The following is a 48,527-nucleotide window of genomic DNA, read 5'->3' as shown; positions in this document are numbered from 1 at the left end:
ACAAAAAATCTCAAAATTCGCGTTTTCGGGCGCGAATCCGCGAAGTCGGGTTAGGTTTTGATTTTCGGAGAACGAAAATGGTGGCAGGTCATCGCCTGCCACCATTTTTATGCCCGCGCTGGACGGTCTGCAGGCGCGATTGCCCGAGCCGTCACCGCTCGTTCGCTTAGCTGCCGGGCGGGCTGTACGCGCCCTTGAGCTGCGCCGCTTTTTGCCGAACCTGCGTGATTTCGTCCGGCGTCCACAGGCGGGTCAGGGTCACATTGTGGACGGCGCCGCTCGCAATCACGGTGCCTGATATCGCGGGTGCCGCGCTGGGATCGGGCACATCGAAGATCACGATAAAGCCGGGCCCGTTGGTAGCGGTGCTGTACATGGAAACCAGTTTGCCGCCGGCGGCTTCGACAAGCTTCTTGGCCGCTTCGTAACGATTGGTCTTGGGATTTTCCAGGATCGCGTTGAGAGCTTTGGGCGTGTATTGTCCGGTCATACTGAAATGCATGATGTCCTCCTGTTGGGGGCGTATTTGATCGCTGAGGCGCTGGCCTCTCGTCCGGCTCAGATGAAAAGCGAGCCGGCCCAAAACCTGGAGAAAGGATTTTTGCCCCGCCGTGGGCAATGATGCCGCTGATAATCTGGCGGGTCTTCGGCACTCCCCGCGCGCGGCTGCCGTCAGGCTATATCAAGTTCCGGTTGCGCGGAAGAGATCAGGCTGCGTCGGGAATCTTCGACGCGATTGTTCTGCCGGCGAAGCGGCATTCTGGTACGGTAGAACCGTCAAGGCTCGGTGATGTCATCAAAGATGAAGTGCTGCGCGCGCTACTTCGTCGCCCCGAAGCGGCTGTCGAACGAGTTCGACGACACGATCGGCGCGGAGCCGGAGACGTGATTATCCTTCGCAGCCGGTGCCGGCGTAGCGGCGGCGGTATCCGACACGGACGGTTTCAGCGGCGGGCGGCTCGCGGCGTGCTTGACTTCCGGCTTCGGCGCGGCGGCCTTGGGCGCTTCGGGCCGCGATGTCTGCTTGGCCTCGGGTGCCTTCGGCTTTGACGGCGGCGTGCTGGCGGTCGCGTCGGCGGCGCCGCCGAGGCCGACCTTGCGGGCGAGATTGGAGAAGAAGCCGCCGCCTTCGTCCTTATCCGCCGGTGCCGCGTTGGCGACCCGGGTCGGCGTTGCGGCAGGGGCGGGAGCAGGCGTAGCAGCCGGCGCCGCGGCCAGCTTCGGCGCCTCCGGCGGACCCATCAGCAGGTTCTCGGACGGCGCCTTCGGCGGATTGACGTGGGAGGGAATCGTGCCGGGCGCGCGCGCCATCAGCGAGAAGGACCCATCGCCCGCCTCGGAGAGGCCGGTATTGCCCTCGGGCACGCGCGCGGCGAACACCTTGTTCATGCCGCCATCGATGCCGGTATTGATCCGCGCCATCGGCGTGCCCTTGGCAACCAGCCGCGCCGTCTCGGCGAGGTCGGTGGCCTGCTTGTCGCGCACCGCGTCGGCGACTTCCTCGGGGATCACATAGGCCGGGCACTTGGCCGAAGCGTCGAACATCAGGTCGCGCGTGGCGTTCGGCGGCTTGGCGGCATCGAACACGTATTTCTTTTCGCAGAAATCGACCTTCGGCTCCTGCTTCGTCACCTCGAAATGATCATTGCCTTCCTTGATCATTTTCCAGAACGGCATGTTCGGATTGTTGCGATGCTTGGCCATGTTGACCGGCGTCATCTTGAACGGATAGGCCTGCAACTGGAACGACTTCTGGCCGCCGAAGAAAGACTCGCGGCCGAGCGAATAGATCTCCGCGATCTGCTCGTCGGTCATCGCGTAGCAGCCGCGCGAGGAGCAGTCGCCATGCACCATCAATTGCGAGCCGGTGCGGCCGAGCGCCTTGTCGAAGGCGTTGGGATAGCCGGTGTTGAAGGAGAGGTAGTAGGCCGACTGCGGGTTCATCTGCGCCGGCGAGATCGAATAGAAGCCTTCCGGCGCCTGCCGGTCGCCTTCGCGGACCTTGGGACCGAGATCGCCCGACCAGCGGCAGATCGGATAGGTCTTCAGCAAGGCGAAGCGGCCGGTGCGGTCCTGCTTCCAGATCTCGAGTTCGGCTTCCTGCTTGAACAGCCGCACCAGGATCGGCGACTGCAGGTCCATGTTCTTCGCCGTCATGTCGGCGATCAGTTTCGGCGGCACCGGCTGGTTGGCCTTGGCGTTGTTGGCCAGCGAGATTTCGTCGCCGTTGCAGCCGGCCATCAATACGCCCGCGCCCGCGAGGGCAGCCGACGTGAGAAGCGCGCGAACCAGCGAGCGGTTAATCAAGGGCTAAGCTCCACACCCACCGGGCATCTTCGCACCCCAAATCATAGCGAACATACCCTGAAGCCATCAGCTAAAATATTAGCCATTGCCACCCTGCGTCGCAACCCGAACGAAGCCGTTCAGCGTCAACGGCGGCAGGCATGGTCAACAGAGTTTAAAGACCGCGCTAAGGGCCGAATTAGGGCCGCGATTGAGCGATCGGGCGAAATAAAGGCGTTCACGAATCCTTAGTGATTGGACAGCCGCCCCCGGCACTGCGCCGGCAAATCAGCCGAGTTTGCGGCCGATATCGAGGAATTTCTGCCGCCGCTGCTTGCGGACGGCGTCGGCGTCGAGGTTGCGGAAGTCGTTGAACGCTTCCGCGATGGCGTCGCCCGTTGCCGCAATTATGGCGGCGGGGTCGCGGTGGGCGCCGCCCGGAGGCTCGTTGAGGATCCGGTCGATCACGCCAAAGCGAAGCATGTCCTGCGCCGTGATCTTCATGTTGGTGGCGACTTCCTGGGCCTTGGTGCCGTCACGCCACAGGATCGAGGAAGCGGCTTCCGGCGAGATCACGCTGTAGATCGCGTGCTCCAGCATCAGCACGCGGTTCGCCGTCGTAATGGCGATGGCGCCGCCCGACATGCCTTCGCCGGTGATGATCGCGACATTGGGCACGCCGAGCGAGAGACAGGTGTCGGTCGAGCGCGCGATCGCTTCCGCCACGCCGCGCTCCTCGGCACCGATGCCGGGATAGGCGCCGGCCGAATCGACCAGCGACAGCACGGGAATGCCGAAACGGTCCGCCATCTCCATCAGCCGCACCGCCTTGCGGTAGCCTTCGGGGCGGGCCATACCGAAATTGTGCTTGATGCGGCTGTCGGTGGTGGCGCCCTTTTCCTGGCCGATCACGCAGATCGGCTCGCCGCGGAAGCGGCCGAAGCCGCCCATCAGCGCCTCGTCGTCGGCGAACTTGCGGTCGCCGGCGAACGGGGTGAATTCGGTGATCAGCGCGCCGACGAAATCGCTGAAATGCGGCCGCTGCGGGTGACGCGCCACCAGCGTCTTCTGCCAGGGCGTCAGATTGGCATAGAGGTCGGACAGCGCCTGCTGCGCCTTGTCCTCGATCCGCGAGATCTCATCGCCGATGTCGCTGCCGGTCGCTGCCAGCGCGCGCAATTCATCGAGCTTGGCCTCAAGTTCGGCGACGGGTTTTTCGAAGTCGAGATAGCTGCGCATCTGATCCGGCATCAACACAATATAGGTAACAACGCGCTCGCAGGCGAAGCTGTTTTCGGTTCGTTACAGGAAAGCACGCATCTTCAATGATTTAGCGCGCGTCTCGGTCCGACTGACCCGGATTTTCCGAAAGCGCGCCAAGCAAGGCCGCAGCGGGAAACGGCTGTTTCGGGGGAGATGCGCCCGAAGTCAAGGCGGATGAAGCGCGCAGGTGGATATCTCCGTGTCCCGGACGCGGTGCGGCACGAAGTGCCGCCCCGCAGAGCCGGGACCTATTTGCACGTGGATGTGGGCCCCGGCGCAGCAGCGCATCACTACGTGCTGCGCCGCATCCGGGGCACGAGACCTACTTCTCCGCCAGCGGGTGCAGGTCACGCACCAGGCTCTTCAGCCGCTCCTCGACCACATGGGTGTAGATCTGCGTGGTCGAGATGTCGGTATGGCCGAGCAGCGTCTGCACGATGCGCAGGTCGGCGCCGTTATGCAGCAGGTGGCTGGCGAAGGCGTGGCGCAGCACATGCGGCGAGACCAGGCGCGGCGCCAGGCCCGATGCGGTCGCGAGCTCTTTCAAGTCGCGGGCAAAATGCTGCCGCGTCAGATGGCCGCTCTCTCCGAACGAGGGAAACAGCCATTTCGAGGTGGTGACGCTTTTCTTCTTGTCGGGCCGGAGCGCTTCCATCGCGGCGAGATAATCCGCCATCGCCTGCCGCGACGCCTCGTTGAGCGGCACCAGCCGCTCCTTGTTGCCCTTGCCGCGCACCATGATCATCGCGGCGTCGCGCCGTGCGGCCGACAGCGGCAATGCCACCAGTTCGGAGACGCGCAGGCCTGTGGCGTACAGCACTTCGAGCAAGCAGTAGAGCCGCATCGCGCGCAGCCGCTGCTGCGGCGAGGCGTTCGCGGCTTCCGTCAGCTCCTTGGCCCGCGTCAGCATGCGGTCGACATCTGCGATCGACAGCACCTTCGGCAGCCCGCGGCCGCGTTTCGGACCGGACAGGATCGCGGCCGGATCGTCGCCGCGGATACGCTCGTTGAGCAGGAAGCGGAACAGATGCCGCATCGCCGACAGGCGGCGCGCGACGCTGGAGGATTTGAAGCCCCTGGTATCGAGGTCGGCCAGATAGTCGCGCAGCATGTCCGTTTCGGCGCCCGTAAAACTTTGCCCCTGGCGGGCGAGAAAGTCTGTGAGATCCGTGAGGTCGCGCCGGTAGGCGTCGAGCGTGTTGATGCCAGCCCCCTGTTCCGCCGCGAGCATGTCGAGGAACAGGTTGATCAGCTTGTCGTCTTTGGCCGTCTTGCTGGAACGCATTGCCCCCGACACCGCGCGCACGAGATGCCTCTCCCCGAGTTGGACTCTCACCAACCAGACGATAGCGGCTATTTCTTGAGGAACTTGTCTGCGGAGATGGTGACCGTCATTTCCCGGGGCTTCGGGGTGACGAAATTCGCCAGCGCGAAAACGACGCCATAAATCACCCCGGCGATGATGCCGACAACAGTCAGAAAGCGGAACAAACTGGGCATAGGGGGCTCAGGGCGCGAAATTAACCAATTGAATCATCCAACATGTTCCCATCCCCGTGGCAAGAGTCTCTGGCAAGGGGCTCGATGGGGGTAGTATAGCTGTCGCAGCGCGGGGCAAATCCCGCAAAACCCCAGGGCTTTTGATGTCCGAGAGCTTTTGATGTCCGAGACCGCCACACCGGCGCAGCCGAACCCGACCCAGGAGGCCGATATTACGTCGGCGCTGGGAACGCGTTCGATCGTGCTGGTCGGCATGATGGGGGCCGGCAAGTCCACCATCGGCCGGCGGCTGGCGGCGCGGCTCGGCCTGCGATTTTTTGACGCCGACGTCGAGATCGAGGTCGCCCATGCCGGCATGACCATCCCGGAAATCTTTGTCACCCACGGCGAGCCCTATTTCCGGGACGGCGAGGCGCGGGTGATCGCGCGGCTGCTCGATGGCGGACCGGCGGTGATCGCCACCGGCGGCGGCGCCTTCATGCGCGAGGAGACGCGGAACCGGATCCGCGACAAGGCGATCTCGCTCTGGCTCAAGGCCGACATCGACGTGATCATGAAGCGCGTCAGGCGCCGCGCCGACCGGCCGCTGCTCCAGACCGAAGACCCGGTCGCGACCGTCGCCCGCCTGCTCGAAGTGCGCGAGCCGGTCTACCGGACCGCCGACCTGACCGTTGCTTCACGCGACGTGCCGCATGATCGCATCGTCGAAGAAAGTCTCGATGCCCTGCGCGCCCTTCTGTGCGCCAGCAGCCCTTCCAACCAGCCGGCCACCGACGGGATCAGCGTTACGCCATGACCGCGCCCTTGAAACATTCCGCCGACATTACCGTCGACGTTGCGCTCGGCGATCGCGCCTATGACATCGTGATCGGCCGCGGCGCGCTGGAGCAACTCGGATCCCGCGTGGCCGCGCTGCGCCCGGGTGTGCGGACCGCCATCGTCACCGACCGCACCGTGGCGAAGCACTGGCTGGAGCCAGCCGAGCGTTCGCTAGCTGCGGCCTCCATCCCGACCTCGCGCGTCATCGTCGAGGAAGGCGAGATATCGAAGACCTATGCCGGCCTGGAAAAGGTCTCGGAGGCGCTGATCGCGGCCAAGATCGAGCGCAACGATCTGGTGATCGCGCTCGGCGGCGGCGTGGTCGGCGATCTCGCCGGCTTCGCGGCCGCGATCCTGCGCCGCGGCGTCGATTTCGTGCAGGTACCGACCTCGCTGCTGGCGCAGGTCGATTCCTCGGTCGGCGGCAAGACCGGCATCAACTCGCCGCAGGGTAAGAACCTGCTCGGCGCGTTTCATCAGCCGGTGCTGGTGATCGCCGATACCTCCGTGCTCGACACGCTGTCGCAGCGCCAGTTCCGCGCCGGCTACGCCGAAGTGGCGAAATACGGCGTGCTCGGCGACGAGGCCTTCTTCAACTGGCTGGAAGCCAATCATACCGACCTCTTCGCAGGCGGCGCGGCGCGCGAGCATGCGATCGCAACCTCCTGCCGCGCCAAGGCCGCGATCGTCTCCCGCGACGAGCGCGAGAACGGCGAGCGCGCGCTGCTCAATCTCGGCCACACCTTCGGCCATGCGCTGGAAGCCGCGACCGGCTTTTCCGATCGCCTGTTCCACGGCGAGGGCGTCGCCATCGGCATGGTGCTGGCGGCGGAGTTCTCCGCCAGGCTCGGCATGATCTCCGCGGACGACGCCGCGCGCGTCGAGCGCCACCTCGCTTCGGTCGGGCTACCGACCCATCTGCGGGACATCGCGGGCTTCGCCCAGGAAGGCCTGGCCGATGCCGACGCGCTGATGGCGCTGATGGCCCAGGACAAGAAGGTCAAGCGCGGCAGGCTGACCTTCATCCTGCTGCAGGCCATCGGCCGCGCGGTGGTCGCCAATGACGTCGAGCCGGCGCTGGTGCGCGACTTCCTGCAACAGAAGCTGATGGGATGAGAGCGGGATTGTCCAGACGGAACCCGGCGCGGCGTCGCGCGGGGCCAAGTCCGTTATGAGGTCCGTTATGAGGAATGCATGAGCTCGACCGCGTTCAACCTGCTGCTCGCGATCCTGTTGCTCGCCGCCAACGCGTTCTATGTGGCCGCCGAGTTTGCGCTGGTGAAGAGCCGCGGCTTTCGCATCAAGGCGATGGTCGAGCAGGATCGCTTCGCCGCGCGCCTGCTGCAGGACATGATGGGCAATATCGAAGCCTATCTCGCCTGCTGCCAGCTCGGCATCACCATGGCCTCGCTCGGCCTCGGCTGGGTCGGCGAACCCACGGTGTCGGCATTGCTCGAGCCGGTGCTGATTCCGCTCGGCATGTCGGAGCGCACCCTGCACTTCGTGTCGTTCGTGGCCGGCTTTCTGGTGTTCTCCTCGCTTCATATCGTGATCGGCGAGCAGGTGCCGAAGACATTCGCGATCCGCCAGCCGACCCCCGTCTCGCAGTGGATCGCCTATCCGCTCTATCTGTCCTATCTGGTGTTCTATCCCCTGAACTGGCTGCTCAACAGCGCTTCCCGCGGCATCCTGCGCATGTTCGGCGTCAAGGAATCCTCGCAGCATGAAATCCTCACCGATTCCGAGATCGAGGGGCTGGTGGAGGAATCCGCCGTACACGGCGCGATCGAAAGCGGTGAGGCCGAGTACATCCACAATGTTTTCCGCTTCGGCGACCTCGCCGTGTCAGACGTCATGGTCCACCGCACCGCGATGGTGATGATCAATGCCGACCTGCCGCCGGACGAACTGGTGCGCGAGGTGCTGTCGACCGAGTACACCCGCATTCCGCTGTGGCGCGACAAGCCGGAGAACATCATCGGCGTGCTGCACGCCAAGGACCTGCTGCGCGCGATCCGCGCCAGCGACGGCGACACCTCCAACATCAATGTTTCGGCGATCATGCTGCCGCCCTGGTTCGTGCCGGAGATGCGGCCGCTGTCCGAACAGCTCAAGGCGTTCCGCCGCCGCAAGACCCACTTCGCGCTCGTCGTCGACGAGTATGGCGAGGTCGAAGGCATGGTGACGCTGGAGGACGTGCTGGAAGAGATCGTCGGCGACATTTCCGACGAGCACGACGTCGTGGTCGCCGGCGTCCGCGTCCAGGCCGACGGCTCGGTGGTGGTCGACGGCTCGGTGCCGATCCGCGATCTCAACCGCGCCATGAACTGGCATTTGCCGGACGAGGAAGCGACCACCGTCGCCGGCCTCGTGATTCACGAGGCGCGCTCGATCCCCGAGCGCGGCCAGAACTTCACCTTCCATGGCTGCCGCTTCCGCGTGCTGCGTCGGGAGCGCAACCGCATCACCGCGCTCAAGATCACGCCGCTGCCGCGCGAAGCCCAGGGGGAGGATCCGAAGCCGAAGCGGGCGGGGACGGCGTTCTGAACCTGCGCGCTGTCGCCATCTTCTATTCGATGTCGATGCTGACGCCGGCGAGCTTCCACTGGCCGTCGGAGGGAATGAAGCCGAGCTGGTACTTCACCTTCTTCGGCGTGGTGTCGAAGCGGCCCTTGAGGCGCAGGACGCCCTTCTCGTCGATTTTGGCGTCTTCCTCGGGAATGACCGGGCTTGCGACGATCGCGTCGAACACGGCGTGCTTCTCGACCAGGTCCTTGAACACGGTGCGCAGCTTCTCCGGCGGAAACTGATCGCGGAATGGTTTTGAGATCTTGGCATGGAGGACGGTGAAATTATCCGAGGCGACCGCGTCGTTGAGCGTCACCAGAATGCTCTTGATCAATATTTCCTGGACGAAGGGGCTCGGCATGTCGAGCCCTTGCGCCCTGACCGGGGACGCCGCGATCACCAGCGCGACGGCAGCGGCCCATTGCAAGCGTGCCCAATATCGCATCGGACGACCCCATCGACCTGCGGCGGCATCGGGGGCAGGGCAACCGCGCGTCGAACGGAACCTGATCCAGCGCCTGATTGATTGTCTCACAGTTGCGAGAATCGTTCGACCATCTCGGCCGATCTTCACAGGAAGCTGGCGCACGGCCTGACGCCAGATATTCGATTACGAGCTTCTGCGACATCGTCATCGGATGCTCATATTCTTGCGGCAGGGTTCGAGGAAACTACCGGCCGGCGTTTTCTCCCGGCGCGTGGGCCTTGATGGCGAGCGCGTGCACGGAGCCCTCGAGTTCCGATGCGAGCGTCGCATTTACCATGCGGTGACGTTCGACCCGGCTCTTCCCTTCGAAGGCGCCAGATACGATATAGACCCTGAAATGCGTTTCGCCGCCCGGCCTGTGGCCGGCATGGCCTTCATGCAGATGTGATTCGTCGGCGACGTCGAGGCTTTCCGGCAGGAAAGCTTCACTCAACTTGTTTATGATAGTGTCCCTGGTGCTCATGATGGAGGCAGATAATTCCGTGTCTGCTTTTCGTCAATGATGCATCCGAACCGGAGGTATTCGCAATGTCAAGACTTGAAGCCTTGGCCATTGCGTAGTCAAAGTCAGCTATGCCGATCGACTCATCCAAATTCTTCGATTCCATTCGCATCAAGCCCAACAAGGTCAGCGCGAAGGCGCAGGCGCGTGCGAAGGAAGAAGCCGCCATGTGCGAGTGGGCGGGCTGCCAGAACAAGGGACCGCACCGCGCCCCCAAGGGGCGGGAGAATTCCCGCGAGTACTGGCACTTCTGCCTCAACCATGTCCGCGAATACAACCAGTCCTACAATTTCTTCCAGGGCATGAATGCCGACGCCGTCGCGCGCTACCAGAAGGATGCGCTGACCGGCCATCGTCCGACCTGGAAGATGGGCGCCAACACCGCCGGCAAGAAGGGCAAGCAGCCGAGCGCCGAGGATTTCGACGGCGCCGCCGATCCGTTCAGCATGTTCTCCGAGCTCAACGGCCGTGGCCGCTGGCGGCCCGGTCCGGGCGCGCAGGCCAAGGCCGAAACGCGCAAGGTGATGAATGCCGAGCGCAAGGCGCTGCAGGTGATGGGGCTCTCCGCCGAAGCAACGCTGGATGACGTCAAGGCGAAGTACAAGGCACTGGTCAAGCAGCACCACCCCGACGCCAATGGCGGCGACCGCTCCACCGAGGATCGCCTGATCGAGATCATCAAGGCGTATAATTACCTGAAGACGGTGGTTCGCGCGTAGCTTCGAGCGTTCGTAGCCCGGATGGAGCGCAGCGCAATCCGGGACTCCTTCGTCCCTTGATCCACTGGCCCCGGATTTCGCTACACTCCATCCGGGCTACGATTTTTCTCACTGCGGCATTGGCCCGATATAGGCCGAACTCGGCCGGATCAGCCGGCCGCCGCGCTGCTGCTCGCGGGCATGCGCGGTCCAGCCGGCGGCGCGCGCCACCGCGAAGATCGGCGTGAACGCCTGGCGCGGGATTTTCAGCGCGTCGAGCAGGATCGCGGTGAAGAATTCCACGTTGGTGTCGAGCGGGCGGTCCGGGTTCTTCCTGCGCAGGGCGTCGCGGATATAGGCCTCGACCTCGCCGGCAAACGGCAGGTCGGCGCCGTCACCCGCCAGCCGCTCGATCGCAGCCTTGAGCACATCGGCGCGCGGGTCGCGGACGCGATAGACCCGGTGGCCGAAACCCATCAGCCGCTCGCCGCGCGCCAGCGCGCTGTCGACCCACGGCTTGATCCGCTCGCTCGAGCCGATCGCATCGAGCATTTCCAGCACCGGCTCCGGGGCGCCGCCATGCAGCGGTCCGGTCAGCGCGCAATAGCCGGCGGTGACGGCGGCGAACAGGTCGGCCTGCGTCGAAGCCACCACGCGTGTCGCAAACGTCGACGCGTTCATCCCGTGGTCGCACACGGTGACGAAATAGGCGTCGAGCGCCGCGGCTTCGCGCGCGTTGGGCTTATGCCCGCGCAGCATCGACAAGGTGTCGGCGGCGTGGCTTGCGGTCGGATCGGGCGCGACCGGCTCGTTGCCTTTCGCCCGCTGCACCAAAGCGCCGGCGATCACCGGAAACGCGCCGACGATTGTCGCTTCATGCGCCAGCCCTGCCTCGGCGCGCAGGCCGGCGACGCCTGCGCGAAAGCCGTCGACGATCGACAGGCCGCGCGTGATGCCGAGCAGGTCGGGCAGGCGGGCGAAGGCGCGTTCGCGCCCGGCACCGAGTGCGGCGCGCACCGCGGCTTCGCCGATCGGCTGGCCGGTGCCGCCGCTCCAGAGGCGGGCGGTCACGCCCTCGAATCCGGTCTTGCGGGCGAGGTCGTCGACCCGCTCCCCGGCAATGATCAGTTCGCCGCGCTCGCCGTCGACATGGCTGAGCACGGTTTCGGCGGCCGGAACCCCGTCGAGGCCGATCGGGGTCTTGGAAATCTGCATGTTCATGGAGGCTCTCCTTTGCTGACGGCAAAGGTCTGATCTCTCGACAGATTGATCAATCTTGATTATATAAATCAATATGAAAAAATCCGCCGGGCTTTATCTGTCGGCCCGCGAGGCCTCCGCCGAACTCGCGATCTCGCAGGCGACCCTCTACGCCTATGTCAGCCGCGGCCTGATCCGCTCGGAGCCCTCGGAGGATTCCCGCAGCCATCGCTACCGCGCCGAGGACGTCCGCACCCTGAAGGAGCGGCGTACGCCCTCGCCGGAGCCGCGCGGCCTGCGCAGCTTCGATGCGGATCTGCCGGTGCTGGACTCGGCGATCGGGACCATCACCGAGGACGGCGCGATCTATCGCGGCGTCAACTGCATCGATCTTGCCGAGCGCGACACGCTCGAACATGCCGCGACGCTGCTGTGGGACGTGACCGGCGTCGACCCCTTCGATCAGGACAATTGCCCGATCATCTCGGACGAGATGCGCGCCGTTGCCGAGGCCGCGCGCAAGGCCAATGCGATCGACCGCGCCATTGCGGTGCTGGCGCTTGCGGCGGCGGCCGATCCGCGCGCCTTCACCCGGGCGCCTGATGGCCGCGCGATGGTCGGCGGCCGCATCGTGCGGCTGGTGGTCGCGACCATGCTGAACGCGAAATCATCGGCAAAGCCGCTTCATGTCCAGATCGCCCGCGTCTGGGCGCCCGATAACAAATATGCGCCGGATCTGATCCGCCGCGCGCTGGTGCTGCTGGCGGATCACGAACTGAACGCCTCGACCTTCACCGTGCGCTGCGCGGCCTCCACCGGCCTCAATCTCTATGACGCGGTGATCGCGGGCCTCGTCGCGCTGAAGGGACCCAAGCATGGCGGCGCCGGCGTGCTGGCGGCGCAGCTATTGAAGACGCTCGCCAATGGCGAGGTCGCGCCTGTGATCCGCGAGCGCGTCGCGCTCGGCGAACGCTTCGCGGGCTTTGGCCACGGCGTCTACAAGCACGGCGATCCCCGCGCGCGGGCGCTGCTGGCAGCGCTGGCAGGCTCCGGCGCCGATCGCAAATTCACCCATGAAATTCCGGAGCGGATCGCGGAAGCGACCGGCGAGTTCGTCAATATCGACTATGCGCTCGCGGTGCTGGTGCATACGCTCGGCCTGCCGCCCGGCCACGAACTGGTGCTGTTCTCGATGGCGCGCACGGTGGGCTGGATCGCGCATGCCTGCGAGCAGTTGCAGCATGGCCGGCTGATCCGGCCCCGCGCCCGCTATGTCGGGCCTGCACCGGGGCGGAGCCCGGTTCGCGCTTGACGGCGGCGCAGCGTCCAGACGCCGAGCGCAATGATCGACGCCGCGACCACGCCCAGAATCCAGATGTGCTTGCCGACGTGCTGGTGATGCGGCAGGCCGGCATAATGATGCAGCGCCGAGATTGCGAACACGCCCGGCAGCACATGCGCCATCGCCCATGCAATGACGGCGGCCAGATTGACGCCGTAGAAGCGGACCGGCGGCATGCCGAGGGCGCCGGCCGTAACCGGCACGAAGGCGCGGATCGGCGGCACGAAGCGCGCGAACAACACGGCAAGCATTCCCCAGCGCTGGAAGAACGCCTCGCTCTGCGCCATCACGGCCGGATATTTCGACATCGGCCAGGCGCTCAGGATTTCGCGTTGCGAGCGGTGCCCGGCCCAGAACGCCGAGCCGTCGCCGAGCAGGGCGCCCGCAATCGCCGCCGCCAGCACACCCGGTAGCTGCAACTCGCCGCCGGGCACCAGCGCACTCAGGGCCAGGATGATGGTCGAGCCCGGCACCAGCGCGCCCACGACCGGGATGGCCTCCAGGAGAGCGGCGAGAAACAGCGCCAGGTACGCCAGCCATGGATGGGCCGAAACGAATCCGATCAGGGGATCGAGGAATGAAGTCACTGTTGTTCCGTCCGCGAGGTGGGGCGCCCGAACCCACAGCTATCAATCCCCGGCGGGGGCGGAAAGGGCGAGGCGGACGTTGCTTTACGCCCGGCCGGCGGCCAAACCGGCAAAAGTGCGGCGTGATTCGCAGGGCAGCCCTCCAAAAAGCTGATACGCAACCTATCTCAATGATAAGGCAACGGAACTTTGATTGCGCCGCGGGCTTCTGCCGGCCGTTGCTCTCTGCTAGGTTGGCGACAGCCCCCATCCGCAGCCATACAGCAAATCTGGTTTTGGGAATGCCCGGGACCTCGGAGGATTGATGACGACCGCCGCCATGAGCAAAGTAACGGAGCCGGCCGGAATGCCCGACATGAAGGTGTCGGTCCGGCAGGTTTTCGGTATCGACAGCGACCTCGAAGTGCCGGCCTATTCCGAAGTCGACCCGCACGTCCCGGAAGTCGATTCGGACTACCGCTTCGACCGCGCCACCACCCTGGCGATCCTCGCCGGCTTCGCCAAGAACCGCCGCGTCATGGTCACCGGCTATCACGGCACCGGCAAATCGACCCATATCGAGCAGGTTGCCGCGCGGCTGAACTGGCCCTGCGTGCGCGTCAACCTCGACAGCCACATCAGCCGTATCGATCTGGTCGGCAAGGACTCGATCGTGGTCAGGGACGGCAAGCAGGTCACCGAATTCCGCGACGGCATTCTGCCCTGGGCGCTGCAGCACAATATCGCGCTGGTGTTTGACGAGTATGACGCCGGCCGCCCGGACGTGATGTTCGTGATTCAGCGCGTGCTGGAAGTCTCCGGCCGCCTGACGCTGCTCGACCAGAACAAGGTGATCAAGCCGCACCCGGCGTTCCGCCTGTTCTCGACCGCCAACACGGTCGGCCTCGGCGACACTTCGGGCCTCTATCACGGCACCCAGCAGATCAACCAGGGCCAGATGGACCGCTGGTCGATCGTCACCACGCTGAACTATCTGGCGCATGACGAGGAAGTCGAGATCGTGCTTTCCAAGGCGCATCACTATCGCACGCAGGAAGGCCGCGACATCGTCAACAAGATGGTGCGGCTCGCGGACCTCACCCGTAACGCCTTCGCCAATGGCGATCTCTCGACGGTGATGAGCCCGCGCACGGTGATCACCTGGGCCGAGAACTCCGAAATCTTCGGCGACATCGGCTTTGCGTTCCGCGTCACCTTCCTCAACAAGTGCGACGAGCTGGAGCGGCCGCTGGTGGCCGAGTTCTACCAGCGCTGCTTCAATCAGGAACTCCCCGAGTCCGCTGTGAACGTGGCTCTCTCGTAGTCGTCGTCCCCGCCTGGTGCGCAATTGCGCACGGGGCGCGGGGACCCATACGCCGCGGCGTTTCGGTAGGGTGATGGTGCTAGAGATCGGCAGAATAATAATCGCCGGTGGTTATGGGTCCCTGCGTTCGCAGGGACGACGGCGGTGAGGTGGGAATGACGACGTCCAATTCCAAATTCCGTACCGGATCCAAGGAAGCGCCGACCGAACCGTTCAAGCGCGCGGTGACCTCCTGCCTGCGCGCGATCGCGAAGGCGCCCGAACTCGACGTGACTTTCGCCGCCGAGCGGCCGGGCCTGGCGCCGGGCAAGGCGCGGCTGCCGGAGCCGGCCCGCAAGATGACCAGGCGGGATGCGGCGATCGTGCGCGGCCACGCCGATTCGATCGCGCTCAAGCTCGCCTGTCACGATCCCAAGGTGCATCGCAAGCTGATGCCGGGAAATCCGCAGGCGCGCGGCGTGTTCGAGGCGGTCGAGCAGGCCCGCGTCGAAGCCATCGGCTCGCGCCGGATGTCGGGTGTTGCGAAGAATCTCACCGCGATGCTCGACGACCATTTCCATCGCGGCAAGTATGACGAAATCACCGACCGTGCCGACGCGCCGCTGTCGGATGCGCTGGCGATGCTGGTGCGTGAACGGCTGACCGGGCTCGCGCCGCCGACGGCGGCCAAGAAGATGGTCGATCTCTGGCGTCCCGTGCTGGAGGACAAGATCGGCACCCGGCTCGACCAGCTCAGCCGGGTCACCGAGGACCAGGCGAAATTTGGCGACCTCGTGCACGATCTGCTGTCGGCGCTCGATCTCGGCGAAGACCGCGATGCCGACGCCGATGACGACGAGAACGAGGAGAACCAGGACGGCGAGAACGATCAGTCCGGCGCCGAGGGCTCGCCCGATTCCGACGCCGCGCAGGAGATGAGCGCCGACCAGGCGCAGGCCTCCACCGACGAAATGTCCGAGAGTGCGATGGAGAGCGCGCAGGCCTCGACATCGGATACGTTCGACGACGGCGAACTCGGCGACGACGAGACGCCGGGCGAGGCGACGCGGCCGAATACCCGCGGCGCCAACGAGCCGCGCGGGCCGGAATATCACGCCTTCGCGCCGAAATTCGACGAGGTCATCGCCGCCGAGGATCTTTGCGACCATGACGAGCTGGAGCGGCTGCGTTCCTATCTCGACAAGCAACTCGCGCATCTGCAGGGCATCGTGGCGCGGCTCGCCAACCGCCTGCAGCGCCGCCTGATGGCGCAGCAGAACCGCGCCTGGGAGTTCGATCTCGAGGAAGGCATCCTCGATCCCGCGCGGCTGTCGCGCGTGGTGACCGATCCCTATCATCCGCTGTCCTTCATGCATGAGAAGGAAGCGACCTTCCGCGATACCGTGGTGACGCTGCTGCTCGACAATTCCGGTTCGATGCGCGGCCGGCCGATCACGGTGGCGGCGACCTGCGCCGACATTCTCGCGCGCACGCTGGAGCGCTGCGGCGTCAAGGTCGAGATTCTGGGCTTCACGACCCGCGCCTGGAAGGGTGGGCAGTCGCGCGAAGCGTGGCTTGCGGCAGGCAAGCCGGCCAATCCCGGACGCCTCAACGATCTCCGCCACATCATCTACAAGTCGGCCGACGCGCCGTGGCGGCGCGCGCGAAAGAACCTCGGCCTGATGATGCGCGAGGGTCTGCTGAAGGAGAACATCGACGGCGAGGCGCTGGACTGGGCGCACAAGCGCCTGCTCGGCCGTTCCGAGCAGCGCAAGATCCTGATGATGATTTCGGACGGCGCGCCGGTCGACGATTCCACGCTGTCGGTCAATCCCGGCAACTACCTCGAACGGCACCTGCGCCACATCATCGAGGAGATCGAGACCCGTTCGCCGGTCGAGCTGATCGCGATCGGCATCGGTCACGACGTCACGCGCTACTATCGCCGCGCGGTCACCATCGTCGATGCCGAGGAGCTCGGCGGCGCCATCACCGAAAAGCTCGCCGAATTGTTCAGCGAGACCCACGGCGCCGCGCCCGCGCCGACCGGCCACCGCCGGCCGCGCCGGTTGCACTCGTGAGAGCATGTCGCCGCGCATAGGCCGCCGCCGCGTTCTGGCTTACGCCGCGGCAGGGCTATCGGTTTCGGCCATGCCGGGGCGCGCGCTGGCGCAGACGGCCGTGCAGCGGCCGACCAAGCCGGCCGTTCCCGACGACTTCTCGGTCACCACGCCTGTTTCGATCGAGGTCAACGCCCGGCCGTTGCCCTCGTTCGACACCCGTGACCGGTCGCGCGTGCGCTTTGGCGACCTCGAATACCGCAGCGGACTGATCCTGACCTCACGGTTTCGCGGCTTCGGCGGCCTGTCCGGCCTGCGGCTCGACGCCAGGGGCGAGCGCTTCATCGCGATCAGCGACAAGGCCGGCTGGTTCACCGGGCGCATCCTCTACAAGGGCCGCGAGATGATCGGGCTCGATGACGTCGAGGCATCGCCGATGCTTGGGCCTGACGGCAGGCCGATCGCCTCCCGCGGCTGGTTCGATACCGAGGCTCTCGCGCTCGACGGGACGCTGGTCTATGTCGGCATCGAGCGCGTCAATCAGTTGCTGCGCTTCGATTTCACCACAAGCTTTACGCGTGCTCGCGGCGAAGTGATCGCGCTGCCGCCGGCCGCGCGCAAGCTGCCGTTTAACAGGGGCATCGAGGCGCTGGTGATGGTGCCGAAGGGCAACCAGCCTCTGGCCGGAACGCTGATCGCGATCTCCGAACGCGGCCTCGACGCACAGGGCAATATTCTCGGCTTCCTGATCGGCGGCAAATCGCCCGGGCAATTTTCGATCCGCCGCACCGAGGATTTCGACATCAGCGACGCCGTGCTGCTGCCGTCCGGCAGCCTGCTGGTTCTGGAACGCAAGTTCTCCTGGATCGGCGGGGTCGGCATCCGCATCCGCCGCATCGCGCTTTCCTCCATCGCCCCGGGTGCGCTGGTCGACGGCCCCGCGGTCTTCAACGCCGACCTCGGCGACGAGATCGACAACATGGAAGGCATCGACGCCCATGTCACGCCGGAGGGCGACACGGTGCTGACATTGATCTCCGACGACAATTTTTCGCTGATCCAGCGCAACCTGCTGCTGCAGTTCACGCTGGTCGAGTGAGCTGTGGCGGCGCTGGACCTTGCGAAAAATCGCCCGGCAGGGTTGATCAGGACGCGGTTGAGCGGCAGACGCCGGCTCGCTAGCATCGCGGCCCGCTTCCTCCCCTTCCGGATCCCCCGTCATGAGCGCTCTGTTTACCCCGATCAAGCTGCGCGGCCTCACGCTTGCCAACCGCATCATGGTGGCGCCGATGTGCCAGTACTCCGCCGTCAGTGGCGAGGCCACTGACTGGCACTTCACCCACATCAATTCGCTGGCGCTGTCGGGCGCTTCCGTGTTCTGCATCGAGGCGACCGCGGTCGAGGCCACGGGCCGCATCATGCCGGGCTGCCTCGGTCTTTACAACGATGCGACCGAAGCCGCGCTGAAGCCGATCCTGGCTTCGGTACGCAAGCGGTCGAAGGCCGCGGTGATGATGCAACTCGCCCATGCCGGCCGCAAGGCGTCGAGCCACACGCCCTGGGACGGCGGGCAACTGATCCCGGTCGCCGAAGGCGGCTGGCGGCCGGAGGGACCGTCGGCGATCCCGCACAAGGAAGGCGAGACGCCGCCGATCGCGTTCGATGCCGCGGGCCTCGCCCGCGTGCGCGACGCCTTCGTGGCCGCGACCAAGCGCACCGAACGGCTCGGCATCGACGCCATCGAGGTGCATTCGGCGCACGGCTATCTGCTGCACCAGTTCCTGTCGCCGATATCCAACCGGCGCACCGACCAGTATGGCGGCAGCTTGCAGAATCGCATGCGCTTTCCGCTCGAGGTGTTCGACGCGGTGCGCGCGGCGTTTCCGCACGACAAGCCGGTCGGCGTTCGCGTCTCCTCGACCGACTGGGTCGAGGGCGGCTGGGATATTGAGCAGACGATTCAATTTGCGCAGGAGCTGAAAAAGCGCGGCGTCGACTGGATCGACGCGTCCTCGGGCGGGGTGTCGCCGCTGCAGAAGATTCCACTCGGCCCCGGCTACCAGGTACCGTTCGCGCAGGCGATCCGTGAGGCGACCGGGCTGACCACGATCGCGGTCGGCCTGATCACCGAGCCGAAGCAGGCCGAGGAGATCATCGCGTCCGGCAAGGCCGACATGGTCGCGCTCGCCCGCGCCATGCTCTACGACCCGCGCTGGGGCTGGCACGCCGCGGCCGAACTCGGCGGCGAAGTCTCCGCCCCGCCGCAATACTGGCGCTCGCAGCCCTCGACGCAAAAGGCACTGTTCGGCGCGACCACGTTCGGGACGCGGTAGCGGCGTCACTCTGTCGCGCGAACCTCTGCCCAGCCGTTTCGTCATAACTCGGCCGCACGCGAGGCGTGCTATGCTGTCGCTGGCGCGCGACAGACGCGCTTTTAATTAACAACATACAGCGAGGACGCCCATGGAGATCGGATATTTCACGATGCCGTCCCATCCGCCGGAGTGCGGGTTGAAGGAGGGCCACGACTGGGACCTGCAGACGCTGCGCTGGCTCGACGAGCTCGGCTACCAGGAAGCCTGGATCGGCGAGCACCACACCGCGCCCTGGGAACCGCATCCTTCGCCCGACCTCATTCTCGCGCAGGCGTTCCTGCAGACCAAAAACATCCGCCTCGGGCCCGGCGGCTTCCTGCTGCCCTATCACCATCCGGCGGAACTCGCCAACCGCGTCGCGATGCTCGACCATCTCTCCGGCGGCCGGCTCAACTTCGGCGTCGCGGCCTCGGGCCTGCCGAGTGACTGGGCGATGTTCAACGTCGACGGCATGTCCGGCCAGAACCGCGACATGACGCGCGAGGCGCTGGAGATCATCCTGAAAATGTGGACCGAGGACGCGCCCTGGACCCACAAGGGCAAGTACTGGACCGTGAGCAAGCCGGACGTGATGTTCGACTTCCTTAAACCCCACATCAAGCCGCTGCAGGCGCCGCATCCGCCGATCGGCGTCGCCGGCCTCTCCAAGGGCTCGGACACGCTCAAGCTCGCGGGCGAGCGCGGCTACATCCCGATGAGCCTCAACCTCAACCCGGCCTATGTCGGCAGCCACTGGGAATCGGTCGAGATTGGAGCTGCGAAAACCGGGCGCAAGCCGAAGCGCAGCGACTGGCGCATGGTGCGCGAAGTGTTCGTCGCCGATACCGACGAGGAAGCGTGGCGGTTGTCGGTCGGCGACATGATGGGCCGGATGATGACCGAATACTTCCTGCCGCTGCTCGGCCATTTCGGCTTCAAGGACTACCTCAAGGCCTCGCCCGACGTGCCGGACTCCGACGTGACAGCGGAGTACTGTGCGCGCAACAACTGGATCGTGGGGTCGCCTGCGACGGTCACCGAGAAGATCGAAAAAATCTATCACGAGGTCGGCGGCTTCGGGACGCTGCTGGTGTTCGGCTTCGACTACAAGCACAAGCCGGAAGCCTGGCACAATTCGCTGCGCCTGCTGAAGCAGGAGGTGATGCCGCGCCTCAAGCACCTCGACGCCGGTTTGACCAAGGCGGCGTGAGGCCGTTTTTCCTTCTCCCCTTGTGGGAGAAGGTGGCGCGAAGCGCCGGATGAGGGGTCTGTCTCCGCGGAAGGAACCCCTCATCCGCCTACGCTTCGCTCCGGCACCTTCTCCCACAAGGGGGGAAGGGAAGTGAGCCCCACCCAAATTCCTCAATGCGTCTGCGGCTTGGCGTCGGCGGCGCGGACTTGCCAGAATTTCAGCAGGCGGCGGGCGTTTTCCAGCGTCAGCTTGGCGTATTGCTCCTTCGCCTTGGCCAACTCGTGGCGGCCCATCGAGCCGGAGGCGAAGCGGGCCTCGAGCACGGCTGTGACGGTTTCCCAGCCAAGGCCGGCGACGCGGCAGGGGATCAGCACGCCGTCGTCGCGCAGGCTCTGCATGACCGGGCGGATCACCTCGACGCTGGAGCCGGACAATTCGGCGAGCGCCGCGACCGTCTCGGCATATTTTCGCTCTTTTGCAAACGCCAGCAGCGCCATCTCGGTCAGCTTGCCGTGCTTGGCGAGCGAGGCGACGAAGCGGCGGGCGGCGGTGAAATCGCGGGTGCGCGACATTTCGCGGTCGGCGCCGCTCGCCGCGGTGGCGATCGCTGTCCTGATTTCCTCGAACATATGCGGCGGCGCGCGCGACAGCAGCCGCTGGCGCACGGCCTCGGTGGCGGTCTTCAATAATTGCTGGCGCTGGTCGGCGGGCAGGTCGACGCGGACGCCGGTCTCGACGGCCAGATGGGGATCGGTCTCGGCCTGCTTCAGCACGATGGCATAGCCTGACGCCGACATCCGCGCGCCGGGATTGGTGACGAGCCGCAGGCTGACGGAGGGATAGTGCCGCTTCAAGAGCGCATCGGTGACGATTTCGGTCAGCCACCAGCGCCCGGAGATCGCGAGCAGATGCTGCTCGCCCTTGGTCTCGGCGAGTTCGACCAGATCCTCCGGCGACAGCCGCGCCGATTCGGTCAGCACCGGGCGCGCGATCGTGATCTCGTCATTGCCGGCGAGGCGCTTGACCACGGACGGCGGCGCCTGCTTGACGGAGGCAAGCTGGGTGGAGGTTTCGGCCAGCGCAATGCGCGCGGCGACGTCGGCCAGCGCGCGCAGCTCGATGGTCTTGATCAGCCGCTCCAGCACGTCGCCGAACAGCTCGATCTGTTCGCCGGAATAGCTTTCGGCGGCCAGCAGAAACAGGTCGGTGACCTGCTTCAGCGTGTCCAAATGTTTCGTGGTCGAGCCGGCCTTGATGGCCGCTTCGACCTCATCAGCGATCGATCGTTCCAGCATCGCTCGTCCTGAGCGGTTGAAGCCAGTTCTGGCAGCAGAGCGATCAGGATAGGGAGCAGTGCTGAACGTTGCGTAAACCATTGGGGTCGCGCGGCGGCGGGAATACGGCCGAAACGGTACAAGAGGAGGGGTGAGCGTCCCGCGCATGCCGCCCTGCGGGGGTGCGGCCGCAGTTGTGCTGATGCAAAAGCTGCGGTCTGATTGATGATAAGACCAAGAATTCGGGGAAATGCCGCCATGCTGGACCGGCCGGGCCTGCTGCCTGAGGAAATCGACCGTGAAACTACGGAGCGCTGGCTTGCCGCATTCGGCGCGGCGCTGGCGAGGCGGTCGGCGGCGGAATTGTCGCGGCTTTTCCTCTCCGACAGCCATTGGCGCAATCTGTTCGGCATCTCCTGGCATTTCGCGACCTTCAGCGGCAATGCGACCGTCGTCGCCGAACTCCTCACCCGTTCGGAGCAGGCGCGCGCCGGTAAATTCCGCCTCGACACGGCACGGCTGGCGCCGCGCGCTTCTGTGGTTGGCGGTCGCGACGTCGTCGAGGCGATCTTCACGTTCGAGTGCGTGAACGGCCCGGGCTATGGTGCGATCCGCCTTGCGCGCGACGCCGATGGCGAGATGCGTGCATGGACGATCTCGACCTCGCTTGATTTCGATGCCATCTGCGCCGCGCGCGAGGCTGATGCCGCGACGTCGCATGTCAGGGATTTCGCCGGGCCGGATTGGCTCGAGGAGCGGCATGCTTCCGCGATCTATGACATCAGCGATCCCGACGTGCTCATCATCGGCGGCGGCCACGCCGGCATCTCGGTGGCGGTCGAGCTTCGGCGTATCGGTCTGACCGCGCTGGTTGTCGACCGCATGGCGCGCGTCGGCGATAACTGGCGGCTGCGCTATCGCGGGCTGAAGCTGCACAACAAGACGCCGGTCAATCATTTGCGCTATCTGCCGTTCCCGCCGACCTTTCCGGAATACATCCCGAAGGACAGAATCGCGAACTGGCTGGAAAGCTATGTCGACATCATGGAAGTCGATTTCTGGACGCGCACGAATTTCGAGGGCGCCGACTATGACGAGGCGTCGCAGCGCTGGACCGCGCGGCTGACGCGCGAGGGCGTGGGCCGCACGCTGCGCCCGAAGCACATCGTGCTCGCGACCAGCGTCAGCGGCACACCGAATATTCCAGACATCGCCGGCATCGAGAATTTTGGGGGTGAGGTGCTGCACTCCAGCCGCTTCAGGGCGGGCAAGGAATGGAAGGGCCGCCCGGTCGTCGTGTTCGGCACCGGCACCAGTTCGCACGACATCTGCCAGGAGCTGCAGGCCGCCGGCGCCGACGTCACCATGGTGCAGCGCAGCCCGACCATGGTCGTCAATGTCGAACCGGCGCAGCTTTACGACAAGACCTATCTCGGCGACGGCCCGCCCATTGCGTCCAGGGACATCCTCAATTCCGGCGTGCCGCTGCCGGTGATGAAGATGGCGCACAGGATCGTCACCGACGAGGTGAAACGGCTCGACGCTGTGCTGCTCGGGCGCTTGGAGGCTGCGGGCTTCCGGCTCGAATTCGGCGAGGACGGCACCGGCTGGCCGCTGAAATTCCGCACCCGCGGCGGCGGCTATTATTTCAACGTCGGCGCCTCCGAGCTGATCGCCGACGGCAAGATAAAACTGATGCAGGCGTCTGATATCGAGGGCTACGCCGCTGACGGCATCCGGATGCGCGACGGCTCTACGCACAAGGCTGAGCTGTTTGTGCTCGCCACCGGCTACAAGGGGCCCGATCATCTCCTGGCGCAATTGTTCGGCGAGCAAGTCGCGCGCCGCGTCGGCCGCGTCTGGGGATTCGATGAGGCCACGCAGGAGCTGCGCAACATGTGGACGCGCACACCGCAAGCGGGCCTCTGGTTCACCGGCGGCGCGTTCTCGCAGGCGAGAATCTACAGCCGCTACATCGCGCTGCAGATCGATGCGATCGAGGCGGGAAGGCTGGCGAAGGCGGGGTGACGCGTTCATCCTTCTCCCCTTGTGGGAGAAGGTGGCGCGAAGCGCCGGATGAGGGGTTCTTTCCGCGGAGACAGACCCCTCATCCGTCTCGCTGGCGCTCCGCGCCGGCGATCCACCTTCTCCCACAAGGGGAGAAGGGAAGGTCATTCCTCCGTGGCCGCATCCTCCGGGTCATCCGCGCTCGCATGCGCCGGCGGCACCGGCATCGGGGACTTCTCGAACTGCTTCGGCAGGTTCACCGGGCGGTAGCTCGGCAGCGCTTCCATGCGCTGCAGGACGGACTCGTGAATGACAGCGCCGTCCGGAATGAAGCGCGGCTCGGCGTCCGGGATGTAGTAGCCGAAATGCGTTTGTCGCGCCGGCCATTCCCTGTAGTTCGCGCTCTTGGGCAGATATTCGAGCAGCCACCACGCGCCCTTCAGCGAGGTGTGGAGATCGCCACGGATATCCGGCGCGACATAGGAGAACGGGCTGCCCTTGCGCTGGATGCCCCAGGCGAGTTGGTTGACGGTGGCCTGGTTGACCTTGAGCCCGCTCAGCATCGCCTGCTCGATCATCCAGAGCAGCGGATATTTGGAAAGCCCGCTTTGCTTTTCCGGATAGCCGCCGCCGATATCGGCATGCACGCCGGCGAACCACACCTGCTTGATGTCCTGAGGCGTATCCTTCACGTCGTTGAAGCGGACCGGCTTGTAGGTCTGCGGGTCGTCCCACTTCTTCAGCCGGAACATGCAGCGCCGCTCGTCCATCGAGATCGCCTGGCGGAAGATCTCGACGCTCGGGTTGACCAGCGTGAAGGCGAGCTCCTCCAGGCTCGGCCAATAGAAGCGATCGGCCCGCGGCACGATCACGCTCGCGACCGTATCCCAGACGCCGACGAAGCGGATGGTAGGCCAGCGCGTCGAGGTGATGCGCGCGAATTGCGCGGCATTGTCGAACGCGCTCTGCGGCAGCGCGGCTTCATCGGCGGCGACATCGACAGCCGACCTGATCTTCGCCCGCAGCTTCGGCGCTTCGTCGGAGGAGAACTGCTTGTAGGCGATCAGGCCGCTTCCCGCGAGATTGACCTGCTCGGGCGAGATCAGGCCCACTTTATGAATGAGCCCCGCCAGCACCCGCACGGTATAGGCGCCGCGGGAAAAGCCGAACAGGTAGATCGCGTCGCCCGCCTGGTAATGGTGGACCAGGAAGGAGTAGGCCGCGAGCACGTTGTCATCGAGCCCATAGCCGGTGGCGAGCCCCAGGATGGCGTTGAAATCCTGCTTCAACCTGTGCCACGGGTCCGGCCGCGCCAGCGTGCCGACCCCCGGATCGTAATAGACAAACTGCCGCGGCTGCGTCTTCTCCGTCTTGCGCAGGCAGCGATAGAGCTTGAGCACATTGGAGATGTTCTGGGAGATCTCGTTGCCGGTGCCGTCGCAGCAGATGATGATGTTGCGCATGGTGACGCTCCGCGGGTGCTACCGGAGCGAGTATAGCGGAATTTTGCGGATTTTGGATGGCGGATGGTGCTTCGTCCACGACGCATCCGTTGCATAAGCGGCTTGGGTCAGGCCGCTTCGGTGACGGCGCGAATCTTCAGGTGCACGCCGGTTTCCTCCTGCAATGCGCCGATCACGCCGAGCAGGTTTTCGGCTGTGGATTGCCGTCCGGTCCGAGCATGCGCATCAGGCTCTTCGGCGAACGCCACAGCACCTCGCCGCGCCGCTCGAACCCGACCGTCGCATTGACATAGGCCCGCAGGGCCGCGCGGCCCTCCGCGATCTCGCCCTGAAGCAACGCCTGCACCGCCTCCTGAAACAGCACCCAGCGGAAAGCCGGCTCGCGCTCCACCCGCGCCCGCACGGTGTCACAAAATTCCGGGTCAGCGGCATGGCCTTATCCTTCAACTAAGTCCATTCATCGAGGGACCCTGAATCTACGAAATGACTGGCATGCGAGGCCAAGCTCTACTCTTTAAGCTTTCGAAAACGACAAAATAACCTCTCGTCGCATTCGTCCACCCAACGCTTCCGGTGCATTGCGAATTGTTGGGGGAGGGAGATATCGACGGTTGGCAGGAAGGGTCCGAGCCCGTCTATTATCGCTGCAAAGCCCTGAGCGCTCTGCAACAGCGGATACGATCTTCGCATTAGGAATGAATGTACCTCGAACGGTATTCTCGCCAACCACGTATACGGCCTTGCCGCCCGGCGAAAGCACACGTGCGGCCTCCCTAACAGCCTTGTGCATGTCGTCAATGTAGTGAGCCAGTACGGCCGCGTTACGGTTCGAGAGCCTCGGCTTGAGTTTCAAATCAGCAATAATCTCGCGGATGTCCTCATTTTCGAGAGCATTCTTATCGCCGCACTCTGTGCCTACACTCTCCGTCCGTATGCCCCCCAACTCCTCAACGGAATAACCCATCCATACCAACGAAAACTTGCTGCAGCGCATGTAGTCGATGGCGTTCAAGTAGGGAGGGGAAGTCAAGACCAAGTCGACCGTGCCGCTACGGATGAACAATTTTCGAGCATCGCCAAGCGAGACTGATGCTACTGGGCCCCGGTCCGCTTGGTCAGCGGAGATGCAATTCTTAAGAACATGCTGAACGGCGGCTAGAAATTTGTTGAATGGCTTGACAGGTGCTTGGTTGAAGACCTTGTGCGGTCGGCTATGCGACAAGTCCATTGCCAACGACGCGCCAGCCTGCTTTGTGATAATAAGACGCGAAAACGCACACCAGAGTGCATCTCTGGAATGGTCGTCTCGCACTCCATTGATTGCCCTCGAAAGGGATGCTAGCTGACGGCGTGCGTAGTTATCAAACCAATATCGAATAAATCGTCTTGTCTCTGGGTCAGCGCCGTCGGGGTAAGCTTCGCCGACATGGCGAGAAGTAAAGTCGGCTTTCGCGCGCTCAAGCACCTCCGTGGCTTTCCTTCGAACTTTATCTACGTCTAACGACCTTGTCCAAACGCGCGCAAGGAGAACAGCCAGCGGATCAATATCAATACCTATTGCGGTATGACCGCTCGCTCGCGCGACAGCGAGTACGGTTCCAGAGCCCATCATGGGATCAAGCACGCGAATCGGTAGCGACTCTGCTGCGAGTATATCGAGCGCAATGCCTGGCGCCATTCGGGCGGGAAATGGGTGGACCGGGTCACGTCCAAGTGCTTCGTGAATTGTCTTTTTATAGGTCTTGCTCATTGTCGGCGCCGCAACTTCATGAGTATTCTTGGCAGGTGGAATGGTCGATAGGGCAAGCTAAACAGCGGCAAGTCGCTCTCTAATGCGTGCCTTCAACGTCTGTGGAATGATACCAATTCCTCGTGCAACTTTGTTTGGTAGTTCTCCGCGATTTCCGGCAACCTCATATTGATTGCGAGGCGGCCGCGAGATACTCACCCAAGCATTCTCACTTTCCTCAAAGCTAACGATTGTATGGAGATCTGCAAAAGATACAGTCACCAGACCATCAGTTCCGCAAACGAACACTACGAACGAGTCCGGAAACTTGTGTTCGAGGTCAAGAAGGTCTGCGGCTTGCTCGATTGTAAATGTGAATCGCCAGGGTGACATCCTCTTTGAGGAGTGCTTCATGTAGACTCCGATCCTGCCGTTCACGACGAAGGCGTTCATCCTGCCCTCGCGAACAAATGGTCGAAACGAAGTCGAATAGTCGGTCTCTACGATCAAGCGTCGAAGTACGGCGCCCTGATAGAATTCGTAATCATCCAGCATTTTTCACGTTCTTTACGAAGCTGATGCTGCCGTTAAATTTGTAGATCACGCGTGCCTTCTTCTCGTCGTTGAAGAAAATCTTGAAGTGGTGTGCAGCATTAGGAAACTCACGACGAACTTGCCCGAACAGCCCCTTTGTGCGCTCGATCTTGACCTTATCAGCGTCCTTCATCTTCTCGATCGTGCTGGAAGGGTGGATGGCTATCGAATCCGGCGCACTTGGCAGCATGCGCTGGACATACTGAATCAAATAGTCTGGCAGAGCGTCGTTGCCTATCTTGCCTTGCAGTGCCTTGAGGGCAGCTAGCGCATCATCGTTCTTGTGGATCGTCTGCTCAACATCATCGGAATAGTCAAAGATCGGGAAGGACATTTCTCCCTTGTCTAGCAGTACGTTTGCCTTGTCGATGCTGCTCGATGCCACTGCGGCAATGCGTTGGTCCGCCAACCACACCGGCGATCCCTTCTTTGTCTTGATGGCCTCGAGCGCAAGTTTGTGGAAGACGAAACAGCGCTGCCAGTCTAGATAGAGTTGTTCGGGGATCGTTAGTTCAAAGTGAGGGAGGTGTTTTCTTCTGGACCCAAACATGCGAGCGCGCTGAATATAGGTGTCTTGCTGTATTTTATGTTTGGAATCGCGCGTAAAAAACATCGAAAGAAGGTTGTCGAAAGTGACGCCGCGGGAGACGATGTTGCCTCCGATTACGAACGTGAACATAGCTGCGGGTGAAGTCGCCGACTTAAAGTCAACGTTCTTGTCCCGTTCGCTGTTCATAATAATTGTCGTGGTCTGGTCGCAATTTCTTACGATATAGCCGAGGATGCGGCCCGCTTGATCGGTGCCATATAGCTTGGCAGCAATCTTGTCGAGTTCGTGCGTGTAAGTCTCAAATTTCTTGGAATGAACGTCGGATAGAGCGTTCATTACATCATCAATCGGTTTCTTGTCTGACTTGTGATCAAGCTTTTTCCCGCTGGTATGGATGAGCATTGAGAAGTTTTCGTCAGCGCCAGTAGAGAGATTTATCGCGGCGACGCGAATAAGAAATCGAAAGATCGCTTCGCGTAGGTACTTTGGGCTATCATCCGTGTCTGGCAGCGTTTGCAATGAGAAGCTGACTTCGGTGTCGAGTGGGAAAAATACATCCTGGCCGGTGTAGGCTTCGTGGGGTGGAAAATTGACCCATTTCTCGTTGTCGTTGTCGAACGTATTATTTAAGTCCAATCGCGCTGGCGTCGCAGTGACGCCAATGTAGATGCCATCATGATTGATCAATTGTTTGATTAGCGCATTGATGCGCGTCACGTCGCCCTTGTTGATCAGCGCATTGGGTGTGGCAAAGTCTGCTTCATCGTCGATAATGATTTTCTCTTTAACTCTTTCAAGCTTTTGGTTCAGTTTAGTTAGGTCACTGGCGTTCTTCTTGCAGAAGATGATGTGAAATCCGGTTGAGAGAGAGTAATCTGGGTCAATAACATCGGAAAAATTTCGAGCCGCTGGTGAGAGGTTTGAACGCTGAAACCGATCGAGGTTTTGTTGAAGTAGCTGCACACTGTCATTCAGCAAGTGGACGATGACGCGATATCCGTCATCGAGGAGCTTGGCTGTCAGACAAATCATCATCTCGGTCTTCCCGCTCTGCGGTTCGCCGTAGATGACAAAAGAGGTTGTTCCTGCGTTCAAAGTCTCGCATGCGCTCGTCACTGCGGCTTCAATACAAGACGTTTGTTTGCCGAGTTTACGAATGCGATTGAGTTGGCCCTGATAACGGTCGCGTTTGGCCGCGATTTCTCTCAGGTCGTTGATATTGACGGCCAACGATTTCTCCTGGTTGAATCATCTGTCGGCTCGATCATAGCGGGTATCCGCTTTGCATCAAGGGGAAGGGAAGTAGGCAAATATGCGCATGTTGATGGACAATTGAAGGACTCGGCCGCTTCAAACTTTGATCCACCGATTTTAGTTTTCGCTTCAACTCGCCTTCTTCACGGAGGCGGGCTTGCCGACCTTCTGCACGATCGGGTCGGCGCGTTTTGAGCATGTTGGTCGCACGTTGCGGCGGCTTTCCGCACTGCGTCAAGTGCCTCTCGCAGATGGCCACGGCTTGCTATATATCCCATGGTGGGCACGCTCCGGCGTGGTCCCTGCGAGATTGAGGCAGAGCCGATATGTCGAAGCCGGTCATTTTCACGATTTCTGCAAGCTGGGACGACGAAGCCTCGGTGTGGACCGGGCATTGCGACGACATCCCGGCTGCCGCCGATGCGCCCACGCTTGACGAGTTGCTGGCGAAGATATCGGCGATGGCGCTGGACCTGTTGCCGGACAATCATCCCGATATCGATCCGTCGTCGCTGTTTCTTCAGATCACCGCGCTGCGCGAAGCCGAGCCTGCCGTAGCCTGAATGGCTCCTCAGTTCGATAAGCCATTGCGCGATGTGCTGCGCGCCCGCGGGTTGCATGCTGGTTTGGCAGGGCAAGGGCAGCCACGAAATCTGGCATAGCCCGATCACCAAGCGGAATTTTCCGGTGCCGGTGGGCATTCCGAGCCGCCACACCGCAAATGCCATTCTGCGTCAGGCGGGGTTGCCGAAGGCGTTCTGAACCCATTGAGAGAAGCGAAATCGCGGATCGCCGGGACAAGTCCGGCCATGACGGTGAGACTGCGTGCTCTCGCGCCAAAACAAAAACGGCCGGGTCTTTCGACCCGGCCGTTTCAAACTTCGATCCGCCGATTTGAGCTTGCGCTTAGCTCGCCTTCTTCACGGGGGCGGGCTTGCCGACCTTCTTCTCGATCGCGCGCTTCAGGTCGAGGGCGCGGGGGGAGAGGACGTCGGCCTTGGCCTTCAGCAGGTAGGCATCGAGGCCGCCATTGTGGTCGACGCTCTTCAGCGCGTTGGTCGAGACGCGCAGGCGCACGTTGCGGCCGAGCGCGTCCGAGATGAAGGTGACGTTGGTCAGGTTCGGCAGGAAGCGCCGCTTGGTCTTGATGTTCGAGTGGCTCACCTTGTGGCCCACTTGGGGGCCCTTGGCCGTCAGTTCGCAGCGCCGGGACATTGTCAAAATCCTCTTCCATCCCCGCCAAAAGCCAAGCGTCTCACGCGGCCAGCGCGCGGGGGTCCAAAATCGCGTCCATTTCCAGGAACCGCGGGTGTATAGGGGGAGATGGCCGCGAGGTCAAGGTTGTGCGGCCGGCAAAGTATCCGGTAACGGCTGGTTTACCAGGGGTTCCAGCCACTTAAGCCATCATATAAAGGGCGCAATCCGCGCCGACACCATGGCTTTCGAACAAGTGCCGGCTGTGGCCGCCCGCCTGATGCGCGGGCAAGCCCTCGGAGGCCGGGTTTATGCGTGATTGTCGCGAAACACGCGTTGTTTGCCGGATATTTTGGCCTAAATGAACACCAGCACGCGCCGACCCCGGGACTTCTCATTCGTGACCACGCCTCACGCCGTCTCTCCCTCTGCCGTTGTCTCAAGGCTGGCGCTCGTCTTTGGCCTGTTCGCCCCGGCGTGGCTTTCGCTCAGCCCCCAGGCGGCCTCCGCGCAGGGGCGGCTGGAGGCGCAATATGAGGCGACGCTGGCCGGCATTCCGGTCGGCAGGGGCGCCTGGACCATCGAAATCGGCGACGACAGCTTTGCCGCCTCCGCCCAGGGCGGCACCGCGGGGCTGCTGAAGGCTTTTTCGGGTGGCTCGGGCTCCGGCTCCAGCCAGGGCCGCGTCGTCAACGGCGCGCTGGTGGCGAACGCCTATACCGCGACCACCACCACCCAGAAGAAATCCGAGACCATCCGGCTGTCGCTAGCCGGCGGCAATGTGAGGGAATTTTCGATCGACCCGGTTCCGCCGGTCGATCCCGGCCGCATCCCCGTGCTGGACGCCCACCGCAAGGGCGTGTTCGATCCCATGACGGGCTCGATGCTGCGGGTGGCAGGCAATGGCGAGCTGCTGTCGCCGGATTCCTGCCGCACGGGCGCGGGGATCTTCGACGGCCGCCTGCGCTACGACCTCAAGCTCGACTACAAGCGCATCGAAATGGTGCGGGCCGAGCGCGGCTATCACGGGCCGGCGCTGGTCTGCGCCATCTATTTCACCCCGGTCGCCGGCTACATCCCCGACCGGCCGGTCATCAAATACCTCGCCACCGAACGCCGCATCGAAATCGCCTTCGTGCCGATCGCGGGAACCCGGATTTTGGTGCCGTTCCGGATGTCGATCCCGACCCCGCTGGGGCTGGCGATGCTGGAGGCGACGTCGTTCGTGACGAGTGCAGCCCCGCCGCGGGTGGCCAAGACGAATTGAAGCCAAGGTTGGCACTCGCCGTCGTCCCTGCGAACGCAAGGGACCCACACGCCGCGGCCGTGCCGATTAAGGGAATTCGGAGTTGCCGGCCGGCGCCAACCCGTGAACGCCTGTGGTTATGGGTCCCTGCGTTCGCAGGGACGACGGGGAGAGAGGGCATTCGCCGCCGCGGCCAATCTCGCTGCAACCACCATGAATCATGTTGACTCCTCGCCACTTCTGATTCGACTCAGGTCATTAAGAAATCAAGCCCGAAACCGCCGCTTGTGGAGCCCTTGTAAACTTGATCTAGTGTGGCCCTGTGCGCTTCAGCGCGAGATGTTGCGGTGAACGTATCGGGTTTCGGTAGGAGTCAGCGATTCGGACGCGATTCGTTCCAGACTCGTTCCAGAGATTAAGCCGCGACCGCATCGCCGTCGCAAAGTGAAACAGAATTGGCGGAATTGACGCCGGACGACCAGATATCATCCATCATTGCGCGCGAAGCGAAGCCGTCCATGCGCTGGATGGATTGCGTCGTCGTTCATTCCCCGCAATGACGGACAGGCGGCGGCACTCGAAACAAGAAACACCTGCACAGAATGGCTTTCTCACCTTCCTCGTTCGCAACCGAACGCGCACCCGGCGCGGGCGTTACCGCCGTGCTCGGGCCGACCAATACCGGCAAGACGCATCTCGCCATCGAGCGCATGCTGGCGCATTCCTCCGGCGTGATCGGCCTGCCGCTGCGGCTGCTCGCGCGCGAGGTCTACAACAAGATCGTGGACCGCTCCGGCGTCGAGAGCGTCGCGCTCGTCACCGGCGAGGAGAAGATCAAGCCGAAGTCGCCGCGCTACTGGGTCTCGACCGTCGAGGCGATGCCGCGTGACCTCGACGTCTCGTTCCTCGCCGTCGATGAAATCCAGATCGCGGCCGATCTGGAGCGCGGGCATGTCTTCACCGACCGTATCCTGCATCGCCGCGGCCGCGACGAGACGCTGCTCCTGGGCGCTGCGACCATGCGCCCGATCATCGAGCGCTTGCTGCCCGGTGCTTCCATCATCACGCGGCCCAGGCTGTCGCAGCTCGAATTCGCCGGCGACCGCAAGATCACGCGGCAGCCCAGGCGTACCGCGATCGTCGCGTTCTCGGCCGACGAAGTCTACGCGATCGCCGAATTGATCCGCCGCCAGCATGGGGGCGCGGCCGTGGTGCTGGGATCGCTGTCACCGCGCACAAGAAACGCACAAGTCGCGATGTTTCAGAACGGCGACGTCGATTATCTCGTCGCGACCGACGCGGTCGGCATGGGGCTGAACCTCGACGTCGATCACGTCGCCTTTGCTTCCGACCGCAAATACGACGGCTATCAGTTCAGACGGCTGACGCCGGCCGAGTTCGCGCAGATCGCGGGCCGCGCCGGGCGCGCCACGCGCAACGGCACTTTTGGTACGACGGGACGCTGCGCGCCGTTCGAGCCGGAACTGGTGAACGCGCTGCAGAACCACACCTTCGACAGCGTCAAGATGCTGCAGTGGCGGAATTCGAAGCTGGATTTCTCCTCGCTCGGCAGCCTGCAGGTCTCGCTGGCGCTGCCGCCGGGGCACGAGGTCCTGACCCGCGCGCCGATCGCCGAGGACCAGCGCGTGCTCGACCACGCCGCCCGGGACGGCGAGGTGAGGGACATGGCCCACGGCAAGGCCGCCGTGGAGCGGCTGTGGGATGCCTGCGCGATTCCCGACTACCGCAAGATCGCCCCGGCAGCTCATGCCGAACTCGTGACCACGCTTTATGCATTCCTCATGAAAAAGGGACGCATACCTGACGCATGGTTTGCCGCCCAGGTCGACCAGGCCGACCGCGTCACCGGCGACATCGACACGCTGTCGGGCCGGATCGCGCAAATCCGCACCTGGACCTTCGTCGCCAACCGCCCGGACTGGCTGTCCGATCCCGACCACTGGCAGGGAATGACGCGGGAGATTGAAAATAAATTATCCGATGCGCTGCATGAACGCCTTACGGAGCGTTTCGTTGACCGGCGGACCAGTGTATTGATGCGCCGCCTGCGGGAGAACTCAGTTTTGAATACGGAAATTGGCAAGACCGGCGAAGTGATTGTTGAGGGCCATACGATCGGCCGGCTCGATGGATTTACCTTTGCGCCAGACGCGGCGGAGGCGGGCTCGGATGCGAAGGCGCTGCAGGCCGCGGCCCAGCAGGTGCTGGCCAGCGAGATCGACGCGCGCGCCGGCAAACTTGCCGCAGCGCCCGACGATCAGCTCGTGCTGACCTCCGACGGCACCATCCGCTGGACCGGCGATGCCGTGGCAAAGCTGGTCTCCGCGGAAGACGCGCTGCATCCGCGCATCCGCATCATTGCCGATGATCGGCTGACGGGCGCGCCGCGCGAGGCCGTGCAGACGCGGCTCGATCTCTGGCTGAAGACGCATATCGAAAAGCTGCTGGGCCCGCTGTTCGGCCTGTCGAAGGCCGAGGACATCACCGGCATCGGCCGCGGCATCGCGTTCCAGCTCGTCGAGGCGCTCGGCGTTCTGGAGCGCGCGAAGATATCGGCCGAGATGAAGGATCTCGACCAGACCTCGCGCGCGACGCTGCGCAAGTACGGCGTGCGCTTCGGCGCCTATCACATCTATTTCCCGGCGCTCTTGAAACCCGCGGCGCGTGCGCTGGCGTCGCTGCTATGGGCCGAGAAGCAGGACAATGTCGACATGTCCGCGCTGTCGGGCGCGCAGCACCTGGCGAGTTCGGGCCGCACCTCGTTCCCGGTCGACAAGGCATTGCCGCGCGATGCCTATCGTGTGCTCGGCTATCGCCAGTGCGGCGAGCGTGCGGTGCGCGTCGATATTCTCGAGCGCCTCGCCGATCTCATCCGCCCCGCGCTGGCGTGGCGCGAGAGCTCGCCGGGCGAGAAGCCGGCCGGCGCGTTCGACGGTCGCGGCTTCGTGGTGACGCAGGCGATGACCTCGCTGACCGGATCGGCCGGCGAGGATTTTGCCTCGGTGCTGCGCGCGCTCGGATATCGCATGGATCGCCGCCCGCCATTGCCGCCGAAGCCGGTGGAAGTGGTGGAGACGGTTGCTGCCGAGACACCGCCGGTGGCGGCGACTGCGGAAGCAGCAGCCGAAACGCCGGTCGAAGCGACAGCCGAAACACCGGCGGAAGAAATCGCCGCCGAGGCGCCCGTCGCGAGCGAGCCTGTTTCCTCGGCATCGCTGCTGCCGGATGTGACGCCGCTCGCGCAGGCGACGGAGGAGCCCGCGCCGGTCGAGACCACGCCGGCGGAAGCCGCGATCGCGGATGCGCCACCGGAACAGCAGCCGATGGAAGCGGTCAGCGCCGCTGAAGCTGCCGCCGAGCCCGCAACCGCAAGCGAGGCGCCCGCCGAAGAAGCCGCGCCTGCCGAAGCCGTTGCAGCGGAAGCCGTTGCAGCGGAAGCCAAGGCGGATGGCGAAGCAAAGGCTGAGACGCCGGCCGAGCCGCAGCTCGTCGAAGTCTGGCGGCCCGGTGGCCGTTCCGACGAGCGCCGTCCGCATCACGATCGCAACCGCCAGCGTCATCAGCGCGCGGGCGACGGCGCGCAGGCTGCCGAAGGCGAGGGTGCGCAACAACGCCATCGTCGCGGCCGCCGCAACGATTTCAGAAAGCCGCGCGAGGGCGCACCGACGGAAGCTGCAGCGGCGCCTGCCGCCGAGGGCGCAGCGCCGGCGGAAGCGCAGGAAACGCGTCACGACCGTCCGCCGCGCGAGCGCTTCGAAGGCAAGGGCCGCGACCGCGAGGAGCGCCGCGACAAATTCGATCGCAACAAGGGCGACCGCAAGGGTGGTGGTCGCGACAAGGGCGATCGCGAACGCGGCGGCCGCGAGTTCGGCGGACGCGACAAGGGCGGCCGCGACAAGCGCGAGTCCGGTCCTTCGCATCGCCAGTGGGCGACCAGCGCAAATCCGCGCGAGCGTGATCGCGCGGCCGATCCGAATTCGCCGTTCGCAAAACTCGCGGCGCTGAAGGAGCAACTCGCCGGCCGCAAGGAATAATCGAGAGGGCTGATTGGAGCGGCAGCGTCTCGACAAATGGCTGTGGCACGCGCGGGTGGTGAAGGCCCGCACCTCGGCTGCTGATCTCGTCGAGAAAGGTCACGTCCGCATCAACGGCGTGCGCGAGAAGGCGCCGGGGCATGCGGTGAAGGTCGGAGATGTCCTCACCGTCGGACTCGATCGTGGTGTGCGCGTCCTCAAGGTGCTGGCGTTCTCGGAGCGGCGCGGCGATGCGACGGCTGCGCGCGTGCTCTATGACGAGCTGCACAGTGGCAAGGAGTAAATGGCCGTAAACGACCGGCGGGGCCGCCTGAAAAACGGCGGCCGGGGGCTTGCTGCTTCCCTTGCGGCAGCGCACCGCATGCGCTACGCAAACCCCGGAAAACTGAGCCTTGTTCGGAGCGCTGGATGACTTACGTCGTCACTGAAGCCTGCATCAAATGCAAATATACCGACTGCGTTGAGGTCTGCCCCGTCGACTGCTTCTACGAGGGCGAGAACATGCTGGTCATCCATCCCGACGAATGCATCGACTGCGGCGTCTGCGAACCCGAGTGCCCCGCCGACGCCATCAAGCCCGACACCGAGCCGGGCCTGGAGAAGTGGCTCGAGGTCAACACCGAGTACGCAAAGACCTGGCCCAACATCACGCAGAAGAAGGAAGCGCCGGCGGACGCGAAAGAATTCGATGGTGTCGCGGGCAAATTCGAGAAATATTTTTCCAAGGAGCCCGGATCGGGCGACTGAGCCTGTGGATAAATTATCGGTTCGTTGAGCCTGTTTTCGGCCCCAATCTGAGCCGAACCGGCCTGTTTGATTTAACCCTGTTAGCCGACTTATGGCGGAACCGGCCCGTAAGGTCCCGGAACCGGCCGTAAATCATTGATTTTTGCGGAAAATGTGCTATATTGGGCACATTCTTAGCCGATCCGGCCATTGCGTATCATGTGGCCCCGATGGGTTCCGTAAAAACATCGAACAGGGGCGTGGCAGTTCCGCGCGCAGGCTGTGTCACAGAAAACGCGTAAAAAGAGTGCTTCCAAGAACGTTAAAGTTAAAAAAGCCGCTCCGGCCAGCCGCAGCGCAACCAAGGGCCGTGCCAAGGCGCCCGTAAAGGACGCCAGGAAGGTTTCGGCTGCAAAGTCCTCCAAGAACAAAAGAAGCGCAATGCCAGAAAAGACTGCCAAGACCGCCGCGAAAGCGACGGGTTCGAAGACTGCCCCGAAAGTTGCTGCCAAGGCTCCCGTAAAGACCCCTGTGAAGGCTGCTGCTCCGAAGGCTGCCGTTGCGCCGAAGGCCCCCGCTCACAAGCCGGCGCCCGCGGCTGCCGCGCCGCGCGTCGAAGAGCCCAAGAAGGTCGTGACCCAGCGTCAGGGCTTCAAGGCCAATGAATTCGTGGTCTATCCGGCTCACGGCGTCGGCCAGATCCTGGCCATCGAGGAGCAGGAGATCGCGGGCGCCAAGCTCGAGCTGTTCGTGATCAATTTCATGAAGGACAAGATGACGCTGCGCGTGCCGACCGCCAAGGTCGCCAATGTCGGCATGCGCAAGCTGTCCGAGCCGGCGCTGGTCAAGAAGGCGCTGGAGACGCTGAAGGGCCGTGCGCGCGTCAAGCGGACCATGTGGTCGCGCCGGGCGCAGGAATACGAAGCGAAGATCAATTCGGGCGACATCGTCGCGATCGCCGAAGTGGTCCGCGACCTCTATCGTTCGGAATCGCAGCCCGAGCAGTCCTACTCGGAACGCCAGCTCTATGAAGCGGCGCTCGACCGTCTGTCGCGCGAAATCGCCGTGGTCCAGCATTCGACCGAGACCGAGGCGGTCAAGGAAATCGAAGCCCAGCTCGCCAAGAGCCCGCGCCGTGGCGCCAAGACTGAGGCGACCGAGGCGGACGGCGAAACCGACGAGGCGGATGTCGAGGCCGATGGCGACGACGCGGCCGTGGCGGACGAAGCCGCCTGAAAGAATCCCAAGGACTAAAACGAAAAGCCCGCTCGAAAGATCGGGCTTTTTGTTTGCGCTCATATTGTTTGCTTATGCGCGCGACGATAAGGCTGCGGTTCCCGGCGGCTGTCAGGGCATGGCCGTGATCGACCGCAACAGGAGAACCACGCTCGTCACCAGCGTGCAGCAACTGCTCGACAGGATGAAGAGAAGAAAGTTTTCCATGCGGCGCCTCCCATGCGTCAGGAAGTGACGCTCGAACTGGCTATTCGGTTCCGGCGCTGTTCTGTTCCGGCCAAGAGTGGGGAAGAAGTCTCCGACGAAAATTCGCGAGCCTTCCCGAAATCGCAAGGCGCCGGGAACTCTCGGCAAGCGGCATGGAACCTGACCTCGGGTTCCAGTTCCATTTTCTTAGCGCGGAATGGACCAGTTTTCGACCTCTTGTAACCCGAATCGAGGGAGATGCTCCGCGCCACATCCATCTACCGCAAGGGGGATTCGATGAAAGGCCAGTACGTCTTCTTCGCCGTTCTGATGGCAGCGCTGTCGGCGGCGCTGCTTCCGATCAACGCACCGGCTGCGCAGATCAAGGAGTGCCGCGCCAGTGTGCCCGCCAGGGCGCAAGGACAGTGGTCATGGCGGCTGATCGAGGGCCGCAAATGCTGGTACGCCGGCAAGGCCGTGATCGCGAAATCGGCGCTGCGCTGGCCCGTCACGACGCCCGTGCAAGCCAAGGCCCCGGTAGTGGCGCCCGCCGTGCAAGTCTGGGCCCCTGAACCGACAACCGTCGGCGTCGTCACGGAGAAGCGCAGCGATCCCATGAATGCGCAGGCGCAGATGACCGATGATGCCGACAGTTTCGAATCGCGCTGGCAGGCGCGCGCCCGCGGGCTTTAGCCGGAGAACCATTCTCCCCGTCCGGCGTTGATCGCGCTGGGCGGCTTGCGCGGAACCAGGCTTCCGGAAGGGAACTTCTGGCGTGCTGATGCGTTGATGCGCATGACCTATGAGAACCGAACCACACCGCCGCGCTCTCGCGAGGAGCGAGCCGCGCTGATGGAAAAACGCCGCGAGGACGCCGAGAAGGCCCTCGACGAGCGCAAGAAGGCCGACGACGCCTTCCGCGCCAATTACGAGCGTCTCAAAGCCGAGCGTCTCGCCCGCGAGGCGGCCGGCGATTCGTGATGGGGCGCGACGATTCGAAATCCGTCATCCGGTTCTTCAAGCGCCTTTCCCCATGACACGTTCTCTGATCCAGTGACGCTAGCGGCCACGGTTCGCTTGGCAGCATGCGTCGGGGTGGGCACATGGTTTTCTGGATGGTGGCTGCCGCTGGATTGGCGATCGCCTACCTGTTCGGCGCGACGCCGACGGGCTTTCTGGCGGGAAGGCTGCTCAGGGGCATCGATATCAGGGAGCATGGCTCCAGATCCACCGGTGCAACGAACGTATTGCGCACCCTGGGAAAATGGCCTGCCCTGGGCGTGCTCCTGATCGATGTGCTGAAGGGCATGGCGGCGGTCGTCTTTGCCCGCTGGTTTTACGCCTCGCTCCATGCGTGGCCATTCATTGCGCCACCGGCGGCGCTCGATCTGCAATCCCTTATGCCGTGGGCTGTGTGCCTCTCTGGATTGGCCGCGCTGCTGGGGCATGGCCGTTCCATCTGGTTGAATTTTACAGGCGGCAAATCCGCCGCGACCGGGCTCGGTGTGCTGCTGGCAATGTCCTGGCCGGTAGGTCTGGGCGCCGCAGCGGTCTTTGGCGTTGCGCTGGCCGTCTCGCGGGTTGTCTCGCTGAGCTCGATGCTGGCGGCGCTGGCCGCGATCGCCCTCGTCCTGATCCTGGAGCAGCCCTTGCCCTACTGCCTGCTGGTGATCGCCGGCGGCATCTACGTCATCGTGCGGCATCGCGCCAACATTCAGCGGCTCCTCGCCGGAACAGAGCCGCGCCTCGGGCAAAGCAGCCCGGAAGCGAAAGCGGCGCCGCAAGTCTAGGGCAGGGACTCATCGTGATTAATGCGCAAAGCAGAGACGTTACCGCTCTGGTATCCCGGCCGCGCGCATTCCCTCACACAATTGCCCGAGCCTCGCCATCCAGGCTGGATTATCAAACCGGAAGACATTGGCGCGGTATCGACGGATGGTGAAGCTGCGATCAAGCGCCAAGCCCGCCTTTGCACTGGACCGTGCCTCGTTCAGGTCTCCCATCATCCCCAGCACACCGGCGAAATGAAAGTGAGAGAGCGCGTGATTGGGATTGGCTTCGATGCTTCGGCGCAGCCAGCCAATTGCTTCAAGGTCCGCTTTGGTCATCAACTTGGCCATTCCGACAAACATGAACCAAAGAAAGGCACGCGTGTCGCGCGGGGACACTCGCAGCGCATCTTGAACGTGCCCCTCGACCTCCTCGCTACGCTCCAGCACATACTTTCCAAGCCCGATGAACCCGTGCGCATCGGCTAGATTCCGATCCAGCCTCAAGGCTTGGTGGCATTCGGCGATCCCGTTGGCAGCTCGTTCTGTTCGAATGTGAACTGCCCCAAGGAGCATGTGGGCTCTGGGATGATTCGGCGCGCGCAGCAACGCGCAATTGAGCGCGTTCTCTGCGGCCTTGAAATGCACCGAACCGTCGTCGGTCACAAAGGATGAACCGATCGATACATCGACCTGAGCCGCGGCAACTGCCGCTTCGATGTTGTCGGGATCAAGCGCCACAGCGCGCTCGAAGAAGTCCCTTGCCCGTGCCAGGAACGCGGGCGTCACGCCCTTGTTCAGGAAAGCCTTGCCCTGAAGGAATAAATCCATGGCGTCCGGTCGGAGCACCCGTTCCGCGCGTCTTGCCTCGGCCTTGATGAGTTCAGCGTTCAGCGTATTTGCGAGTCGGGATACGATTTCATCTTGCATATCCAGCAGATCGGCAGCCGACTTGTCGAATCGCTCGGCCCACACTTGAGTTCTGGTCTGCGTGTCGGTCAACTGGACGTTTAGGCGAAAGCGGTTGTCGCCGCGTTGCACCGACCCCTCCAGCACGTACCGGACACTCAGTTCACGGCCGATCTCCCTCACGTCTACCGCCTTTCCCTTGAAGGTGAATGCGGTGTTGCGGCCGATGACGAAGGCGCCAGCGATGCGTGACAGGTCCGTCGTAAGACTGTCGGTCACGCCATCAGCGAAATACTCTTGCTCAGGATCATCGCCGAGATTTGCGAACGGTAGAACGACGATAGACAGACGCGGTATCGCAGATGGAGGCGGCGGTTCTGGAGGGGCAGGGGGCTCGAGTGCCACCGCGATCGAACGGCCGGGCCCGCAAATCTGACTTTCGCTGATTGCCAGCATGTAGCCGCGGCGCGGCACGGTCCTTAAGGCGGATCGGTCGACATATCCCAAAGCACGCCTGACGTCGCCTACGGCATGGACGAGAGAGTCTTCCGTGACCTCACAGTCCGGCCAGACCTCATCCATGATCTCGTCTTTGCTGATCAAACGTCCGGCTCGCGTGGCGAGAAGCCGAAGTAACAACCAGGCTCGAGGGCGCAAGGGAACAATGTCGCCGCGCCCGTCGATCAGCAGTTCACGGCCGAGGTCAATGGTTCGCTCGCCGAGAACGATTGAATGCTGCAGTGACTCGAGCAAGGTCGCCTCTTACAGGTCCCTTCCGAAAATTTCGGGATACTTTCAGGACGCAAGGTCAATTGTACCGCATCATGATGCGGCTTGGGATAGCGAGAGTTCCGGGCAGCCGTTCACCCAAACTGTAGCGAGCGAAAGGCACGCATCCATGATCCGCCTGGTCTTCTTCGCAGCGTCAAGTCGTTCAGTTTTCAGCATTTTTGGAATCGCCCTGTTTGCTCTCATTTTCCCGATGGCCGCCCTGGGGCAAGACATCAAAATCACCCTCCTGGGTACAGGATGTCCTCCTGCGGTCATGAATCGGTTCGGGCCGAGCACCCTCGTCGAGGCGGGCGGGCAGAAGTTCATCTTTGATGCTGGCCGAGGCGCCCTCCAGCGGCTCAACCAGGTCAAGGTGCCCTGGCAGGGAATAGATGCCGTCTTTCTTACTCACCTGCACTCGGACCACGTGGTCGGCTTTCCGGACCTGTGGCTGACCGGTTGGCTTGTGGGGAGGCCAGGCCGGGATCGACCACTGCAGGTGCGGGGGCCAGCAGGGACCCAGCGCATGATGTCGTTCCTCGCGCAGGCATTCGAGTACGATATCCGAATTCGATTAGACGACGACCGAGCACCACCAAACGGCGTGGTCATCCTCGCCGAGGACATTACCGAGGGGGTCGTGTATGAGAACAGCGGCGTGAAGATCACCGCGTTCGAGGTAGACCACACGCCCGTAAAGCCTGCGTTCGGCTTTCGGATCGATTATTCCGGCCGGTCCGTTGTGCTCTCCGGAGACACGCGCATCTCTGAAAATCTCATTCGGCACTCACAGAACGTTGACCTGTTGATTCATAACGTTGTCTCGCCAGAGACATTCCAGCGCGTTGGAGTTCCGCCGGCGCAGACTGCAAACATCATCGCCCACCACACCACGCCGGAGCAGGCGGGTGAGGTGTTTGCTCGGACAAGGCCCAGGCTGGCGGTGTATTCACACGTTGTGTTGCCAAACGCCACCGAGCAAGATCTGATACCACCAACGCGGAAGACTTATTCGGGTCCCGTGGAACTTGGTGAAGACCTGATGGTCATCGAGGTCGGAGAGAAGGTCGAAATTCGAAGGCCCTCCAGGTCTTAAGCTAGTCTAAGCCGATCGAAGCCGGTTCACAGGCGCTTATCAGTTTGTCTTTGAACTCGATGCTCGTTGCCGCATGCGAATGCCACGCCCTATTCGCTCGTGCGTCCGCTGCTGGCCCGGGTTTATTTCGCGCGCGGCCTGGCGAGTGCATTCAGAGACGATCGGGCGCAGCCAGCAGCGGCCCCGGCCTCAATCCACCACGATCTTCACGCGATCGCGCGGCTTGACCTGGGCGTGCTGGTCGAGGCCGTTGAGGATGCGGAATCGGTCGGCCGGGCGGTCGACGCCGGTCATGCGGTGGGAGAGCGATTCCACGGTGTCGCCGGGCTGCGCGGTGATGATCTTGATGCGCAGCGGGCGCGCGGCCTGGATCTCTTCGAGCGTCAGGCGGCGGAATGAATTGACGGTCTCGCGCGCATTGCGCTCGCTCTCGGTGTTGCGCTGCTTGGCGGCGAAGATGAAACGGTAGACGTCGCTGCCGTAGCGCAGCGCAAAGACCTTGAACTGCCACTGGTCGCCGTTGGCGTTCGCCGCGGCCACCGGGAAGCCGTTGATCATGAGGTCTTCGGTCGAGCCCTTGTCGACGCCTTCCATCCAGCCCGAACTCAGGTAGTCCGACAGCGACTGTTCGGCCGGCACCCGCACCACGTCGAAGCGCATCGCCTGCGTGCCGCCCTCGCGCACGCCGATCACGGCCTGCGCGGTGTTGTCGAGCGTGAACGTCTCGGGCGCCTGGAAGGTGAAGCCGAGTTTCGGGTGCAGGAAGCGGCGGCCGCGCACAAAACCTTCGCTCGGGTCCTCGCCATAGACGATGTTGTCGATCGCGGCGAGGTAGGTCTCGCGGTCGCGCTCGCCGGACTGCGGCGAGCTATATTGCCGGGCGCTGGCCTGCGCGTTCTGCACGCGCTCGGGCGTTGCCGGATGCGAGGACAGGAAATCCTGCGCGCGGGGGTCGAGCGAGGCCGACTTGCCGGCCTTCAGCGCTGCATTGCGCTCCATCGAGGCCAGGAAACGCGACGCGCCATAGGGATCGAAATGGGCGCGGGCTGAAATCCCGACGCCGATACCGTCGGCCTCGAATTCCTGCTGTCGCGAGAAACTCGCCATCGTCAGCTTGGTCTTCGCCAGCGCCAGCGCAGTCAGATCCGGATCGTTGCTCATGTCGGTGACGACGCGCGTCACCACGGCCGCCTGCCGCGCCTGGTCTTCCCGGATCGAGGCGTGCTTGGCCAGCACATGCGCCATCTCGTGGCTGAGGACCGAGGACAGTTCCGAGGTGTCGCTGGCGAGCGCGACCAGCCCGCGCGTCACATAAAGCTGCCCGGTCGGCAGCGCGAAGGCGTTCACGGCGCCGGAATTGAGAATGGTGACCCGGTAGGCCTGGTCGGGCCGGTCGGACGCCGCCACCAGACGGTCGACCGTCTTGCCGATCAGGGTCGCGAGCCTCGGGTCGTCATAGGCGCCGCCATAGGAGGCCAGGATCCGCTCATGCTCGCGCTCGCTCGCCGGCGTCTGAGCCACCGTGCGGCTCGGCTTCGGCGTGGGCGCGGCCGGTGCGGCGGTCTCGATTTTTCCCAGATTCCCACAGGCGGAAAGCGCCAGCGCGGCGCACAGCAACGCCGGCGCGGCCAAGAGGCGGCAGCCCGTGTTTCCTTCGCGCCGTTCCGCACGTTGCGTCAAATCCGCCACCAAGATCGTGATCCGATCGAGACCAGTGATCTCATCCCTGTTATCGCGCATGATCCTAGTCGAAAACCGGTGCCCAGTCTTCGGATCAAACGCTATTTCCCGCCTAGCACCTCGATCTGCCCCACCCGGAACACCTCGATCCGTGGCCCTCCCCGCGACGTCACAACGCCGCGGACACGAATCCGTCGATTTTCGAATGACTTGGGTCCAAGACCGGCGCTCTCCAACGCCGGAATGATCCGCCTTGGAATAGTCGCAGCAAAGTCCCGTGTCCAGTTTCGACCGAAATTCAGATAGGTGATTGTCCCCGCCTGCCGAACGGACAGTACTCTACCCTCGACCACCGTAAACTGCCCAATCGCGGCCAGAATATCGCCCGGACTTTCCGTGTTTTTTATGGCCGCAGCGTCGGCCCAGATGCCCAATTTGGAGTCGCGCGCCGCATCTTCGGCGGTGGCCAGTGCCGCCGCGCAATTCTTGTCGGCGATATCGGGTGAAACCAGCGCCTCGCCGCGACGCAGCAACTCGCTTTGCACCGAATGTTCCGAGCCGGCAGCGAAGACGAAGGCCGGCTGCCGGCCGTAACGGTCCGGCGAATCGTCCTCGCCATGCAGAATCACGTCGCGGCCGGTGACGATGGCCGACAGGGCGGCTGTGGCGCTGGTCCTGTCGGTTCCAGCGCGCTCGATGCCGGCGAGGCGGATTTCGCGGCCGTCCTCGAGCCGAAAGCTGCGCGCATCGACGACGGTGGCAACGCGGCCCCCGCCCTGCGGTTCAAACGCGCAATCGGCAGCCTCAGCCCGGCCGAGGCACGCCAGTGCGAGGAGCGAGGCGGCGCAGGCCGGAAGCGAAGCGGAACCCCGCGATATCGGACGCATCATAACGCTGCTCGCTATCGTGCCGTTCCTGTATGCTTGATCAGCAATCACAATACTACCTTAGATTGCCACGCAGGGGGAGACAATGGAAGTCAACGGCATCGCCCATATTTTCCTCACCGCCTCGAATTTTGCGCGCTCGCGCGACTTCTATTCGAAGCTGCTGCCGTTTCTCGGCCTCAAGCCTGTGATCGAGACCGAGACCACCTACTACTGTGTCGGCGGCCGCACCGCCGTCGGCATCAGCGCGCCGTCGGCGGAGCACGAGGGCGCGGCGTTCGAGCAAAAGCGCGTCGGCCTGCATCACCTCTGCTTCCGCGCCCGCGAGCGCGCCGATGTCGACGAGTTGCACACCTTCCTGCAGACGCTGGGCGCAAAAATCATCCGCGCGCCGCGCGAGGATCTGTGGGCGCCGGGATATTATTCGATGCTGTTCGAGGACCCCGATGGCATCAGGCTCGAACTCAATCACGTACCAGGGAAGGGGCTGTTGGTGTAGTGTCACCACACCGCAAATCAATCAGGCAGATTTCCGACATTCCGTTGCGGAGGCAACATGAAGCATCACTCATGCTGGTTTGTGGTGTTACTTGCGCTCATTGCGGCCGGAGCGCCGTCGGCTGTCGCAGAGGAAGTGGCGAAGGCAGGGGATGCCAACCAGGCTGCTCTCGGGCCGGTATTCTCAAACACCGGCCCCGACGCCGAAATCTACGGCGCTGCTGCGGGGTTTCCGGCCGGCGATCGCACGACAGCCAGTCAGCCGCAGCACCTCGTCAGTACCTACACCCATTTCGGTGAGTTGTTTCCATCACGCCCGGTGCGACGCGCCGAGACGCCCTGGCCGTTCAAGCGAGCGGCCGAGCCCTCGATCTCCTACACGTTCCGATCGGAGAAGTTTGCGATCAAGGACTATCTCGACCGCAATCCGACCACGGGGCTGTTGATCGCAAGAGACGACACCATTCTCTATGAGCACTATCAATATGCGCGTAGTGATCGCGACCGTTTCCTCTCACAGTCCATGGCGAAGACGATCACGGCGATGCTGATCGGCATCGCTGTGTCCGAAGGAAAAATCAAATCGATCGACGATACCGTCTCGGCCTATGTGCCCGGCCTGGCGACGACGGAATACGGAAAGACCTCGATCCGCAGCCTGCTGCATATGTCATCAGGCGTCGCCTTTACGGAAAACTACGATGGCAATGACGACATCGCCCAGCTCTCACGCGATCTCTTCGTTGCACCTGGAAAGGACCCCATCGCCAGCGTCGCTCAATTCAACACGCGTATCGCCCCGCCCGGAACCAAATGGCATTACGCCAGCGTCGAGACGGAAGTCCTGGGTCTGGTGCTGCGCGCCGTCACCGGCGGGCCGGTCGCGGACTATCTCCACGACAGGATCTGGCAAGCGATCGGCGCAGAGGCCGACGCGTCGTGGGCGATCGACGGCACCGGACAGGAAATCACGTTCTGCTGCTTCAACGCGGTCTTGCGCGACTACGCGCGGCTCGGCCGTCTGCTCGCCCATGACGGCGCATGGGAAGGGCGTCAGCTGATTCCGCGGCAGTGGCTATTGGATGCCACGACGGTGCAGCCGGCCGATGCCTATCTCGCGCCCAAGACCGCCACGCCGTATTTCGGCTACGGATACCAGGTCTGGCTGCTTCCCGGTGAGGCGCGCCGGTTCGCGCTGCTGGGCATCCGGGGGCAAGCAATCCTGGTCGACCCCGCCTCCAAGCTCGTCATGGTGCACACCGCCGTTCGCCAGAAGCCGGCGGAGCCGGGCTCCTATGCGGAGACCCTCGCCCTGTGGTTCAGCGTGGTCGCGCAGCTCGGAAAATGATCGAACGCTACTGCGAAGCCGTCCCATGCATGAACTGCGGGCCTATGCGTCACCATCGGAGCCATGATGCGACCCGTCTATCCATGGACCAGGGCCCGAAATGTCAGCGCCGCCCTCCCCAGGGTTCTTGGCGTGCTTGCGGAAAGGCCAGGCGATGGCCATGCCTCCTGCGACGAGGAGGATGAGCGCGGCTGCGGCTATCCAATGTGAGATCACGATTCAATCCCGCCCGTCTGATCCTCGACGCGGATGGCGACGGTGTCCATCATGAAGTGCTGATCGAGCAGCTCGTCGACGAGCGCCAGGCATCGTCGCAAATTGCGCTTTCGTATCCGCGAAACACGGACATGTGTCGTTGCGCGGTCGGCGTCATCCATCGGCAGCGAGCCCAGCCCGGATCGCTCCAGCTCCAGGCTCAACGCTTCAGCGTAGTTTCGTATCTTGTGAATGTTCAGGAATTCCGGGTCGCCGCCGGCATTCAGATCGAAGCGAAGTGTTATCGATCGTGGCACGGACCGCTCCCACCAGGTTGCTTTCAGTCACTATAGCAACCTTGGCGGAAGAGCGCCATGCGAGTTGGATGTTCATGATGAATGGACGGTTGCCGCGTGGGTACATTTGTGGAGCGCCAGGCTCAGTGCAGCAGGATGGGTGGACCGAAGCGATATCTCCCGCACAACGTTTGATGGGTTTCGCTTCCGCCTTCGCTCGTTGAGCTACGGGGAACAAGTCGCTCCAGCCATCCTGCAGGGGGCATTCCGCTTAACGGAAATCGCGACGGAATCTCCTTTCCCGCGCCTTGCCGCTCATGATGCCATGCGGCATGATCGCGCCGAAAATTTTTCAAGCCCGCAGGCAATGCGGCGCGTTTACAGGGAGGCCTTCGTGAAAAGAACAATAACAGGCATTGTCGCCACGGTGCTGGCGATGTCGGCGACTGCGGCGCTGGCGCAAGGCAAGCCGCCGCTCAAGCTCGGTGGCATCCTCGACATGTCGAGCCTCTATGCCGATATCACGGGGCCGGGTTCGGAGACTGCCGCGAAAATGGCGGTCGAGGATTTTGGTGGCGAAGTTCTCGGCCGCAAGATCGAGATCGTCGCGGCCGATCATCAGAACAAGGCCGACCTTTCCGCCAACATCGCCCGCGACATGCTCGACAATCAGGGCGTCGAGATGCTGTTCGATGTCGCGGCGTCGGCCACTGCGCTCGCCGCCGGTGAGATTGCGAAGGCGCGCAACAAGATCGTGATTTTCAACGGCCCCGGCTCGATCCGGCTCACCAACGAAGCCTGTGGCCCCTACACGGTACACTACGTGTTCGACACTTTCGGCCAGGCCAATGTGACCGGTCTCGCCGCTGTCAAGCAGGGCCTCGATAGCTGGTACTTCCTGACCGCCGACTACGCCTTCGGTCAGGATCTCGAGAAGGACACCACCAACGTGGTGGTGAAGTCGGGTGGCAAGGTGCTCGGCAGCGTCCGGCATCCGCTCAACACGTCTGACTTTTCCTCCTTCCTTCTGCAGGCGCAGGCTTCGAAAGCCAAGGTGATCGGGTTGGCCAATGCCGGCGGCGACACCGTCAACGGCATCAAGCAGGCGGCCGAGTTCGGACTGATGAAGGGCGGCCAGAAAGTTGCGCCGCTGCTGGTCTTTGTCACCGATATCGACAGCATCGGTCTGGAAACGGCGCAGGGGCTGCTGCTTTCGGAAGCATTCTACTGGGACCTCAACGACGAGACCCGCGCGTTTTCCAAACGCTTCATGGAGCGCATCAAGCGGGCTCCGACTTCGGCGCAGGCCGGCGTCTATTCGTCGGTCACGCACTACCTGAAGGCCGTGAAGGCTGCGGGCACCACTGATTCCGCGGCCGTCATGAAGATCATGAAGGAAACCCCGATCAACGACATGTTCGCCA

General features: G+C 63.4%; 44 protein-coding genes and 1 pseudogene (1 of these 45 running past the window's edge). 25 read left to right on the top strand and 20 right to left on the bottom strand.

Annotated features, from left to right (window positions below):
* Positions 1-166: 166 nt before the first annotated feature.
* The 5 genes from V7E26_RS01650 to V7E26_RS01630 all read right to left on the bottom strand — a co-directional run bounded on the left by V7E26_RS01650 (position 167) and on the right by V7E26_RS01630 (position 5,049).
* Positions 167-502, bottom strand: a complete 336-nt coding sequence (locus V7E26_RS01650) for a GYD domain-containing protein (protein ID WP_324412765.1) — start codon at positions 500-502, stop codon at positions 167-169.
* 317 nt (positions 503-819) lie between these two features.
* Positions 820-2,307 (bottom strand): L,D-transpeptidase family protein, encoded by a 1,488-nt coding sequence (locus V7E26_RS01645; RefSeq protein WP_324412763.1) that lies wholly within the window; start codon positions 2,305-2,307, stop codon positions 820-822.
* Between the two features lie 267 nt (positions 2,308-2,574).
* Positions 2,575-3,537, bottom strand: a complete 963-nt coding sequence (locus tag V7E26_RS01640; protein ID WP_324412761.1) for an acetyl-CoA carboxylase carboxyltransferase subunit alpha — start codon at positions 3,535-3,537, stop codon at positions 2,575-2,577.
* A gap of 334 nt (positions 3,538-3,871) precedes the next feature.
* Positions 3,872-4,834, bottom strand: coding sequence for a site-specific tyrosine recombinase XerD (gene xerD / locus V7E26_RS01635; protein WP_324412759.1), 963 nt, complete (start codon positions 4,832-4,834; stop codon positions 3,872-3,874).
* A 68-nt stretch (positions 4,835-4,902) separates the two neighbouring features.
* Positions 4,903-5,049: a histidine kinase gene (locus V7E26_RS01630; RefSeq protein WP_324412756.1), complete on the bottom strand. Its 147-nt coding sequence runs from the start codon at positions 5,047-5,049 to the stop codon at positions 4,903-4,905.
* 160 nt (positions 5,050-5,209) lie between these two features.
* Here V7E26_RS01630 and V7E26_RS01625 point away from each other — a divergent pair, with 160 nt between their 5' ends.
* The 3 genes from V7E26_RS01625 (at position 5,210) to V7E26_RS01615 (ending at position 8,415) form a co-directional block, all read left to right on the top strand.
* A complete protein-coding gene (locus V7E26_RS01625) occupies positions 5,210-5,845 on the top strand; it encodes a shikimate kinase (RefSeq protein WP_324412754.1) in 636 nt (211 codons plus the stop codon).
* On the top strand, positions 5,842-6,984 hold the full coding sequence (gene aroB / locus V7E26_RS01620) for a 3-dehydroquinate synthase (RefSeq protein WP_324412752.1): 1,143 nt from the start codon (positions 5,842-5,844) through the stop codon (positions 6,982-6,984). Before V7E26_RS01625 ends, aroB begins: the two co-directional genes overlap by 4 nt.
* Before the next feature lie 78 nt (positions 6,985-7,062).
* Positions 7,063-8,415, top strand: a complete 1,353-nt coding sequence (locus tag V7E26_RS01615) for a hemolysin family protein (protein WP_324412751.1) — start codon at positions 7,063-7,065, stop codon at positions 8,413-8,415.
* Between the two features lie 22 nt (positions 8,416-8,437).
* Here the strand turns inward: V7E26_RS01615 and V7E26_RS01610 are convergent, their stop codons facing one another.
* Entirely contained in the window at positions 8,438-8,881 is a 444-nt protein-coding gene (locus tag V7E26_RS01610; protein ID WP_324412749.1) for a hypothetical protein, read from the bottom strand.
* A gap of 226 nt (positions 8,882-9,107) precedes the next feature.
* Positions 9,108-9,386: a BolA family protein gene (locus V7E26_RS01605; RefSeq protein WP_324412747.1), complete on the bottom strand. Its 279-nt coding sequence runs from the start codon at positions 9,384-9,386 to the stop codon at positions 9,108-9,110.
* A 110-nt stretch (positions 9,387-9,496) separates the two neighbouring features.
* On the opposite strand from V7E26_RS01605, the gene V7E26_RS01600 reads away from it, so the two are divergent.
* A complete protein-coding gene (locus tag V7E26_RS01600) occupies positions 9,497-10,144 on the top strand; it encodes a J domain-containing protein (RefSeq protein ID WP_324412746.1) in 648 nt (215 codons plus the stop codon).
* Between the two features lie 108 nt (positions 10,145-10,252).
* On the opposite strand, the gene V7E26_RS01595 is transcribed toward V7E26_RS01600, so the two are convergent.
* Complete coding sequence (locus V7E26_RS01595; protein WP_324412744.1) at positions 10,253-11,344, bottom strand: citrate synthase/methylcitrate synthase; 1,092 nt, start codon at positions 11,342-11,344, stop codon at positions 10,253-10,255.
* Positions 11,345-11,417: 73 nt separating this feature from the next.
* Between V7E26_RS01595 and V7E26_RS01590 the strand changes: the two genes are divergently transcribed.
* Positions 11,418-12,635 (top strand): citrate synthase family protein, encoded by a 1,218-nt coding sequence (locus tag V7E26_RS01590; protein ID WP_324412742.1) that lies wholly within the window; start codon positions 11,418-11,420, stop codon positions 12,633-12,635.
* Here the strand turns inward: V7E26_RS01590 and V7E26_RS01585 are convergent.
* Positions 12,593-13,252 (bottom strand): DedA family protein, encoded by a 660-nt coding sequence (locus V7E26_RS01585; RefSeq protein ID WP_324412740.1) that lies wholly within the window; start codon positions 13,250-13,252, stop codon positions 12,593-12,595. The two genes, V7E26_RS01590 and V7E26_RS01585, sit on opposite strands and share 43 nt — an antisense overlap.
* A 304-nt stretch (positions 13,253-13,556) precedes the next feature.
* On the opposite strand from V7E26_RS01585, the gene cobS reads away from it, so the two are divergent.
* From cobS to V7E26_RS01560, 5 genes are all read left to right on the top strand, one after another.
* Positions 13,557-14,555: a cobaltochelatase subunit CobS gene (gene cobS / locus V7E26_RS01580; RefSeq protein WP_324412738.1), complete on the top strand. Its 999-nt coding sequence runs from the start codon at positions 13,557-13,559 to the stop codon at positions 14,553-14,555.
* 155 nt (positions 14,556-14,710) lie between these two features.
* Positions 14,711-16,615, top strand: coding sequence for a cobaltochelatase subunit CobT (gene cobT / locus V7E26_RS01575; RefSeq protein ID WP_324412736.1), 1,905 nt, complete (start codon positions 14,711-14,713; stop codon positions 16,613-16,615).
* Between the two features lie 4 nt (positions 16,616-16,619).
* The gene (locus tag V7E26_RS01570) at positions 16,620-17,693 is read left to right on the top strand and encodes an esterase-like activity of phytase family protein (RefSeq protein WP_324412734.1); all 1,074 of its coding nucleotides are present in this window, start codon (positions 16,620-16,622) and stop codon (positions 17,691-17,693) included.
* A 121-nt stretch (positions 17,694-17,814) separates the two neighbouring features.
* On the top strand, positions 17,815-18,927 hold the full coding sequence (locus V7E26_RS01565; protein WP_324412732.1) for an NADH:flavin oxidoreductase/NADH oxidase: 1,113 nt from the start codon (positions 17,815-17,817) through the stop codon (positions 18,925-18,927).
* Between the two features lie 130 nt (positions 18,928-19,057).
* On the top strand, positions 19,058-20,158 hold the full coding sequence (locus tag V7E26_RS01560; RefSeq protein ID WP_324412730.1) for an LLM class flavin-dependent oxidoreductase: 1,101 nt from the start codon (positions 19,058-19,060) through the stop codon (positions 20,156-20,158).
* A 152-nt stretch (positions 20,159-20,310) separates the two neighbouring features.
* Here V7E26_RS01560 and V7E26_RS01555 read toward each other — a convergent pair whose 3' ends face one another.
* Positions 20,311-21,435: a DUF2336 domain-containing protein gene (locus tag V7E26_RS01555; RefSeq protein ID WP_324412728.1), complete on the bottom strand. Its 1,125-nt coding sequence runs from the start codon at positions 21,433-21,435 to the stop codon at positions 20,311-20,313.
* Positions 21,436-21,672: 237 nt separating this feature from the next.
* Here V7E26_RS01555 and V7E26_RS01550 point away from each other — a divergent pair, with 237 nt between their 5' ends.
* Positions 21,673-23,442, top strand: a complete 1,770-nt coding sequence (locus V7E26_RS01550) for an NAD(P)-binding domain-containing protein (RefSeq protein WP_324412726.1) — start codon at positions 21,673-21,675, stop codon at positions 23,440-23,442.
* A 143-nt stretch (positions 23,443-23,585) separates the two neighbouring features.
* Here the strand turns inward: V7E26_RS01550 and V7E26_RS01545 are convergent, their stop codons facing one another.
* The 5 genes from V7E26_RS01545 to V7E26_RS01525 form a co-directional block, all read right to left on the bottom strand.
* Positions 23,586-24,884 carry a T6SS phospholipase effector Tle1-like catalytic domain-containing protein gene (locus V7E26_RS01545; protein ID WP_324412724.1) on the bottom strand — a complete coding sequence of 433 codons (1,299 nt, stop codon included), beginning with the start codon at positions 24,882-24,884 and terminating at the stop codon, positions 23,586-23,588.
* 172 nt (positions 24,885-25,056) lie between these two features.
* Positions 25,057-25,287 carry a hypothetical protein gene (locus V7E26_RS01540; RefSeq protein WP_324412722.1) on the bottom strand — a complete coding sequence of 77 codons (231 nt, stop codon included), beginning with the start codon at positions 25,285-25,287 and terminating at the stop codon, positions 25,057-25,059.
* Positions 25,288-25,398: 111 nt separating this feature from the next.
* Complete coding sequence (locus tag V7E26_RS01535; protein WP_324412720.1) at positions 25,399-26,634, bottom strand: hypothetical protein; 1,236 nt, start codon at positions 26,632-26,634, stop codon at positions 25,399-25,401.
* Positions 26,635-26,691: 57 nt separating this feature from the next.
* Positions 26,692-27,168: a hypothetical protein gene (locus V7E26_RS01530; RefSeq protein WP_324412718.1), complete on the bottom strand. Its 477-nt coding sequence runs from the start codon at positions 27,166-27,168 to the stop codon at positions 26,692-26,694.
* Positions 27,158-28,987 carry a Z1 domain-containing protein gene (locus V7E26_RS01525; protein WP_324412716.1) on the bottom strand — a complete coding sequence of 610 codons (1,830 nt, stop codon included), beginning with the start codon at positions 28,985-28,987 and terminating at the stop codon, positions 27,158-27,160. Before V7E26_RS01525 ends, V7E26_RS01530 begins: the two co-directional genes overlap by 11 nt.
* A gap of 350 nt (positions 28,988-29,337) precedes the next feature.
* Here V7E26_RS01525 and V7E26_RS01520 point away from each other — a divergent pair, with 350 nt between their 5' ends.
* On the top strand, positions 29,338-29,574 hold the full coding sequence (locus V7E26_RS01520; protein WP_324412714.1) for a DUF1902 domain-containing protein: 237 nt from the start codon (positions 29,338-29,340) through the stop codon (positions 29,572-29,574).
* Positions 29,575-29,773 (top strand): annotated as a pseudogene (locus V7E26_RS01515) (type II toxin-antitoxin system HicA family toxin).
* 144 nt (positions 29,774-29,917) lie between these two features.
* Here V7E26_RS01515 and rpmB read toward each other — a convergent pair.
* On the bottom strand, positions 29,918-30,226 hold the full coding sequence (gene rpmB / locus V7E26_RS01510; protein ID WP_057860560.1) for a 50S ribosomal protein L28: 309 nt from the start codon (positions 30,224-30,226) through the stop codon (positions 29,918-29,920).
* Positions 30,227-30,605: 379 nt separating this feature from the next.
* On the opposite strand from rpmB, the gene V7E26_RS01505 reads away from it, so the two are divergent.
* The 8 genes from V7E26_RS01505 (at position 30,606) to plsY (ending at position 39,444) form a co-directional block, all read left to right on the top strand.
* Complete coding sequence (locus V7E26_RS01505; RefSeq protein ID WP_442893337.1) at positions 30,606-31,472, top strand: DUF3108 domain-containing protein; 867 nt, start codon at positions 30,606-30,608, stop codon at positions 31,470-31,472.
* Between the two features lie 581 nt (positions 31,473-32,053).
* Positions 32,054-35,506 (top strand): helicase-related protein, encoded by a 3,453-nt coding sequence (locus tag V7E26_RS01500; protein ID WP_324412707.1) that lies wholly within the window; start codon positions 32,054-32,056, stop codon positions 35,504-35,506.
* A gap of 13 nt (positions 35,507-35,519) precedes the next feature.
* Positions 35,520-35,789 (top strand): RNA-binding S4 domain-containing protein, encoded by a 270-nt coding sequence (locus V7E26_RS01495; RefSeq protein WP_324412705.1) that lies wholly within the window; start codon positions 35,520-35,522, stop codon positions 35,787-35,789.
* A gap of 125 nt (positions 35,790-35,914) precedes the next feature.
* Positions 35,915-36,253, top strand: a complete 339-nt coding sequence (gene fdxA / locus V7E26_RS01490) for a ferredoxin FdxA (RefSeq protein WP_324412703.1) — start codon at positions 35,915-35,917, stop codon at positions 36,251-36,253.
* A 420-nt stretch (positions 36,254-36,673) separates the two neighbouring features.
* On the top strand, positions 36,674-37,468 hold the full coding sequence (locus V7E26_RS01485) for a CarD family transcriptional regulator (protein ID WP_324412701.1): 795 nt from the start codon (positions 36,674-36,676) through the stop codon (positions 37,466-37,468).
* A gap of 483 nt (positions 37,469-37,951) precedes the next feature.
* On the top strand, positions 37,952-38,347 hold the full coding sequence (locus V7E26_RS01480; RefSeq protein ID WP_324412699.1) for a hypothetical protein: 396 nt from the start codon (positions 37,952-37,954) through the stop codon (positions 38,345-38,347).
* A 27-nt stretch (positions 38,348-38,374) separates the two neighbouring features.
* The gene (locus tag V7E26_RS01475) at positions 38,375-38,635 is read left to right on the top strand and encodes a hypothetical protein (protein WP_324412698.1); all 261 of its coding nucleotides are present in this window, start codon (positions 38,375-38,377) and stop codon (positions 38,633-38,635) included.
* Between the two features lie 122 nt (positions 38,636-38,757).
* The gene (gene plsY / locus V7E26_RS01470; RefSeq protein ID WP_324412696.1) at positions 38,758-39,444 is read left to right on the top strand and encodes a glycerol-3-phosphate 1-O-acyltransferase PlsY; all 687 of its coding nucleotides are present in this window, start codon (positions 38,758-38,760) and stop codon (positions 39,442-39,444) included.
* A gap of 39 nt (positions 39,445-39,483) precedes the next feature.
* Here plsY and V7E26_RS01465 read toward each other — a convergent pair whose 3' ends face one another.
* Positions 39,484-41,085, bottom strand: a complete 1,602-nt coding sequence (locus tag V7E26_RS01465; RefSeq protein WP_324412693.1) for a winged helix-turn-helix domain-containing protein — start codon at positions 41,083-41,085, stop codon at positions 39,484-39,486.
* Between the two features lie 145 nt (positions 41,086-41,230).
* Between V7E26_RS01465 and V7E26_RS01460 the strand changes: the two genes are divergently transcribed.
* Positions 41,231-42,199, top strand: a complete 969-nt coding sequence (locus tag V7E26_RS01460) for an MBL fold metallo-hydrolase (protein WP_324412691.1) — start codon at positions 41,231-41,233, stop codon at positions 42,197-42,199.
* A gap of 189 nt (positions 42,200-42,388) precedes the next feature.
* Here the strand turns inward: V7E26_RS01460 and V7E26_RS01455 are convergent, their stop codons facing one another.
* Together V7E26_RS01455 and V7E26_RS01450 are read right to left on the bottom strand one after the other, a co-directional pair.
* Positions 42,389-43,939: a M48 family metalloprotease gene (locus V7E26_RS01455; protein ID WP_324412689.1), complete on the bottom strand. Its 1,551-nt coding sequence runs from the start codon at positions 43,937-43,939 to the stop codon at positions 42,389-42,391.
* 41 nt (positions 43,940-43,980) lie between these two features.
* Positions 43,981-44,766, bottom strand: a complete 786-nt coding sequence (locus tag V7E26_RS01450) for a thermonuclease family protein (protein ID WP_324412687.1) — start codon at positions 44,764-44,766, stop codon at positions 43,981-43,983.
* 85 nt (positions 44,767-44,851) lie between these two features.
* On the opposite strand from V7E26_RS01450, the gene V7E26_RS01445 reads away from it, so the two are divergent.
* Positions 44,852-45,265 carry a VOC family protein gene (locus V7E26_RS01445; RefSeq protein ID WP_324412685.1) on the top strand — a complete coding sequence of 138 codons (414 nt, stop codon included), beginning with the start codon at positions 44,852-44,854 and terminating at the stop codon, positions 45,263-45,265.
* 57 nt (positions 45,266-45,322) lie between these two features.
* Positions 45,323-46,612, top strand: a complete 1,290-nt coding sequence (locus tag V7E26_RS01440; protein WP_324412683.1) for a serine hydrolase domain-containing protein — start codon at positions 45,323-45,325, stop codon at positions 46,610-46,612.
* 212 nt (positions 46,613-46,824) lie between these two features.
* On the opposite strand, the gene V7E26_RS01435 is transcribed toward V7E26_RS01440, so the two are convergent.
* Positions 46,825-47,124, bottom strand: a complete 300-nt coding sequence (locus tag V7E26_RS01435; protein ID WP_324412681.1) for a hypothetical protein — start codon at positions 47,122-47,124, stop codon at positions 46,825-46,827.
* A 415-nt stretch (positions 47,125-47,539) separates the two neighbouring features.
* Between V7E26_RS01435 and V7E26_RS01430 the strand changes: the two genes are divergently transcribed.
* Positions 47,540-48,527: the 5' portion of an ABC transporter substrate-binding protein gene (locus tag V7E26_RS01430; RefSeq protein ID WP_442893338.1), read on the top strand. Its footprint extends 176 nt past the window's final position; 988 of the gene's 1,164 nt are visible here — the first part of the coding sequence; it begins with the start codon at positions 47,540-47,542; the stop codon falls past the right edge of the window.

The organism is Bradyrhizobium sp. (assembly GCF_036735945.1).
In the GTDB taxonomy this organism is placed as follows: Bacteria; Pseudomonadota; Alphaproteobacteria; order Rhizobiales; family Xanthobacteraceae; genus Bradyrhizobium.
This window is presented reverse-complemented; position numbering and strand designations above follow the sequence as displayed.

What these genes read in the sequence shown, in the direction of transcription:
- cobT (WP_324412736.1), top strand. Translation starts at nt 14,711, where the DNA reads ATGACGACGTCCAATTCCAAATTCCGTACCGGATCCAAGGAAGCGCCG.
- V7E26_RS01535 (WP_324412720.1), bottom strand. Translation starts at nt 26,634, where the DNA reads ATGAGCAAGACCTATAAAAAGACAATTCACGAAGCACTTGGACGTGAC.
- V7E26_RS01520 (WP_324412714.1), top strand. Translation starts at nt 29,338, where the DNA reads ATGTCGAAGCCGGTCATTTTCACGATTTCTGCAAGCTGGGACGACGAA.
- cobS (WP_324412738.1), top strand. Translation starts at nt 13,557, where the DNA reads ATGACGACCGCCGCCATGAGCAAAGTAACGGAGCCGGCCGGAATGCCC.
- rpmB (WP_057860560.1), bottom strand. Translation starts at nt 30,226, where the DNA reads ATGTCCCGGCGCTGCGAACTGACGGCCAAGGGCCCCCAAGTGGGCCAC.
- V7E26_RS01530 (WP_324412718.1), bottom strand. Translation starts at nt 27,168, where the DNA reads ATGCTGGATGATTACGAATTCTATCAGGGCGCCGTACTTCGACGCTTG.
- V7E26_RS01565 (WP_324412732.1), top strand. Translation starts at nt 17,815, where the DNA reads ATGAGCGCTCTGTTTACCCCGATCAAGCTGCGCGGCCTCACGCTTGCC.
- V7E26_RS01590 (WP_324412742.1), top strand. Translation starts at nt 11,418, where the DNA reads ATGAAAAAATCCGCCGGGCTTTATCTGTCGGCCCGCGAGGCCTCCGCC.
- V7E26_RS01600 (WP_324412746.1), top strand. Translation starts at nt 9,497, where the DNA reads ATGCCGATCGACTCATCCAAATTCTTCGATTCCATTCGCATCAAGCCC.
- V7E26_RS01605 (WP_324412747.1), bottom strand. Translation starts at nt 9,386, where the DNA reads ATGAGCACCAGGGACACTATCATAAACAAGTTGAGTGAAGCTTTCCTG.
- plsY (WP_324412696.1), top strand. Translation starts at nt 38,758, where the DNA reads ATGGTTTTCTGGATGGTGGCTGCCGCTGGATTGGCGATCGCCTACCTG.
- V7E26_RS01595 (WP_324412744.1), bottom strand. Translation starts at nt 11,344, where the DNA reads ATGAACATGCAGATTTCCAAGACCCCGATCGGCCTCGACGGGGTTCCG.
- aroB (WP_324412752.1), top strand. Translation starts at nt 5,842, where the DNA reads ATGACCGCGCCCTTGAAACATTCCGCCGACATTACCGTCGACGTTGCG.
- V7E26_RS01560 (WP_324412730.1), top strand. Translation starts at nt 19,058, where the DNA reads ATGGAGATCGGATATTTCACGATGCCGTCCCATCCGCCGGAGTGCGGG.
- V7E26_RS01640 (WP_324412761.1), bottom strand. Translation starts at nt 3,537, where the DNA reads ATGCCGGATCAGATGCGCAGCTATCTCGACTTCGAAAAACCCGTCGCC.
- V7E26_RS01460 (WP_324412691.1), top strand. Translation starts at nt 41,231, where the DNA reads ATGATCCGCCTGGTCTTCTTCGCAGCGTCAAGTCGTTCAGTTTTCAGC.
- V7E26_RS01650 (WP_324412765.1), bottom strand. Translation starts at nt 502, where the DNA reads ATGCATTTCAGTATGACCGGACAATACACGCCCAAAGCTCTCAACGCG.
- V7E26_RS01555 (WP_324412728.1), bottom strand. Translation starts at nt 21,435, where the DNA reads ATGCTGGAACGATCGATCGCTGATGAGGTCGAAGCGGCCATCAAGGCC.
- V7E26_RS01440 (WP_324412683.1), top strand. Translation starts at nt 45,323, where the DNA reads ATGAAGCATCACTCATGCTGGTTTGTGGTGTTACTTGCGCTCATTGCG.
- V7E26_RS01570 (WP_324412734.1), top strand. Translation starts at nt 16,620, where the DNA reads ATGTCGCCGCGCATAGGCCGCCGCCGCGTTCTGGCTTACGCCGCGGCA.
- V7E26_RS01480 (WP_324412699.1), top strand. Translation starts at nt 37,952, where the DNA reads ATGAAAGGCCAGTACGTCTTCTTCGCCGTTCTGATGGCAGCGCTGTCG.
- V7E26_RS01450 (WP_324412687.1), bottom strand. Translation starts at nt 44,766, where the DNA reads ATGCGTCCGATATCGCGGGGTTCCGCTTCGCTTCCGGCCTGCGCCGCC.
- V7E26_RS01485 (WP_324412701.1), top strand. Translation starts at nt 36,674, where the DNA reads ATGCCAGAAAAGACTGCCAAGACCGCCGCGAAAGCGACGGGTTCGAAG.
- V7E26_RS01455 (WP_324412689.1), bottom strand. Translation starts at nt 43,939, where the DNA reads ATGCGCGATAACAGGGATGAGATCACTGGTCTCGATCGGATCACGATC.
- V7E26_RS01545 (WP_324412724.1), bottom strand. Translation starts at nt 24,884, where the DNA reads ATGCGCAACATCATCATCTGCTGCGACGGCACCGGCAACGAGATCTCC.
- V7E26_RS01630 (WP_324412756.1), bottom strand. Translation starts at nt 5,049, where the DNA reads ATGCCCAGTTTGTTCCGCTTTCTGACTGTTGTCGGCATCATCGCCGGG.
- V7E26_RS01445 (WP_324412685.1), top strand. Translation starts at nt 44,852, where the DNA reads ATGGAAGTCAACGGCATCGCCCATATTTTCCTCACCGCCTCGAATTTT.
- V7E26_RS01615 (WP_324412751.1), top strand. Translation starts at nt 7,063, where the DNA reads ATGAGCTCGACCGCGTTCAACCTGCTGCTCGCGATCCTGTTGCTCGCC.
- V7E26_RS01625 (WP_324412754.1), top strand. Translation starts at nt 5,210, where the DNA reads ATGTCCGAGACCGCCACACCGGCGCAGCCGAACCCGACCCAGGAGGCC.
- fdxA (WP_324412703.1), top strand. Translation starts at nt 35,915, where the DNA reads ATGACTTACGTCGTCACTGAAGCCTGCATCAAATGCAAATATACCGAC.
- V7E26_RS01550 (WP_324412726.1), top strand. Translation starts at nt 21,673, where the DNA reads ATGCTGGACCGGCCGGGCCTGCTGCCTGAGGAAATCGACCGTGAAACT.
- V7E26_RS01610 (WP_324412749.1), bottom strand. Translation starts at nt 8,881, where the DNA reads ATGCGATATTGGGCACGCTTGCAATGGGCCGCTGCCGTCGCGCTGGTG.
- xerD (WP_324412759.1), bottom strand. Translation starts at nt 4,834, where the DNA reads ATGCGTTCCAGCAAGACGGCCAAAGACGACAAGCTGATCAACCTGTTC.
- V7E26_RS01500 (WP_324412707.1), top strand. Translation starts at nt 32,054, where the DNA reads ATGGCTTTCTCACCTTCCTCGTTCGCAACCGAACGCGCACCCGGCGCG.